General features: G+C 62.6%; 57 protein-coding genes and 1 pseudogene (1 of these 58 cut by a window edge). 50 read left to right on the top strand and 8 right to left on the bottom strand.

Going from position 1 to position 52345, the window contains the following annotated elements; all coding sequences use genetic code 11:
- The 32 genes from W930_RS0104015 to dsbD all read left to right on the top strand — a co-directional run.
- A partial coding sequence (locus W930_RS0104015) for an EF-Tu/IF-2/RF-3 family GTPase (RefSeq protein ID WP_028730797.1) occupies positions 1-756 on the top strand: 756 nt, incomplete at its 5' end.
- 119 nt (positions 757-875) lie between these two features.
- Complete coding sequence (gene rpsJ / locus W930_RS0104010) at positions 876-1187, top strand: 30S ribosomal protein S10 (protein ID WP_010804138.1); 312 nt, start codon at positions 876-878, stop codon at positions 1185-1187.
- Positions 1188-1392: 205 nt separating this feature from the next.
- A complete protein-coding gene (gene rplC / locus W930_RS0104005) occupies positions 1393-2049 on the top strand; it encodes a 50S ribosomal protein L3 (protein WP_023593824.1) in 657 nt (218 codons plus the stop codon).
- A gap of 2 nt (positions 2050-2051) precedes the next feature.
- Positions 2052-2672, top strand: coding sequence for a 50S ribosomal protein L4 (rplD, locus tag W930_RS0104000; RefSeq protein WP_010804136.1), 621 nt, complete (start codon positions 2052-2054; stop codon positions 2670-2672).
- Positions 2669-2983 carry a 50S ribosomal protein L23 gene (gene rplW, locus W930_RS0103995; RefSeq protein WP_010804135.1) on the top strand — a complete coding sequence of 105 codons (315 nt, stop codon included), beginning with the start codon at positions 2669-2671 and terminating at the stop codon, positions 2981-2983. Before rplD ends, rplW begins: the two co-directional genes overlap by 4 nt.
- A gap of 2 nt (positions 2984-2985) precedes the next feature.
- Entirely contained in the window at positions 2986-3816 is an 831-nt protein-coding gene (rplB, locus tag W930_RS0103990; RefSeq protein ID WP_023593825.1) for a 50S ribosomal protein L2, read from the top strand.
- Between the two features lie 13 nt (positions 3817-3829).
- Positions 3830-4105 carry a 30S ribosomal protein S19 gene (gene rpsS, locus W930_RS0103985; RefSeq protein ID WP_010804133.1) on the top strand — a complete coding sequence of 92 codons (276 nt, stop codon included), beginning with the start codon at positions 3830-3832 and terminating at the stop codon, positions 4103-4105.
- 10 nt (positions 4106-4115) lie between these two features.
- On the top strand, positions 4116-4445 hold the full coding sequence (gene rplV / locus W930_RS0103980) for a 50S ribosomal protein L22 (protein ID WP_023593826.1): 330 nt from the start codon (positions 4116-4118) through the stop codon (positions 4443-4445).
- Between the two features lie 9 nt (positions 4446-4454).
- Entirely contained in the window at positions 4455-5258 is an 804-nt protein-coding gene (rpsC, locus tag W930_RS0103975) for a 30S ribosomal protein S3 (protein ID WP_023593827.1), read from the top strand.
- A 2-nt stretch (positions 5259-5260) separates the two neighbouring features.
- On the top strand, positions 5261-5677 hold the full coding sequence (rplP, locus tag W930_RS0103970) for a 50S ribosomal protein L16 (protein ID WP_010804130.1): 417 nt from the start codon (positions 5261-5263) through the stop codon (positions 5675-5677).
- Positions 5678-5691: 14 nt separating this feature from the next.
- A complete protein-coding gene (gene rpmC, locus W930_RS0103965; RefSeq protein WP_010804129.1) occupies positions 5692-5886 on the top strand; it encodes a 50S ribosomal protein L29 in 195 nt (64 codons plus the stop codon).
- Positions 5883-6155 (top strand): 30S ribosomal protein S17, encoded by a 273-nt coding sequence (gene rpsQ / locus W930_RS0103960; RefSeq protein WP_010804128.1) that lies wholly within the window; start codon positions 5883-5885, stop codon positions 6153-6155. Before rpmC ends, rpsQ begins: the two co-directional genes overlap by 4 nt.
- A gap of 265 nt (positions 6156-6420) precedes the next feature.
- On the top strand, positions 6421-6789 hold the full coding sequence (rplN, locus tag W930_RS0103955; RefSeq protein ID WP_010804127.1) for a 50S ribosomal protein L14: 369 nt from the start codon (positions 6421-6423) through the stop codon (positions 6787-6789).
- A gap of 11 nt (positions 6790-6800) precedes the next feature.
- The gene (gene rplX / locus W930_RS0103950; RefSeq protein ID WP_023593828.1) at positions 6801-7109 is read left to right on the top strand and encodes a 50S ribosomal protein L24; all 309 of its coding nucleotides are present in this window, start codon (positions 6801-6803) and stop codon (positions 7107-7109) included.
- A 19-nt stretch (positions 7110-7128) separates the two neighbouring features.
- Entirely contained in the window at positions 7129-7668 is a 540-nt protein-coding gene (rplE, locus tag W930_RS0103945; RefSeq protein WP_023593829.1) for a 50S ribosomal protein L5, read from the top strand.
- A 7-nt stretch (positions 7669-7675) separates the two neighbouring features.
- Positions 7676-7981: a 30S ribosomal protein S14 gene (rpsN, locus tag W930_RS0103940; RefSeq protein ID WP_023593830.1), complete on the top strand. Its 306-nt coding sequence runs from the start codon at positions 7676-7678 to the stop codon at positions 7979-7981.
- 13 nt (positions 7982-7994) lie between these two features.
- Positions 7995-8390: a 30S ribosomal protein S8 gene (gene rpsH / locus W930_RS0103935; RefSeq protein WP_010804123.1), complete on the top strand. Its 396-nt coding sequence runs from the start codon at positions 7995-7997 to the stop codon at positions 8388-8390.
- Between the two features lie 15 nt (positions 8391-8405).
- Positions 8406-8939 (top strand): 50S ribosomal protein L6, encoded by a 534-nt coding sequence (gene rplF, locus W930_RS0103930; RefSeq protein ID WP_023593831.1) that lies wholly within the window; start codon positions 8406-8408, stop codon positions 8937-8939.
- A gap of 11 nt (positions 8940-8950) precedes the next feature.
- Positions 8951-9316: a 50S ribosomal protein L18 gene (gene rplR, locus W930_RS0103925; RefSeq protein ID WP_010804121.1), complete on the top strand. Its 366-nt coding sequence runs from the start codon at positions 8951-8953 to the stop codon at positions 9314-9316.
- 13 nt (positions 9317-9329) lie between these two features.
- Positions 9330-9848: a 30S ribosomal protein S5 gene (rpsE, locus tag W930_RS0103920; protein WP_010804120.1), complete on the top strand. Its 519-nt coding sequence runs from the start codon at positions 9330-9332 to the stop codon at positions 9846-9848.
- An 11-nt stretch (positions 9849-9859) separates the two neighbouring features.
- Entirely contained in the window at positions 9860-10042 is a 183-nt protein-coding gene (gene rpmD, locus W930_RS0103915; protein ID WP_023593832.1) for a 50S ribosomal protein L30, read from the top strand.
- 11 nt (positions 10043-10053) lie between these two features.
- On the top strand, positions 10054-10488 hold the full coding sequence (gene rplO, locus W930_RS0103910; RefSeq protein WP_023593833.1) for a 50S ribosomal protein L15: 435 nt from the start codon (positions 10054-10056) through the stop codon (positions 10486-10488).
- 23 nt (positions 10489-10511) lie between these two features.
- Positions 10512-11849 carry a preprotein translocase subunit SecY gene (gene secY, locus W930_RS0103905; RefSeq protein ID WP_023593834.1) on the top strand — a complete coding sequence of 446 codons (1338 nt, stop codon included), beginning with the start codon at positions 10512-10514 and terminating at the stop codon, positions 11847-11849.
- Positions 11850-11858: 9 nt separating this feature from the next.
- The gene (gene infA, locus W930_RS0103900) at positions 11859-12077 is read left to right on the top strand and encodes a translation initiation factor IF-1 (protein WP_010804116.1); all 219 of its coding nucleotides are present in this window, start codon (positions 11859-11861) and stop codon (positions 12075-12077) included.
- 19 nt (positions 12078-12096) lie between these two features.
- Complete coding sequence (gene rpmJ / locus W930_RS29455; protein ID WP_010804115.1) at positions 12097-12213, top strand: 50S ribosomal protein L36; 117 nt, start codon at positions 12097-12099, stop codon at positions 12211-12213.
- 35 nt (positions 12214-12248) lie between these two features.
- Positions 12249-12614, top strand: a complete 366-nt coding sequence (gene rpsM / locus W930_RS0103890; protein ID WP_023593835.1) for a 30S ribosomal protein S13 — start codon at positions 12249-12251, stop codon at positions 12612-12614.
- A gap of 17 nt (positions 12615-12631) precedes the next feature.
- Positions 12632-13036, top strand: a complete 405-nt coding sequence (rpsK, locus tag W930_RS0103885) for a 30S ribosomal protein S11 (RefSeq protein ID WP_010804113.1) — start codon at positions 12632-12634, stop codon at positions 13034-13036.
- A 152-nt stretch (positions 13037-13188) separates the two neighbouring features.
- The gene (gene rpsD, locus W930_RS0103880; protein ID WP_023593836.1) at positions 13189-13812 is read left to right on the top strand and encodes a 30S ribosomal protein S4; all 624 of its coding nucleotides are present in this window, start codon (positions 13189-13191) and stop codon (positions 13810-13812) included.
- 105 nt (positions 13813-13917) lie between these two features.
- Entirely contained in the window at positions 13918-14895 is a 978-nt protein-coding gene (gene rpoA / locus W930_RS0103875; RefSeq protein WP_023593837.1) for a DNA-directed RNA polymerase subunit alpha, read from the top strand.
- A gap of 155 nt (positions 14896-15050) precedes the next feature.
- Positions 15051-15443, top strand: coding sequence for a 50S ribosomal protein L17 (gene rplQ, locus W930_RS0103870; protein ID WP_023593838.1), 393 nt, complete (start codon positions 15051-15053; stop codon positions 15441-15443).
- A gap of 193 nt (positions 15444-15636) precedes the next feature.
- The gene (gene cutA / locus W930_RS0103865; protein ID WP_023872499.1) at positions 15637-15969 is read left to right on the top strand and encodes a divalent-cation tolerance protein CutA; all 333 of its coding nucleotides are present in this window, start codon (positions 15637-15639) and stop codon (positions 15967-15969) included.
- Positions 15962-17986 carry a protein-disulfide reductase DsbD gene (gene dsbD, locus W930_RS0103860; protein ID WP_235195485.1) on the top strand — a complete coding sequence of 675 codons (2025 nt, stop codon included), beginning with the start codon at positions 15962-15964 and terminating at the stop codon, positions 17984-17986. Before cutA ends, dsbD begins: the two co-directional genes overlap by 8 nt.
- Positions 17987-18106: 120 nt before the next feature.
- Here dsbD and hemB read toward each other — a convergent pair whose 3' ends face one another.
- Both hemB and yihA read right to left on the bottom strand, forming a co-directional pair.
- Complete coding sequence (hemB, locus tag W930_RS0103855; RefSeq protein WP_023593841.1) at positions 18107-19105, bottom strand: porphobilinogen synthase; 999 nt, start codon at positions 19103-19105, stop codon at positions 18107-18109.
- 509 nt (positions 19106-19614) lie between these two features.
- Positions 19615-20283, bottom strand: coding sequence for a ribosome biogenesis GTP-binding protein YihA/YsxC (gene yihA / locus W930_RS0103850; RefSeq protein ID WP_023593842.1), 669 nt, complete (start codon positions 20281-20283; stop codon positions 19615-19617).
- A 298-nt stretch (positions 20284-20581) separates the two neighbouring features.
- Between yihA and W930_RS0103845 the strand changes: the two genes are divergently transcribed.
- The 5 genes from W930_RS0103845 to W930_RS0103825 all read left to right on the top strand — a co-directional run bounded on the left by W930_RS0103845 (position 20582) and on the right by W930_RS0103825 (position 26742).
- Positions 20582-21238 carry a cytochrome c gene (locus W930_RS0103845; protein ID WP_023872497.1) on the top strand — a complete coding sequence of 219 codons (657 nt, stop codon included), beginning with the start codon at positions 20582-20584 and terminating at the stop codon, positions 21236-21238.
- 167 nt (positions 21239-21405) lie between these two features.
- Positions 21406-23541 carry a cytochrome c biogenesis protein ResB gene (locus W930_RS0103840; RefSeq protein ID WP_023872496.1) on the top strand — a complete coding sequence of 712 codons (2136 nt, stop codon included), beginning with the start codon at positions 21406-21408 and terminating at the stop codon, positions 23539-23541.
- Positions 23542-23552: 11 nt separating this feature from the next.
- Positions 23553-24737 carry a c-type cytochrome biogenesis protein CcsB gene (gene ccsB, locus W930_RS0103835; RefSeq protein ID WP_023593845.1) on the top strand — a complete coding sequence of 395 codons (1185 nt, stop codon included), beginning with the start codon at positions 23553-23555 and terminating at the stop codon, positions 24735-24737.
- A 269-nt stretch (positions 24738-25006) separates the two neighbouring features.
- A complete protein-coding gene (gene msrP / locus W930_RS0103830; protein ID WP_023872495.1) occupies positions 25007-26008 on the top strand; it encodes a protein-methionine-sulfoxide reductase catalytic subunit MsrP in 1002 nt (333 codons plus the stop codon).
- A gap of 29 nt (positions 26009-26037) precedes the next feature.
- Positions 26038-26742 (top strand): sulfite oxidase heme-binding subunit YedZ, encoded by a 705-nt coding sequence (locus W930_RS0103825; protein WP_023593847.1) that lies wholly within the window; start codon positions 26038-26040, stop codon positions 26740-26742.
- Between the two features lie 30 nt (positions 26743-26772).
- Here the strand turns inward: W930_RS0103825 and lysA are convergent, their stop codons facing one another.
- Complete coding sequence (lysA, locus tag W930_RS0103820) at positions 26773-28041, bottom strand: diaminopimelate decarboxylase (protein ID WP_023593848.1); 1269 nt, start codon at positions 28039-28041, stop codon at positions 26773-26775.
- Positions 28042-28180: 139 nt separating this feature from the next.
- The gene (locus W930_RS31110) at positions 28181-28408 is read right to left on the bottom strand and encodes a lipoprotein (protein ID WP_072619126.1); all 228 of its coding nucleotides are present in this window, start codon (positions 28406-28408) and stop codon (positions 28181-28183) included.
- A gap of 57 nt (positions 28409-28465) precedes the next feature.
- Between W930_RS31110 and cyaY the strand changes: the two genes are divergently transcribed.
- Positions 28466-28786, top strand: coding sequence for an iron donor protein CyaY (gene cyaY, locus W930_RS0103815; RefSeq protein WP_023593849.1), 321 nt, complete (start codon positions 28466-28468; stop codon positions 28784-28786).
- Between the two features lie 95 nt (positions 28787-28881).
- Here cyaY and W930_RS0103810 read toward each other — a convergent pair whose 3' ends face one another.
- Positions 28882-31335: a penicillin-binding protein 1A gene (locus tag W930_RS0103810; RefSeq protein ID WP_023872493.1), complete on the bottom strand. Its 2454-nt coding sequence runs from the start codon at positions 31333-31335 to the stop codon at positions 28882-28884.
- 244 nt (positions 31336-31579) lie between these two features.
- Here W930_RS0103810 and pilM point away from each other — a divergent pair, with 244 nt between their 5' ends.
- From pilM to W930_RS0103780, 6 genes and pseudogenes are all read left to right on the top strand, one after another.
- Positions 31580-32629 (top strand): type IV pilus biogenesis protein PilM, encoded by a 1050-nt coding sequence (pilM, locus tag W930_RS25985; protein ID WP_036655695.1) that lies wholly within the window; start codon positions 31580-31582, stop codon positions 32627-32629.
- Positions 32620-33285, top strand: coding sequence for a hypothetical protein (locus W930_RS0103800; RefSeq protein WP_023593852.1), 666 nt, complete (start codon positions 32620-32622; stop codon positions 33283-33285). Before pilM ends, W930_RS0103800 begins: the two co-directional genes overlap by 10 nt.
- Positions 33275-35926: a type IV pilus secretin PilQ gene (gene pilQ, locus W930_RS29010; protein WP_023872491.1), complete on the top strand. Its 2652-nt coding sequence runs from the start codon at positions 33275-33277 to the stop codon at positions 35924-35926. Before W930_RS0103800 ends, pilQ begins: the two co-directional genes overlap by 11 nt.
- Positions 35832-36359 (top strand): annotated as a pseudogene (locus W930_RS25975) (shikimate kinase); the annotation flags it as partial. The gene pilQ and the pseudogene W930_RS25975, both read left to right, overlap by 95 nt.
- 269 nt (positions 36360-36628) lie before the next feature.
- Positions 36629-37705: a 3-dehydroquinate synthase gene (gene aroB, locus W930_RS0103785; RefSeq protein ID WP_023593855.1), complete on the top strand. Its 1077-nt coding sequence runs from the start codon at positions 36629-36631 to the stop codon at positions 37703-37705.
- Positions 37706-37721: 16 nt separating this feature from the next.
- Positions 37722-38858 carry a deoxyguanosinetriphosphate triphosphohydrolase gene (locus W930_RS0103780; RefSeq protein ID WP_023593856.1) on the top strand — a complete coding sequence of 379 codons (1137 nt, stop codon included), beginning with the start codon at positions 37722-37724 and terminating at the stop codon, positions 38856-38858.
- A gap of 318 nt (positions 38859-39176) precedes the next feature.
- Here the strand turns inward: W930_RS0103780 and W930_RS0103775 are convergent, their stop codons facing one another.
- The 3 genes from W930_RS0103775 to W930_RS0103760 all read right to left on the bottom strand — a co-directional run bounded on the left by W930_RS0103775 (position 39177) and on the right by W930_RS0103760 (position 41723).
- Positions 39177-39554 (bottom strand): YqjD family protein, encoded by a 378-nt coding sequence (locus W930_RS0103775; protein WP_023593857.1) that lies wholly within the window; start codon positions 39552-39554, stop codon positions 39177-39179.
- 303 nt (positions 39555-39857) lie between these two features.
- Entirely contained in the window at positions 39858-40607 is a 750-nt protein-coding gene (locus W930_RS0103765) for an OmpW family protein (protein ID WP_023593859.1), read from the bottom strand.
- A 267-nt stretch (positions 40608-40874) separates the two neighbouring features.
- Entirely contained in the window at positions 40875-41723 is an 849-nt protein-coding gene (locus tag W930_RS0103760) for an OmpW family protein (RefSeq protein WP_023593860.1), read from the bottom strand.
- A 197-nt stretch (positions 41724-41920) separates the two neighbouring features.
- Here W930_RS0103760 and W930_RS0103755 point away from each other — a divergent pair, with 197 nt between their 5' ends.
- The 6 genes from W930_RS0103755 to W930_RS0103730 all read left to right on the top strand — a co-directional run.
- The gene (locus W930_RS0103755) at positions 41921-42622 is read left to right on the top strand and encodes a transposase (RefSeq protein ID WP_023593861.1); all 702 of its coding nucleotides are present in this window, start codon (positions 41921-41923) and stop codon (positions 42620-42622) included.
- Positions 42623-43001: 379 nt separating this feature from the next.
- Positions 43002-47735 carry a glutamate synthase subunit alpha gene (locus W930_RS0103750; RefSeq protein WP_023872488.1) on the top strand — a complete coding sequence of 1578 codons (4734 nt, stop codon included), beginning with the start codon at positions 43002-43004 and terminating at the stop codon, positions 47733-47735.
- A 95-nt stretch (positions 47736-47830) separates the two neighbouring features.
- On the top strand, positions 47831-49297 hold the full coding sequence (locus W930_RS0103745) for a glutamate synthase subunit beta (RefSeq protein ID WP_023593863.1): 1467 nt from the start codon (positions 47831-47833) through the stop codon (positions 49295-49297).
- A 425-nt stretch (positions 49298-49722) separates the two neighbouring features.
- Positions 49723-51042 (top strand): MFS transporter, encoded by a 1320-nt coding sequence (locus tag W930_RS25970; RefSeq protein ID WP_023593864.1) that lies wholly within the window; start codon positions 49723-49725, stop codon positions 51040-51042.
- A gap of 60 nt (positions 51043-51102) precedes the next feature.
- Positions 51103-51936: an NAD(P)-dependent oxidoreductase gene (locus W930_RS0103735; protein ID WP_023593865.1), complete on the top strand. Its 834-nt coding sequence runs from the start codon at positions 51103-51105 to the stop codon at positions 51934-51936.
- Positions 51933-52345 carry the 5' portion of an SMP-30/gluconolactonase/LRE family protein gene (locus W930_RS0103730; RefSeq protein WP_023872487.1) on the top strand. The gene runs 508 nt beyond the window's last position, so 413 of the gene's 921 nt are visible here — the first part of the coding sequence; it begins with the start codon at positions 51933-51935; its stop codon lies beyond the right edge, outside the window. Before W930_RS0103735 ends, W930_RS0103730 begins: the two co-directional genes overlap by 4 nt.

Raw genomic sequence — 52345 nt, 5'->3', positions numbered from 1 at the left:
ATGGAAGTTCGCGAACTCCTTTCGAAGTACGACTTCCCGGGCGACGATCTGCCGATCATCAAGGGTTCGGCCAAGCTGGCGCTGGAAGGCGACAAGGGCGAACTCGGCGAAGTGGCCATCATGAACCTGGCCGACGCCCTCGACACGTACATCCCGACGCCGGAGCGCGCCATCGACAAGCCGTTCCTGATGCCGGTGGAAGACGTGTTCTCGATCTCGGGCCGCGGCACGGTTGTGACCGGTCGCGTTGAGTCGGGCATCATCAAGGTCGGCGAAGAAATCGAAATCGTCGGTATCAAGATGGATGGCGGCAAGCCGCAAATCGACAAGACGACCTGCACGGGCGTGGAAATGTTCCGCAAGCTGCTCGACCAGGGTCAGGCCGGCGACAACGTCGGTATCCTGCTGCGCGGCACGAAGCGTGAAGACGTGCAGCGTGGTCAGGTGCTGGCCAAGCCGGGCTCGATCAAGCCGCACATGCACTTCACGGGCGAAGTGTACGTTCTGTCGAAGGATGAAGGTGGTCGTCACACCCCGTTCTTCAACAACTACCGTCCGCAGTTCTACTTCCGTACCACGGACGTGACGGGCTCGATCGTTCTGCCGGCCGACAAGGAAATGGTCATGCCGGGCGACAACGTGTCGATCGAAGTCAAGCTGATCGCCCCGATCGCCATGGACGAAGGTCTGCGTTTCGCAATCCGCGAAGGTGGCCGTACCGTCGGCGCCGGCGTGGTTGCCAAGATCCTCGACTAATTCGCGGATTCGATGGAACGGGCGCCGGTTCGCCGGCGCCTGTTTCAGAAATGTCTGTTTGCTCTTTGTGATGTACCCGGCACCCGAACGAGGGCTGCCACGCTCTTTGGAGAATTTCCATGCAGAACCAGAAGATCCGCATTCGCCTGAAGGCTTTCGACTACCGCCTGATCGACCAGTCGGCCGCCGAAATCGTTGAGACCGCCAAGCGCACCGGCGCCATCGTCAAGGGCCCGGTGCCCCTGCCGACGCGCATCGAGCGTTTCGACATCCTGCGTTCGCCGCACGTCAACAAGACGTCGCGCGACCAGCTCGAGATCCGCACGCACCAGCGCCTGATGGACATCGTCGATCCGACCGACAAGACGGTCGATGCGCTGATGAAGCTCGACCTGCCGGCTGGCGTCGACGTCGAAATCAAGCTGCAGTAAGGCTTGCGAGCGACTTTGCTCTTGAAAGCCCCGCCAATGCTGAACCGGCGGGGCTTTTGTTATGCGATTTAGCAACACTTGTCAAGCGATAAAGGCTCGTCTATAATGTCGGGCTCAAGTGTAGTTTTGAAAAGATGGCCCACGTCCGTGGACCATCCTTTTGTCATTTAGCCCCGGCCAATCGCAGTCGGGAATGGAGAAAATCATGAGCCTTGGCCTTGCCGGTCGCAAGGTTGGCATGACGCGTATTTTCACGGAAGACGGTGATTCGATCCCCGTTACCGTGATCGACGTGTCTAACAACCGTGTGACGCAAATCAAGACGGATGAAACGGACGGCTACACCGCCGTTCAAGTCACTTTCGGTAAGCGTCGCGCCACGCGCGTGACCAAAGCCGCCGCTGGCCACTTCGCGAAAGCGGGTGTCGAAGCCGGTGAAATCCTCAAAGAGTTCCGCGTTGACGCCGCCAAAGCTGCAGAGCTGAAGGTGGGCGACGTTGTGAGCACCGATCTGTTCCAGGTGGGCCAGAAGGTCGACGTGCAAGGCGTGTCGATCGGTAAGGGCTACGCCGGTACCATCAAGCGTTACAACTTCGGTTCGGGCCGCGCATCGCACGGTAACTCGCGTTCGCACAACGTTCCGGGTTCGATCGGTATGGCGCAGGATCCGGGTCGTGTGTTCCCGGGTAAGCGCATGACGGGTCACCTGGGTGACGTTACGACCACGGTGCAGAATCTCGTGATCGCGCGTATTGACGCTGAACGTGGCCTGATCTTCGTGAAGGGTGCCATTCCTGGCGCCAACGAAGGCAAGGTTTTCGTGACCTCGGCTGTCAAGGCCAAACTCGCGAAGGGAGCGTAACAATGGAACTGAAGCTCCTGAATGAGCAAGGTCAGGAAGGCGCTGCTGTCAACGCGTCGGACGTCGTGTTCGGCCGTGACTACAACGAAGCGCTGATCCATCAGGTCGTGGTGGCTTACCAAGCCAACGCCCGTAGCGGCAATCGTGCGCAGAAAGACCGTGAACAGGTCAAGCACACGACGAAGAAGCCGTGGCGTCAGAAGGGTACGGGCCGTGCTCGTGCCGGTATGTCGTCGAGCCCGCTGTGGCGCGGCGGTGGCCGTATCTTCCCGAATTCGCCGGAAGAGAACTTCACCCACAAGGTCAACAAGAAGATGTACCGCGCCGGTGTGTGCTCGATTCTGTCGCAGCTCGCCCGTGAAGGTCGTCTGTCGGTCGTCGAGGACATCAAGCTGGATGCTCCGAAGACCAAACTGCTCGCTGAAAAGATCAAGGCCATGGGTCTTGAGTCGGTGCTGCTGATCACGGATAGCGTGGACGAGAACCTGTTCCTGGCCTCGCGCAATCTGGCTCACGTTGCCGTCACCGAGCCGCGTTTCGCCGACCCGCTGTCGCTCATCTACTTCAAGAAGGTGCTGCTGACGAAGGGCGCGATCGCCAAGATTGAGGAGATGCTGTCATGAGCGACGTGCGTAAAAACGACCATCGTCTGTACCAGGTCCTGCTCGCGCCGGTGATCTCCGAAAAGGCGACGCTGGTGGCTGACAAGAATGAACAAGTGGTGTTCCAAGTTGCACGCGACGCGAACAAGCAAGAAGTGAAGGCTGCGGTTGAGCTTCTCTTCAAGGTTGAAGTCGAGTCGGTGCAGATCCTGAACCGCAAGGGCAAGCAAAAGCGCTTTGGCCGCTTCATGGGTCGTCGCGACCACGAGAAGAAGGCCTACGTCAGCCTGAAGCCGGGTCAGGAAATCAATTTTGAAGCGGAGGCCAAGTAATCATGGCACTCGTCAAAACGAAACCGACGTCGCCGGGCCGCCGTTCGCTGGTCAAGGTCGTCAACAAGGATCTGCACAAGGGCAAGCCGTTCGCCCCGCTGCTCGATACCAAGAGCAAGACCGCTGGCCGTAACAACAACGGTCACATCACCACCCGTCACATGGGTGGCGGTCACAAGCAGCACTACCGTATCGTCGATTTCCGTCGCAACAAGGACGGCATCACGGCGAAGGTCGAGCGCCTGGAATACGATCCGAACCGCAGCGCGAACATCGCACTGTTGTGCTACGCCGACGGCGAGCGTCGTTACATTCTTGCACCGAAGGGCATGACCGTCGGCCAGCAAGTGGTGAGCGGCTCGGAAGCGCCGATCAAGGCTGGCAACACGCTGCCGATCCGCAACATTCCGGTCGGTACGACGATTCACGGCATCGAACTGCAACCGGGCAAGGGTGCGCAGATCGCGCGCGCTGCCGGTACGTCCGCAATGCTGCTGGCTCGCGAAGGCACGTACGCTCAAGTGCGTCTGCGTTCGGGTGAAGTCCGTCGCGTGCACATCGAGTGCCGCGCCACCATCGGTGAAGTCGGCAACGAAGAGCACAGCCTGCGCCAACTGGGCAAGGCCGGTGCGAAGCGTTGGCGCGGTATTCGCCCGACCGTTCGCGGTGTGGCGATGAACCCGGTGGATCACCCGCACGGTGGTGGTGAAGGTCGTACGGCTGCTGGTCGTCATCCGGTCAGCCCGTGGGGTCAGCATACCAAGGGTAAGCGTACCCGCTCGACCAAGCGCACCGACAGCATGATCGTTCAGCGTCGCGGCAAGAAGCGTTAATTGGAGCTAGCAAATGACTCGTTCTGTTAAAAAAGGTCCGTTTTGCGACGCTCATCTGCTGAAGAAAGTGGAAGCGGCAGCTGCATCGCGTGACAAGAAGCCGATCAAGACCTGGTCGCGTCGTTCGACCGTCCTGCCCGATTTCATCGGCCTGACGATCGCTGTGCACAATGGCCGTCAACACGTGCCGGTGTACGTGACGGAAAACATGGTCGGCCACAAGCTGGGTGAGTTCGCGCTCACCCGTACCTTCAAGGGCCATGCGGCCGACAAGAAGGCGAAGAAATAAGGGGCCGATCATGGAAGTGAAAGCAATTCATCGCGGTGCCCGTATCTCGGCGCAGAAGACGCGTCTGGTCGCTGACCAGATCCGCGGCCTGCCGCTGGAGCGTGCGCTCAATGTCCTGACCTTCTCGCCGAAGAAGGCCGCGGTCATCATCAAGAAGGTGCTGGAGTCGGCAATCGCCAACGCCGAGCACAACGAAGGTGCTGACATCGACGAACTGCGCGTCAAGGGCATTTACGTCGACAAGGCGACCTCGCTCAAGCGTTTCACCGCGCGCGCCAAGGGCCGTGGTAACCGCATCGAGAAGCAAACCTGTCACATCACTGTGACGCTGGGCAACTAAGGGGTCACGATGGGACAGAAAATTCATCCGACTGGCTTCCGTCTGGCTGTCAGCCGTAACTGGGCTTCGCGTTGGTACGCCAACAACCAGAATTTCGCGCAAATGCTGAAGGAAGACATCGGCGTTCGCGAATATCTGAAGAAGAAGCTGAAGAACGCTTCGGTCGGCCGCGTGGTCATCGAACGTCCGGCCAAGAATGCCCGCATCACGATTTTCAGCTCGCGTCCGGGCGTTGTGATCGGCAAGAAGGGCGAGGACATCGAAATCCTCAAGGCTGAGCTGCAGAAGCGCATGGGCGTGCCCGTGCACGTGAACATCGAGGAAATCCGCAAGCCGGAAACCGATGCGCAGCTGATCGCCGATTCGATCGCTCAGCAGCTCGAGCGCCGTATCATGTTCCGTCGCGCAATGAAGCGTGCGATGCAGAACGCGATGCGTCTGGGTGCCCAGGGCATCAAGATCATGAGCGCCGGCCGTCTGAACGGCATCGAAATCGCCCGTACCGAGTGGTATCGCGAAGGCCGTGTGCCCCTGCACACCCTGCGCGCCGACATCGACTACGCAACCTCGGAAGCGAAGACGACCTACGGCATCATCGGTATCAAGGTGTGGGTGTACAAGGGTGACACGCTGGGCCGCAACGACGCTCCGGTGGCTGAAGAGCCGGCGGAAGAAAAGCGTCCGCGCCGCAACGCGCGTCCGGGCGACCGCCGCCCCCGTCGTGACGATGCTGGCGACAAGGCCGGCGCGAAGCGCGGTGGTGCACGCCGCCCGGCTGGCAAGCCTGAAGGCGACGCCAAGACTGGAGAATAATCATGCTGCAACCGAAACGCAGAAAGTATCGCAAAGAGCAGAAGGGCCGTAACACTGGCGTCGCCACCCGTGGCAACGAAGTGTCGTTCGGCGAATTCGGCCTGAAGGCGGTCGGTCGTGGTCGTCTGACGGCTCGTCAAATCGAAGCCGCGCGTCGCGCCATGACTCGCCACATCAAGCGCGGTGGCCGTATCTGGATCCGTATCTTCCCGGACAAGCCGATCTCGCAAAAGCCGGCAGAAGTGCGTATGGGTAACGGTAAGGGTAACCCGGAGTACTACGTCGCCGAGATTCAACCGGGCAAGATGCTGTACGAAATGGACGGTGTGGATGAAGCGCTGGCGCGCGAGGCGTTCCGCCTGGCCGCAGCCAAGCTGCCGATTCAGACGACGTTCTTCGTGCGTCGCCTTGGCGCCTGAAGGGAGAATTTGAAATGAAAGCATCCGAACTTCGTGCCAAGGATGTCGACGGCCTGAACAAGGAACTGTCGGATCTGTTGAAGGCCCAATTCGGTCTTCGCATGCAAGCGGGCACCCAACAGCTGAGCAACACCAGCCAGCTGAAGAAGGTGCGCAAGGACATCGCGCGTGTGCGTACCGTGTTGACTGAGAAGGCGAGCCAGAAATGAACGATACCGCTAAGACCTCGCTGAAGCGTACCCTGGTGGGTAAGGTTGTCAGCGACAAGATGGACAAGACGGTTACCGTGCTGGTCGAGCGTCAAATGAAGCACCCGCTCTACGGCAAGTACATCGTGCGTTCGAAGAAGTACCACGCGCACGACGAGACCAACCAGTACAAGGAAGGCGATACGGTCGAGATTCAAGAATCCCGTCCGCTGTCGAAGACCAAGGCCTGGACGGTTTCCCGTCTCGTGGAAGCTGCCCGCATCATCTAAGGCACGCTGAAGCGAAGGCTTGACTTGCAAGTCCGGAATTATCATTGTATAATTCCGGACTTTCCGCTTCTTTCGCCAAAACCGGTCTTTGGTTTCGCAAGGAAGTGGATGGCTTCCGAGGCCGATTCGTATCCTCTGCGAGTCTGGTTGAGGTAGCAAAGTTGTCCACTTTTGAACGACTCAACCCAAACGGCACCCTTTGGTGCTGACGGGGACCAAGACTGACCGACATGTATGTGTCGGATTAAGTTGGGAAGATAACACCATGATTCAAACTGAAACCCGGCTCGAAGTAGCCGACAACACCGGTGCGCGCGAAGTGATGTGCATCAAGGTGCTGGGCGGCTCCAAGCGTCGCTACGCCGGCATTGGCGACATCATCAAGGTCAGCGTGAAGGATGCTGCCCCGCGTGGTCGCGTCAAGAAGGGCGAAATCTACAACGCAGTGGTCGTGCGCACCGCCAAGGGCGTGCGTCGCCAGGACGGCTCGCTGGTCAAATTCGACGGCAACGCCGCCGTGCTGCTCAACACCAAGCTCGAGCCGATCGGCACCCGTATCTTCGGGCCGGTTACGCGTGAACTGCGTACCGAACGCTTCATGAAGATCGTGTCGCTGGCCCCGGAAGTGCTGTAAGGAGCCGACACATGAACAAGATTCGCAAGGGTGACCAGGTCATCGTGCTGACGGGTAAGGACAAGGCCAAGCGTGGCACGGTCCTGGCCGTTGATGGCGACAAGTTGGTCGTCGAGGGCGTGAACGTTGCCAAGAAGCACGTCAAGCCGAACCCGATGAAGGGCACGCAAGGTGGCGTGGTCGACAAGACGATGCCGATCCACGTTTCGAACGTGGCGCTGGTGGATGCCAATGGCAAGCCGTCGCGCGTGGGCATCAAGGTCGAAGACGGCAAGAAGGTCCGCTTCCTCAAGACGACCGGCGCGGTCGTCGGTGCCTAAGTCGCAGGGAGTATAGATAATGGCCCGTTTGCAAGAATTCTATAAGGACAAGATTGTCGCCGAGCTCACGAAGCAGTTCGGTTACAAGTCTGTCATGGAAGTGCCGCGCATCACCAAGATCACCCTGAACATGGGCCTTGGTCAAGCCGTCGCCGACAAGAAGATCATTGAGCACGCCGTTGGCGACCTGACGAAGATCGCCGGCCAGAAGCCGGTGGTGACGAAGGCTCGCAAGGCTATCGCCGGTTTCAAGATCCGCGAGGGTTATCCGATCGGTACGATGGTGACGCTGCGTGGTGAGCGTATGTTCGAATTCCTGGATCGTTTCATCACCGTGGCCCTGCCGCGCGTGCGTGACTTCCGTGGTATTTCGGGCCGTGCGTTCGATGGTCGTGGCAACTACAACATCGGTGTGAAAGAGCAGATCATTTTCCCCGAAATCGAGTACGACAAAATCGACGCGCTGCGTGGTCTGAACATCAGCATCACCACGACCGCGAAGACTGACGAAGAAGCCAAGGCTCTTCTGTCGGCGTTCAAATTCCCGTTCCGTAACTGAGGTAATCGTGGCTAAACTGGCACTTATCGAACGCGAAAAGAAGCGCGCCCGTCTGGCAGCGAAGTACGCTGACAAGCGTGCTGCCCTCAAAGCGATCATCGAAGACACCAGCAAGTCGGAAGACGAGCGTTATGAAGCACGCCTGGCGCTGCAACAGCTGCCGCGTAACGCCAACCCGACCCGTCAACGCAATCGTTGCGATCTGACCGGCCGTCCGCGCGGTACCTTCCGCAAATTCGGCCTGGCCCGTAACAAGATCCGTGAAATCGCCTTCCGTGGCGAAATCCCGGGCGTGACCAAAGCAAGCTGGTAATAGGAGAAGCACCATGAGCATGAGCGATCCTATCGCCGATATGCTGACTCGCATCCGCAACGCTCAGATGGTTGAGAAGGCATCGGTGAAGATGCCCTCGTCCAAGCTGAAGGTCTCGATCGCCAAGGTCCTCAAGGACGAAGGCTACATCGAAGACTTCGCGGTTGAAGCAGAAGAAACCAAGCCGGTGCTGAACATTGCACTGAAGTACTACGCTGGCCGTCCCGTGATCGAGCGCCTCGAGCGTGTGTCGCGTCCGGGTCTGCGTGTGTACAAGAGCCGCAACGACATTCCGCAGGTCATGAACGGCCTCGGCGTTGCAATCGTCTCGACCCCGAAGGGCGTGATGACCGATCGCAAGGCACGCGCCACCGGCGTGGGCGGCGAAGTCATCTGCTACGTCGCCTAACCGAGGAGAGTTGAAATGTCTCGAGTAGGTAAGAGTCCCATTGCGCTGCCGAAGGGCGTTGAAGCAACGCTGGCTGGCAATGTGCTGACGGTCAAGGGTGCCCTGGGTTCGCTGACCCGCGGCGTGAACGCCCTCGTGAACGTCAAGATCGAAGACGGCACCATCACCTTCGCCCCGGCCGACGAAAGCCGCGAAGCGAATGCGCTGTACGGTACCGAACGTGCACTGGTCAACAATATGGTGACCGGTGTGAGCAAGGGTTTCGAAAAGAAGCTGCAACTCGTTGGCGTGGGTTACCGTGCCAAGGCTGAGGGTAACAACCTGAAGCTCGAGCTGGGTTTCTCGCACGATGTCGTGCATGCCATGCCGGAAGGCGTGAAGGCAGAGACCCCGACGCAGACGGAGATCATCATCAAGGGCGTTGATAAGCAACGCATCGGACAAGTGGCTGCGGAAGTTCGCGGTTACCGTCCGCCCGAGCCCTACAAGGGTAAGGGCGTCCGCTATGCGGACGAGGTGGTGATCCTCAAGGAAACCAAGAAGAAGTAAGGGTGCGAAACATGGACAAGAAACAATCTCGTGTGCGCCGCGCTCGCCAGACTCGTATCAAGCTGGCAGCTCAGAAGGTGCATCGCCTTTCCGTGCATCGCACCAACGTGCACATTTACGCGCAAGTTTTTTCGGAAGACGGCACGCAAGTGCTCGCCAGCGCTTCGACGCTGGAAGCCGAAGTGCGCAAGGAACTGGGCGACAAGGAAGGCAAGGGTGGCAACGCTGCTGCTGCCGCGCTGATCGGCCGTCGTATCGCCGAGAAGGCGAAGGCTGCCGGCATCGAAAGCGTGGCTTTCGACCGCTCGGGCTTCCGCTATCACGGTCGCGTCAAGGCTCTCGCCGACGCTGCCCGTGAAGCCGGCCTCAAGTTCTAAGTAAGGATCCGTCATGGCAAAGATGCAAGCGAAAGTTCAGGCTGACGAACGCGACGACGGCCTTCGCGAGAAGATGATCGCGGTCAACCGTGTCACGAAGGTTGTGAAGGGTGGCCGTATTCTCGGTTTTGCCGCGTTGACCGTGGTTGGTGACGGCGATGGCCGCATCGGCATGGGCAAGGGCAAGGCGAAGGAAGTCCCGGTTGCCGTTCAAAAGGCAATGGAACAAGCCCGCCGCAACATGTTCAAGGTGCCCCTGAAGAACGGCACCCTGCAACACAACGTTCTCGGCCAGCATGGCGCCTCGCGCGTCCTGATGTCGCCGGCGAAGGACGGTACCGGCGTGATCGCCGGTGGTCCGATGCGCGCGGTGTTCGAGGTGATGGGCGTGACCAACGTGGTGACGAAGAGCCTTGGCTCGACGAACCCGTACAACCTGGTCCGCGCCACGCTCGACGGCCTGAAGAAACAATCGACTCCTGCTGACATCGCCGCCAAGCGTGGCAAGTCGGTGGAAGAGATCCTCGGCTAAGGGTGATCAATATGTCGCAGCAAACTGTGAAAGTTAAGCTGGTCAAGAGCCTGATCGGCACGCGCGAAGACCATCGCGCGACCGTGAAGGGTCTGGGCCTGCGTCGCCTCAATTCGGTCAGCGAGTTGCAGGATACGCCCGCTGTGCGGGGCATGATCAACAAGGTCTCGTACCTTGTGAAGATCGTCGACTGAGCGAGGGCAACATGGAATTGAATTCGATTAAGCCGGCAGAAGGCGCCAAGCACGCCAAGCGCCGCGTTGGCCGTGGCATCGGTTCGGGTCTGGGTAAAACCGCCGGCCGTGGTCACAAGGGTCAGAAGTCGCGTTCGGGCGGCTTCCACAAGGTGGGCTTCGAAGGCGGTCAAATGCCGCTGCAACGTCGTCTGCCGAAGCGTGGCTTCAAGTCGCTGACGCGTCGTTTCGTGGGCGAAGTTCGCCTGTCGGACCTGAACAACCTGCCGGTCGATGAAATCGATCTGCTCGTTCTGAAGCAGGCCGGTCTGGTGAGCGAGCTGTCGCTGTCGGCCAAGATCATCGCCTCCGGCGAGATCACCCGCAAGGTCGTTGTGAAGGGTCTGGGCGTCACCAAAGGTGCGCTCACTGCCATTCAAGCGGCCGGCGGTTCGGTCGCAGAGTAAGTTAGGACACCCCGGAGCCAGCATTGGCCAAGTCTCCTAATCTCGCTAAGCCTGGTACGCAGGGCCCGAAGTATGCGGATCTGCGTCGGCGGCTGGTTTTCCTGCTGCTGGCGCTGATTGTCTACCGTATTGGTGCGCATATCCCGGTGCCGGGCATCGACCCCGATCAGCTGGCGCAGTTGTTCCAGCGCCAGTCGGGCGGGATCCTGGGCATGTTCAACATGTTCTCGGGCGGTGCGTTGTCGCGTTTCACGATCTTCGCACTCGGGATCATGCCGTACATCTCGGCGTCGATCATCATGCAGCTGCTGGCGATGGTCTCGCCGCAGTTGGAAGCATTGCGTAAGGAAGGCCAGGCCGGACAGCGCAAGATCACGCAGTACACCCGGTATTTCACGGTGGTGCTCGCGCTCTTCCAGGCAGCGGCGATCGCGGTGACGTTGGAAAGCGAGCCGGGGCTCGTCGTCGATCCGGGCATGCTGTTCCGCCTGACGACGGTGATCACGCTCGTGACCGGCACGATGTTCCTGATGTGGCTGGGTGAGCAAATCACCGAACGCGGGCTCGGTAACGGTATCTCGATCATCATCTTTGGTGGTATCGCGGCCGGTTTGCCGAACGCAGTGGGTGGTTTGTTCGAGCTCGTCAGCACCGGTTCGATCGGCCCGTTCTCGGCGATCGTGATCTGTGCGCTCGTGGTGCTCGTGACGTTCTTCGTCGTGTTCGTCGAACGTGGTCAGCGCAAGATCCTTGTGAACTACGCCAAGCGTCAGGTCGGCAACAAGGTGTACGGTGGTCAGGCTTCGCACCTGCCGCTCAAGCTGAACATGGCAGGCGTGATTCCGCCGATTTTCGCGTCGTCGATCATCCTGTTCCCGGCAACGATCGCGAATTGGTTCGGTGCGGGTGACAACGCGCGCTGGCTCAAGGACATCGCGGCAAAGTTGTCGCCGGGTCAGCCGATCTACGTGATGCTCTACGCACTGGCGATCGTGTTCTTCTGCTTCTTCTACACCGCTCTGGTGTTCAACAGCAAGGAGACCGCCGATAACCTGAAGAAGAGCGGCGCGTTCGTTCCGGGTATTCGTCCGGGCGACCAGACGGCGCGGTATATCGACAAGATCCTGACGCGCCTTACGCTGGCCGGCGCGGCATACGTCACCCTGGTGTGTTTGCTGCCTGAGTTTCTGGTGTTGCGTTGGAATGTCCCGTTCTACTTCGGTGGGACCTCACTGCTGATTATCGTGGTGGTGACGATGGACTTCATGGCGCAAGTGCAGTCGTATGTGATGTCGCAACAGTATGAGTCGCTGCTCCGCAAGGCGAATTTCAAGGGCGGCAATAACATGACGCTTCGCTGATCCGGGATCATGTCGAAAGACGACGTTATTCAAATGCAGGGTGAGGTCCTTGAAAACCTCCCCAATGCCACCTTCCGGGTAAAGCTGGAAAATGGCCATGTAGTACTCGGACATATTTCCGGCAAGATGCGGATGCATTACATCCGCATTCTGCCCGGGGATAAGGTGACGGTAGAGTTGACGCCCTACGATCTGTCGCGTGCGCGGATCGTCTTCCGGGCGAAGTGATTAGAGAGAGGGAATTGTCATGAAAGTTTTGGCATCTGTTAAGTGCATCTGCCGCAATTGCAAGTTTGTGAAGCGCAAAGGCGTGCTGCGTGTGATCTGCAGTTCGGATCCGCGTCACAAGCAACGTCAGGGCTAATCGGCCTTTAACGCTATTTAGTTGGGGAATTACGAATGGCTCGTATCGCAGGGGTTAACATCCCGAACCACCAGCACACCGCAATCGGCCTGACGGCTATTTACGGTATCGGCCGTACGCGCGCTCGCCAGATTTGCGACGCCGCCGGCGTGGCTTACTCGAAGAAGGTCAAGGACCTCGACGACGCCGATCTCGAAAAGCTGCGTGACCAAGTCGGCCAACTGACGGTCGAAGGCGACCTGCGCCGTGAAGTGACCATGAGCATCAAGCGCCTGATGGACCTGGGCTGCTATCGTGGTATGCGTCACCGCAAGGGCTTGCCGCTTCGCGGTCAGCGCACCCGTACCAATGCGCGTACCCGCAAGGGCCCGCGTAAGGCCGGCGTCTCGCTGAAGAAGTAACCAGAGGATAGGAACTCATGGCTAAGCAACAGAACAACGCCGCTTCGCAGCGCGTTCGCAAGAAGGTCAAGAAGAGCGTTGCCGAAGGCGTCGTGCACGTCCACGCTTCGTTCAACAACACCATCATCACGATCACCGATCGTCAGGGCAATGCGCTGGCATGGGCGACGTCGGGTGGCCAGGGCTTCAAGGGTTCGCGCAAGTCGACCCCGTTCGCTGCCCAGGTTGCTGCCGAGTCGGCTGGTCGCGTGGCACTGGAATACGGTGTGAAGAACCTCGAAGTTCGCATCAAGGGCCCGGGCCCGGGTCGCGAATCGGCGGTTCGTGCATTGAATGCGCTGGGTATCAAGATCACGGCCATCTCGGACGTGACGCCGGTCCCGCACAACGGCTGCCGCCCGCCGAAGCGTCGTCGTATCTAAGACGCTTCAGAAAATCCTGCTATAATCGCGGGTTCGCGCACGGTCAAGGCCGTGCGCGTAGCAATTTCTAAGACCACCGTCCGGTACATTGGTACCGGACTTGCGTAGTGGGCAAAGTCCGCTGCGTCAGATTTTGAGAAAAAGGAACAACCGTGGCACGTTATATCGGCCCGAAGGCCAAACTCTCCCGCCGTGAAGGTACTGACCTCTTCCTGAAGAGCGCACGTCGCTCGCTCGCCGACAAGTGCAAGCTGGATAGCAAGCCGGGTCAGCATGGCCGCACCTCGGGTGCTCGCACGTCGGACTACGGCAACCAACTGCGCGAAAAGCAGAAGGTCAAGCGTATCTACGGCGTGCTTGAGCGTCAGTTCCGTCGTTATTTCGCGGAAGCCGACCGCGTCAAGGGCAACACGGGTGAAAACCTGCTGCAATTGCTCGAGTCGCGCCTGGACAACGTCGTGTACCGCATGGGCTTTGGCTCGACGCGCGCCGAAGCGCGCCAGCTGGTCGGCCACAAGGCGATCGTGCTGAATGGTGTTGTTGCCAACATCCCGTCGATCAAGGTCAAGGCCGGTGATGTGATCACCGTGCGTGAAAAGGCCAAGAAGCAAGTGCGTATTCAAGAAGCACTGTCGCTGGCTGAGCAAGTCGGTTTCCCGATCTGGGTTTCGGTTGACGCCAAGAAGATGGAAGGCACTTTCAAGGCACTGCCGGAACGTAGCGATATCGCGGGCGACATCAACGAAAGCCTGATCGTCGAATTGTATTCGCGTTAATCCGTATGATGCTGACGCGCCTCACGGCGCGTTTTGCGTTCCGTGCAGGTTGTCACCCATCAGCCTTATCGGTGTAACGAGCCGAGGGTATTGAAAAGGAAACCTATGCAAACCAGTTTGTTGAAGCCCAAGATCATTGCGGTTGAGCCGGTCGGCGAGCATCACGCCAAAGTCGTGATGGAGCCGTTCGAACGTGGCTATGGCCACACCTTGGGCAATGCGCTTCGCCGCGTGCTGTTGTCGTCGATGGTGGGCTACGCGCCGACCGAAGTGACGATCGCCGGCGTTGTGCACGAGTATTCCACCATGGATGGTGTCGAGGAAGATGTCGTCAACTTCCTGCTGAACCTCAAGGGTGTTGTGTTCAAGCTGCATAACCGTGACGAAGTCACCGTTACGCTGCGCAAGGATGGTGAAGGTGTGGTGCGCGCTTCGGATATCGAAGTGCCGCATGATGTGGAACTCATCAACCCCGATCACGTGATCGCGCATCTGGCCAAGGGCGGCAAGCTCGACGTTCAGATCAAGATCGAGAAGGGTCGTGGTTATGTCCCGGGTAACGTTCGTCGTTATGGCGACGAGTCGGCCAAGGTGATCGGCCGCATCGTTCTCGATGCGTCGTTCTCGCCGGTCAAGCGTGTGAGCTATGCGGTCGAGTCGGCCCGTGTGGAACAGCGCACGGACCTGGACAAGCTTGTGATGAACATCGAGACCAACGGTGTGGTGTCGCCGGAAGAAGCGATCCGTCAATCGGCCCGCATTCTGGTGGATCAACTGTCGGTGTTCGCTGCGCTGGAAGGCACGGAAGCCGCCAGCGAAGCGCCGTCGCGTGCGCCGCAGATCGATCCGATCCTGCTGCGTCCGGTGGACGATCTCGAGCTGACGGTGCGTTCGGCCAACTGCCTGAAGGCCGAAAACATCTACTACATCGGCGACCTGATCCAGCGTACCGAGAACGAATTGCTCAAGACCCCGAACCTGGGTCGCAAGTCGCTCAACGAAATCAAGGAAGTCCTTGCCTCGCGTGGTCTCACGCTGGGCATGAAGCTCGAAAACTGGCCGCCGGCCGGTCTCGAGAAGTAAGTTGTATCGACATGGCCGCCCCTGGGCGGCCGTGTTGCTACGTAAGTGCGGCGCGTCGGAAGATTCCGATACGGCCGATAGCGAAGGTACCGGCCCGCGGTGGTTGTCACCGATAGAAGAGCTTGGTCGAAAACTCTGTTTAAAGGAAAGTTGAAATGCGTCACCGTCATGGTCTGCGTAAACTGAACCGTACCAGCAGCCACCGTCTGGCAATGCTGCGTAACATGTCGAACTCGCTGCTGCAACACGAAGCGATCAAGACCACGCTGCCGAAGGCCAAGGAACTGCGTAAGGTCGTCGAGCCCCTCATCACCCTCGGCAAGAAGGACACGGTTGCCAACCGTCGTCTGGCGTTCAACCGCCTGCGCGATCGCGAAATGGTCACGAAGCTGTTCAACGAACTCGGCCCGCGTTTTGCCAACCGTCCGGGCGGCTACCTGCGTATCCTGAAGATGGGTTTCCGCGTGGGTGACAACGCACCGATGGCTTTCGTCGAACTGCTGGATCGTCCGGAAGTCGACACGGAAGCGCCGGAAGTCGCTGAGTAAGCGGTTCCCGCAACGGTCCGTTCAGGACTGTCAGCCGTAATAAGAAGCCAGGTCGTCGACCTGGCTTTTTTGCTTTGAGGTGTTGTCCGAAGCCGGGATCGTCCGCTGCCTGAAAACAATGGGAGATTGCGCACGCTTCATGGCGTCGGTGTACAGTGAACAATCCTCACGCTTGAGCTGTCTATCGCACATCATGGATGCCCTACTCATCGTCTTGACGACGTTTCCCGACGAGGCCAGCGCGGAAGCTGCCGTCGACGGCATGCTTGCCGCACGATTGGCCGCCTGCGTGCAGCAAATGGCGCCGGTGCGTTCGAGCTATCGCTGGCAAGGCAAGCGCGAGACGAGCGTAGAGGTGCCACTGATGATCAAAACGACTGCCGCGCGCTACAGTGCGCTTGAGCAATACATCAAGGAACACCACCCTTACGACGTACCCGAGATCGTCGCCTGGCCCGCCAGCGCGGCATTACCGGCATATGCACGTTGGGTGGAGAGCGAGACGCGGGGAGAGTTGCATGTCTGAGGTTTCGTCGGGGTTCGCCGCGGGGTTCAGTCGTGTTCGGCGCGACGCCAGAGGTGCGCGTGCGTCGATGCATGGCCGAGCGCTACCTGTCTGGCGGTTCGGGGTGTTCATATTCGCGCTGCTGCTGGCATTGCTGGCCGGGCGGGTCCATGCCGCCGACGACTTTCTCGATCCGGATGTTGCCTTCAAGGTTTCGAAGACAGAGCAACCCGGCGTGATCGTGCTGCGGTTCGACGTGGCGAAGGGATATTACCTCTACCGCGAGCGGTTTGCCTTCGCCGCGGACGCGCCTGGCGTGACGCTGGGAGCCCCCGAATTTCCGAAGGGCGAGGTCAAGCACGACGAGACCTTCGGCAAGGACATGGAGGTTTATCACGAGCCCATCGACGTTCGGATCCCGGTGAGCCAGGCCAATGGCCCGTTCACGTTGAACGTCACCATGCAGGGGTGTGCTGACAAGGGCTTGTGTTACCCGCCCATGGACAAGCCGCTGAAGATCTCGGCTTCCGCCGTTCGCGGTACACCCGGAGGGCAGGGCGGCGTACAGACCTCGGATGGTCCGGGCGGCGGCACGTCGGGAATGGGGCCGGTATCGCAGGCGTTGCTCGGTGGGAATCCCCGGATGTCGGACAATTCGCCGATCGCGATCGCGGCGCCGCAGACGCCGGCCGCGGCGACTTCCGGCGGATGGTTGTCGGCCCGTGAGGACTACAGCGAGGCCGAACGCATCCTGTCCGGGGGAAGCTTCGCACTGGCACTCGGCATTTTCTTTCTGTTGGGGGTAGGGCTGGCGTTTACGCCGTGCGTGCTGCCGATGGTGCCGATTCTCCTGTCGATCGTTGCCGGGCAGGAAGCCAGCCGTGGTAAAGCCGTGCGACTGGCCATTGCCTATGTACTAGGCATGGCGGTGGTCAATACGGTCATCGGCATCGCTGCCGGGCTGTTGGGGCAAGGACTGATCGCGTTCCTTCAGGCCCCCTGGGTCCTGGCACTGTTCGCGCTGTTGATGGTGGGCCTGTCGCTGTCGATGTTCGGGATGTACGAGATCCAGTTGCCGACGGCGCTGCGTGAGCGCATCGACGACGCCGCCCGCAGGCAGCAGTCGGGACAGTGGATCGGCGCCGCGACGATGGGTGTGCTGTCGGGGCTCATCGTGAGCCCGTGCGTGACGGCACCGCTGGCCGCCGCGCTGGCTTTCATCGCGAAGACGGGCGACGCCGTGTTCGGTGGAGCGACGCTCTTCGCGCTGTCGCTGGGCATGGGGTTACCACTCGTCATCCTGGCTGGCGGCGGCGGCGCGCTGCTGCCGCGCGCGGGTGCATGGATGGATGGGGTGAAGCGCTTCTTCGGCTTCCTGTTGCTCGGCGTCGCGCTCTGGATCGTCCGCCCGCTGCTGCCGACGCCGGTGCTGTTGCTCGCTGCCGGTATCCTGCTGTTGGTCGCGGCCACGTTCATGCACGTTTTCGACGGCCTGCCGGATGGTGCCGGCGCCGCGCGGCGTCTGCTCAAGGGGCTGGGCGTGGTGATCGCCTTGATGGGGGCGGTCGCGCTCGTGGGCGCTGCCTCGGGCGCTCGAGACCCGCTGACGCCGCTTGCCGGATTCACGAGCGCAGCCGCTGGCAACGGGAACACGGGGGCGCCGCTGGCGGAAGGTGTCGAGTTTCGTCGTGTGCGCAGCCTCGCCGAGCTGGACCAGGTCGTCTCGGCTGCCGGACGTCCGGTCATGTTCGACTTCTACGCCGACTGGTGTATCAGTTGCAAGGAGATGGAGCGTTTTGTCTTCACGGATCCGCGGGTGAAGGCCCGGCTCGATCGCGTTGTGCTGATCCAGGCCGACGTGACCGCCAATAACGCCGACGATCAGGCGCTGCTCAAGCGCTTCGGGTTGTTCGGACCGCCGGGCATCATCTTCTTCGACGGAAAGGGTGCCGAAATCGACGGAACGCGCGTGATTGGCGCGCAGTCTGCCGATCAATTTCTGAAGAGCCTGGACAGGGCGTTCGGCCCTGCGGTCTGAGACGCGGCGCGCGGTCAGGCGGATGCTGGCAGGTGCCGCAAGTTGCGGCAGGCTAAAGGAGAGAACGGCCAACCCTCACCTGGGCTGGCCGTTTTTTTGACGCGTCACCCGCAGCGGGCCTTACGCCTGCGCGCGGATCAAGCGTGCTGCGTCGAGCGCGAAGTACGTCAGGATGCCGTCGGCGCCAGCGCGCTTGAACGCGAGCAGTGACTCCATCATTACCTTGTCGTGGTCGAGCCAACCGTTCTGTGCGGCGGCCTTGAGCATCGCGTACTCGCCGCTCACCTGATAGGCGTAGGTGGGGAATCGGAACTCGTCCTTCACGCGACGGACGATGTCGAGGTATGGCATGCCGGGCTTGACCATCACCATGTCCGCGCCTTCCTCGATATCGAGCGCAACCTCGCGCAACGCTTCGTCGGAGTTGGCGGGGTCCATCTGGTAGGTCATCTTGTTGCCCTTGCCGAGGTTCGATGCCGAACCCACGGCGTCGCGGAACGGGCCGTAGAAGGCCGAGGCGTACTTCGCCGCATAGGCCATGATCCGCGTGTGAATGTGCCCGCCGGCTTCGAGCGCTTCGCGAATGGCACCGATGCGTCCGTCCATCATGTCGGACGGTGCCACGATGTCCACGCCGGCCTCGGCCTGCGTGAGCGCCTGCTTGACGAGAATGCCTGTCGTCACATCGTTGATCACATACCCGTTTTCGTCGAGTACGCCGTCCTGACCGTGGCTGGTGTACGGGTCCAACGCGACGTCGGTCAGCACGCCCAGGTCCGGGAAGTGTCGCTTGAGCTCGCGCACGGCGCGCGGAATCAGGCCGTCGGGATTCGTGGCTTCGATGCCGTCGGGCGTCTTGAGCGAGGCGTCGACATTCGGAAAGAGCGAAATGACCGGCACGCCGAGCGTCACGCACGTATCGGCTACGCGCAGCAGCTCATCGACCGAGACGCGTTCGACGCCGGGCATGGAGTCGACCGCCTCGCGGCGGTTCTCGCCGTCGAGCACGAACACTGGATAGATGAGGTCGTCGCAGGTTAGGCGGTTTTCGCGCATCAGCCGGCGCGAGAAGTCGTCGCGTCGCATGCGGCGCGGGCGAAGCAAGGGGTAGGAACTCATGCGATCGGTCCTTTGGACGAAAGAATGGTGCGTCGAAAATTTCCGGAAATCGGTCGTGTCGACGTGTCTCGACGACGCAGTGTCGTTGCGGCGGGCTCAACGATTTCGTCAGCGGGAAGGCGCGCAAAAAAAGGCGCTTGCCGGGAAACTTTCGAACGCATGGTATATCATACCAACCGGATGTCCGCACTGCGTGTGGCGTCCCCCGCTTCTCCTCCCTGAGCGGGCGCCTGTCGTTCTACGATTAGGCTTATTTAAACCCGCCGTGCCTACACGGCGGTTTTTTTATGTGCGCGCGAATCTTACGCCTGCATGCCCGGCGGCCGGGCATGCCGACCGAGGGGCGCGCGCCTCATCCGTTCGGCCGAGGGGGCGCGATCCGTTTGCCACATCCCCCGAATTTCCCGCAAGACCTAGACGCCTCACCTGGGCCAGCCGCGACGATTTGTCGCGCCTGGCTGCATGCCGGGCCGTCTACCTTACGGGGGCGGAGCGCGAGCGCGCCGGGCTTATTTCCTGGCGCCGTCGCGCGCCGGAATGGCCAGCCAATCCTCAAGCACGCGTTGGGCGGCGTCGACGCCGGTGCGCTTGAGCGACGAGAACAGCTGCGCAGTGAACTGTGGCGGCGTATCGGGATCGTCCGACGGCAGGCCATCGGTACGCGGCAAGGCGGCGAAGCGCTTTTGCGTATCGCGCAACACGACCGTCGCCTCCTGACGCGTGAGCTTGTCGGCCTTGGTCAGCAGCGCGTGAATGGGGCGTCCGGTCGGGAGGAACCAGTCGATCAGCTCGCAATCGAGGTCGGTAAACGGTCGGCGCGAGTCCATGACGAGCACGAGGCCGCGCAACTGAGGACGTTGCACCAGATAGTCGCCGAGCAGTTGTTGCCAGTGCACTTTCACGCCGCCACCCACTTCGGCGTAGCCGTAGCCGGGCAGGTCGACGAGATAGCCGTAGAGATGCTCCAGGTGGGCGATCTCGAAATAGTTGATGTGTTGCGTACGACCCGGCGTCTTGCTCGAGAACGCCAGGCGCTTCTGATTGCACAGGATGTTCAGCGCGCTGGACTTGCCCGCGTTCGAGCGGCCCGCGAAGGCGACCTCGGGCACGGCCGTGGGTGGCAGGTCGCGCAGATGATTGACGGTCGTGAAGAAGCGGGCTTGATGAAGTAGGGACATGGCGGAAACCGGGGAGCGCCGCAGCCACCGAAACCGGGCTGCAACGCGGGCGCAGGCACGCAGGACGGCGAATCGAGTCGCTCACCGGCGAGAGGCCGGGAAGCCCCATTCTGCGGCCTTCTACATGGAAATCCCCTAAAGCCGGGGAAAGTCTTTATTGTACAATATGAAAGTTAACCTTGGCCTTGCCAAGGGCTGCCCGAACGTCTCGCGCGCCGTGAGGTTGGAGGAGAAACATGGCGTCGGACGGTGAGTTCGAACGACCGATTTCCCGACAAAACAGATATAAGGTGTGCGAATGAACCGAGGAGTGTGGAAGTCTCTCGCTGCAACACCGTTGGCGCTGGCATGCTTTCTTCTGAGCGGCGCCGCACAAGCCGCCGACCCTCAGGCGCCCGCCAAGCCGGACCTGAACCGCGGACAGGCAATCGCCACCCAGGTCTGCGCCGCCTGTCATGCGGCGGACGGCAACAGCACTGGCGGCGCGTATCCGAAGCTCGCCGGGCAGCACGCCGAATACCTGGACAAGCAACTTCACGATTTCAAGGCACAGCCCGGCAAGACTGCCGCGCGCAATAATCCGATCATGGCCGGCATGGTTGCGGCACTCTCCGATCAGGACATGCGCAACGTGGCGGCCTACTTCGCTTCGCAGACCCCGAAGCCCGGCGCGGCCCGCGACAAGGACACGGTGGCGCTCGGCCAGAAGATTTACCGCGGCGGCATCGCCGACAAGGGCGTGCCCGCGTGCGCTTCCTGCCACGGCCCGACCGGCGCCGGCATGCCCGCGCAGTACCCGCGCTTGTCCGGCCAATGGGCGGAATACACCGCCGCCCAACTCGTGGCGTTCCGCAGCGGCGCCCGCGCCAACAACGTGCCGATGCACGATGTGAGCTCGCGCCTGTCGGACAATGAAATCAAGGCGGTCGCGGATTACATCGCTGGTTTGCACTGATCGGCGTGCGCTGCCCTGACACCATGTGAACGTCAGGGTATATTCGCTGACTTATAACGAAACCCGCTGCGGCGCCGCAGGGCGACCGGATCGAACTGGTTTAGCATACACAGGGTGGCGGGCGCGTGAGACACGCGTCCCCGCCCTTTTTTGTTGTCGGAAACACGATGAGCATCAGTACCTCCGGAATGCAGATCAAGGGCGCGCAACGATGGGTGCGCGACGGCGTCGAGCTGGTCAGCTCGATGCGCTTCGCCATCAGCCTGCTCACCGTGCTCGCGATTGCCAGCATCGTCGGTACCGTGCTCAAGCAAGGCGACCCATATCCCAACTACGTCAATCAGTTCGGTCCGTTCTGGGCCGACGTCTTTCGCTCGCTTGGCCTGTACACGGTCTACAGCTCGTGGTGGTTTCTGCTGATCCTGTTTTTCCTGATGGCGTCGACGACGCTATGCATCGTGCGCAATGCGCCGAAGATGATCGCCGATATTCGTAGCTGGCGCGATCACGTGCGCGAGGGCAGTCTGCGCGCCTTCGGTCACAAAGGGGAATTCACCGGACCGGCGCCGCGCGGCGAACTCGTGCCGCGTCTCACGCATTACCTCGGACGTCGCGGCTATCGGTTCGTCGTTCGCGAGCGCGACGGCGCCACGCTCGTCGCCGCCAAGGCCGGCGCGATCAACAAGATCGGCTATATCTTCGCGCACAGCGCGATCGTGATCATCTGCCTGGGCGGGCTGATCGACAGCGATCTGCTGATTCGCGTTCAGATGGCGCTGTTCGGCAAGTCGCCGCTGCAGGGCAACGCGGTGATCGCTCAGATTCCGGAGTCGCACCGTCTCTCGCCGAACAATCCGGCGTTTCGCGGTTACGCCTTCGTGCCGGAAGGCGGCAAGTCGAACACCGCAATCCTGAATTTCCAGGACGGCTCGGTTGTCCAGGATCTTCCGTTCTCGATCGAGCTGAAGAAATTCCACGTCGACTACTACTCGACGGGCATGCCGAAGCTGTTCGCGAGCGACATCGTGGTGACCGATCCCGAGACCGGCAAGACGATGGATGCCACGGTGAAGGTCAACGAGCCGTTCATCTACAAGGGCGTGGCGATCTACCAGTCGAGCTTCGAGGACGGCGGTAGCAAGCTGAAGCTCACCGGTTACCCGATGCGGGGCGCGTCGGACCGTACATTCGCCTTCTCGGGCGACGTCGGCGGTTCGACCCAACTGCGCGGCGCCGCGGCAGCCAAGGACGAATACACCATCGAATTCAGCGATTTCCGCGCCATCAACGTCGAAAACATCAGCAACGGCAATGGCGAGCGCGACGCTCGAGGCGTGGCTCGCAAGTCGCTGCGCGAAGAAATGGGCAAGCAGCTGGGCTCGGGCGCACGCACCGATCTGGGCAAGGACCTGCGCAATGTCGGTCCGTCGGTGCAATACAAGGTTCGCGACCGCAGCGGCCAGGCGAAGGAATACCGCAATTACATGCTGCCGATCCTCATGGGCGACGGCGAGCGCGTGTTCATGACGGGGGTGCGCGACACGCCGGACGGTCCGTTCCAGTACCTGCGCATTCCGGCGGATGCGGACGGTTCCGTGAAGCAATGGATGATGATCCGGGCCGCGCTGCAGGACGACGCGGCGCGCGCCGAGGCCGCTCGCCGTTTCGCCGCGGAGTCGCTGCCGTCGCAAACGTCGACCGAACTGCGCAAACAGTTGCAGGAGAGCACCAAGCGCGAGCTGGATCTGTTTGCCGGCGTGATCCCGGCAAGCAAAAACAGTCAGGCGCGCGGCGGCCTGCAAGCGATCGCGGAATTCGTGAACGAAAAGGTGCCGCAGGATCAGCAATCGAGCGCCGCGGACATGTTCCGCCGCATTCTCGACGGCGCGATCTGGCAGTTGTGGCAGGTTGCCCGTGAGCAGGCGGGGTTGCCGGCCGTCACGCCGTCGCCGCAGACGGAGCTGTTCGTACACACGGCCACCAACGCGCTGTCGGACAACTTCCTGTACGACGCCCCCGTCTTCCTGCAACTGGACTCGTTCGACCAGATCCAGGCGAGCGTCTTCCAGCTCACGCGCTCGCCGGGGAAAAAGATCGTGTATCTTGGCAGCTTGCTGCTGGTGCTCGGTATTTTCTCGATGTTCTATGTGCGCGAGCGGCGTCTGTGGCTGTGGCTCAAGGACACGCCGGAAGGTGGGAGTTCGGTATTGATGGCGGTGTCGACCACGCGCCGTACACTGGATTTCGAAAAGGAATTCGCCCGCACGAAGGCGGAAATTGACGAGATCGTCACACAACGATGAGGGTGAGACAGATGGAGTTATCGCAAAGCTATTCGGAGGCCTCGTGGCTGCGTCGTCGCAGCATCGGCGACTGGCTGTTCGCGCTGGCGCTGGCGCTGGGCGCGGGCTTTGCCCTCAACCGCTACGGCCACTACATGGATTACTACGAGCACACGATTCTGGTGCTCGCGGTGCCGACGTTCGCGGCGCTCGGGTGGCACTGGCGCGCCGTGCGGTGGTTGATGGCGGGCATCGCCATCCTCGCGCTGTCGGGCATCGGGATGTATCACCATGAGCTGGCGCGCGCGGATCAGGCGTTCTTCCTCAAGTACTTCCTCTCGAGCCAGTCCGCCATCCTGTGGATGAGCGCCCTGTTCTTCCTGTCGACACTGTTCTACTGGGGCGGGCTCCTCGCGCGCTCGCCGTTCGGTGCGAGTGTCGGTTCGGCGCTGTGCTGGTCGGCCGTGCTGCTCGGTTTTACCGGCATGATGGTTCGCTGGTACGAGTCGTATCTCGTCGGGGCGGACATCGGTCACATTCCCATTTCGAACCTTTACGAAGTGTTCGTGCTGTTCTGCCTGATCACGGCGTTGTTCTACCTGTATTACGAGCATCGCTACGAAACCCGTTCGCTTGGCCCGTTCGTGTTGCTGGTGATCAGTGCGGCGGTAGGTTTCAACCTCTGGTACAGCGTGGCGCGCAGCGCCTACGAAATTCAGCCGTTGGTGCCGGCCTTGCAGAGCTGGTGGATGAAGATCCACGTGCCGGCCAACTTCATTGGCTACGGCACCTTTGCGCTCGCCGCCATGGTGGCCGTGGCGTACCTGCTTAAGTCGGGCGAGAACAAGCGTCTGGCGGCGGCCGGTAAGCCGCTCGACAGCGGGTTCTTCTCGTCGCGACTGCCGTCGCTCGAACTGCTCGACGACGTGATGTACAAGGCGATTGCCGTCGGTTTCGCCTTCTTCACGATCGCAACGATCCTCGGCGCGCTGTGGGCCGCCGATGCTTGGGGCGGTTACTGGAGCTGGGACCCGAAGGAAACCTGGGCCCTTATCGTCTGGCTGAACTATGCGGCGTGGCTGCACATGCGTTTGATGAAGGGGCTGCGTGGTGTGGTGGCCGCCTGGTGGTCGCTGACCGGTCTGCTGATCACGACGTTTGCCTTCCTCGGCGTGAACATGTTCCTCTCGGGACTGCACAGCTACGGTCAGCTCTGAGTCACCCAAGCCGGGCGGGGGCGATCGGGTCGTCCCGCGCCCCTCGGAAAGCCGCCGCGCGTTCTTGCCGGCGGCTTTTCTCATGACGCAATGTGATCGTACGCAGTGGCTTATGATTGCCGCATGTGGCATGGCGAACGCGAGGAACATCGCGCCTGCGCCATCTGTCTCAAGCTGCATAGGCGGACCGGAACACTGCGCCATGTGGACAAGAGGTCGCGCTGCCGTTTCTTTTGGCGAAACGAGGTGCGCGTCAGGAGAGAGTCATCATGAGTACGCATCAACGCAAACTTCGCGGGGTGGACATCCCGGCGAGCAGCATCACGCCACGTGAGGCCGCCACAGGGCGGCGGCGCTTCCTTCAGGCGTCCGGCGTGGGGTTGACCGGTTGGGGAACTGCCGCGGCGCTTGGCATGCTGGCGCAAACCGACGCGCTGGCGGCAGACAGTCCAGGCACCGGTCTGGCCAGACTGAGTGCCACGCGTAACACGCGTTATGTCGTGACCGACAAGCCGACCGACATCAAGGACGTCACCACCTACAACAACTTCTACGAGTTCGGCACGGACAAGTCCGATCCTGCGCGGCACGCCGGCACACTCAAGCCGCGTCCGTGGCAGATCGCGATCGAAGGCGAGGTCAGGCAGCCGAGGGTGTACGACATCGACGCGCTGCTCAAGCTCGCCCCGCTCGAAGAGCGCGTCTACCGCCATCGCTGTGTGGAGGGATGGTCGATGGTGATCCCCTGGATCGGTTATTCGCTCTCGGCGCTCATCAAACAGGTGCAGCCGACCGGCAATGCCCGGTACGTGGAATTCGTCACCCTGGCCGATCCGAAGCAGATGCCGGGGTTGTCGTACCCGGTGCTGAGCTGGCCGTATGTGGAAGGGCTGCGCATGGACGAGGCGATGCACCCGCTCGCCCTGCTGACGTTCGGCTTGTACGGAGAGGTGTTGCCGAACCAGAACGGCGCACCGGTGCGCATGGTTGTACCGTGGAAATACGGTTTCAAGAGCGCGAAGTCCATCGTGAAAATCCGCTTCGTGGAAAAGATGCCGCTCACCAGCTGGAATCGCGCCGCACCCGATGAGTATGGTTTCTATTCCAACGTCAACCCCGATGTGGATCACCCGCGCTGGAGCCAGGCGACGGAGCGTCGCATTGGCGAGGGCGGTATCTTCACGCCTAAGCGCAAGACGCTGATGTTCAACGGGTATGGCGAACAGGTTGCCAGCCTGTACCAGGGCATGGACCTGCGGAAATTCTTCTGATCGCTTCCCACCTTTCGAGTCGACGCGACGTGTCAGGCACTCCCTCCAAGCCCGGCGACGCCTCCCACGCTCCCCGCGCCGGCGTCGCGACTGGCCGCCGCTCGCGTACCGTGCAGCGCGGGTCGCCATGGATCAAGGTCCTGGTGTTCGCGTTGGCGCTTGCGCCGCTGCTGCGGCTCGTCGTCTACGGCCTGACGGATCGATTGGGGGCGAATCCGGTGGAGTTCATTACCCGCTCGACCGGCACCTGGACGCTCGTCCTGCTATGCGTGACGCTGGCAGTGTCGCCGGTGCGGCGCCTGTCGTCGCGCCTGGCATGGCTGCTGCGGTGCCGTCGGATGCTGGGGCTGTTCGCCTTTTTCTATGCAGCGCTGCACTTCACGACGTACTTCTGGCTGGACCAGTGGTTCGACTGGAGCGGTATTCTGCGCGATGTCTCGGGCAAGCGGCCGTTCATTACGGTGGGATTTGCCGCGTTCGTGCTGATGGTGCCGCTCGCGCTGACATCGCCGCATGCGATGGTGCGATGGCTCGGCGGGCGGCGCTGGCAGCGTCTGCACCGTCTGATCTACGTGATCGCCGTGCTGGCGATCCTGCACTATTGGTGGATGAAGGCGGGCAAGAACGATCTTGCCCAGCCGGCGATCTATGCGATCGTGGTGGCGGGCCTGCTGGGCGCACGTCTGGTGGGGTTCGGGCGCCGCGGGGCGTCCCGGGCAGCGCAAACGGACTGAGCGCGGGCAGGCCAGTCCGTGCGCGCGAACTCAGGCGTTGCCGGGCAGCAGCCGTTCGCCCGCGAACAGCGATTCGATCGTCTCGCGTTCGCGCACGAGATAGGCTTCGATGCCGTCGACCATCACTTCGGCGGCGCGCGGACGCGTGTTGTAGTTCGAGCTCATCGTGAAGCCGTAGGCGCCAGCCGAACGAATCGCGAGCAAATCGCCCGGAGCAATGGCCAGGGTGCGATCGCGGCCGAGCCAATCGCCGCTTTCGCAAACCGGACCCACGACGTCATAGGTCGCCCCGTCAGCCGACCGTCGCGTGACCGGATCGATTCCGTGATAGGCCTCGTACATCGCCGGGCGTGCGAGATCGTTCATCGCCGCGTCGACGATGGCGAAGTTCTTCGTCTCGCCGTGCTTGAGAAACTCCACTTTCGTGAGCAACACACCGGCATTGCCCACGAGCGAGCGACCCGGTTCGAAGAGCACCTGGCGATGACCGTGGCCGCGCTTCGCGATGTGGTCGAGAACGGTGGTCGCGAATGCCGTGATGTCCGGCGGCGTTTCGTCGGTATAGGTGATGCCCAGCCCCCCGCCCACGTCGATGTGGTGCAGCGAGATGCCCGCCGCTTCGAGCCTCTCGACCAGATCGAGCACCTTGTCGGTGGCATCGAGATACGGTGAGATTTCCGTGATCTGAGAGCCGATGTGGCAATCGATCCCGACGACTTCGAGATGCGGCATGGCTGCGGCGGCACGATAGGCGTCGAAGGCTTCTTCGTAGGCAACGCCGAATTTGTTGCCGCGCAGGCCAGTCGAGATATAAGGATGTGTCTTCGCGTCGACATTCGGATTCACGCGCAGCGACACGCGGGCGCGCTTGCCGACTTGCCCCGCCACCTCGTTGAGACGGTCCAGTTCCGGGCGCGACTCCACGTTGAAGCAGAACACGTCCTTCTCCAGTGCGTAGCGCATCTCGTCCGCATGCTTGCCCACGCCCGAGAAGACGGTGCGCTTCGGGTCGCCGCCGGCGGCGATCACGCGGGCGAGTTCGCCCGCCGAAACAATATCGAATCCCGCGCCGAGTTTCGCAAATACGCCGAGCACCGCCAGGTTCGAATTGGCCTTCGCGGCGTAATGCACCGAGGCATTCCGGCCTTCGCAAGCTTTGGTGTAGGCCTGATAGGCGTTCGTCAGAGCCGCCTTCGAGTAGACGTAGAGCGGTGTGCCGAAACGCTCTGCGAGCGCGGGCAGGGCGACGCCCTCTGCATGGAGAACGTCGTCGCGGTAGGAGAAGATGGCGTCGGACATCGCGGATACTCGGTAGTCAAAGGGTTCGCCGCCCAAGCGGCGTGGGGGGCGGTCGCGGCAGATATCGGGGCAGCGATCGGTTTTCGCATGCCCGCCGCCGCTGGCCGGCGCCGGGTGACGCCGGCGCATGCCTGCCAGTTTATTCGGGTTTGGCTGCCGGGATCGAAGCCGCCGGCGGTACCTCGACCGACGGTCCGCGCTGGGGCTCTGGCACGCGCACCGGTGGGGGCAGTGGCGCGCCCGGGGGCGGTGTCGGTTTCACCGGACGTGCGGGCATATACAGCGGCCCGGCCTGGCCGCAGCCGGCCAACACGCTCGAAAGGGCAATCGACGCTACAATCGCGCAGGTTCGAATAGGTGCAGTCATGGGGGTATCGCCGCGTGGTGCGGCATGCAAACGATGACGCAAACCGTGGAGTTTAGCATGACGGAAAGTGAATTCCTGGCGCTCGCCGAGGCAGTGCTGACGCAGGTGGAGGCCGCTGTGGAAGACGGCGACGTGGACATCGACTGCGAGCGCTCGGGCAACGTGCTGACGCTCGAATTTCAGGATCGCAGCAAAATCATCGTCAATTTGCAAACGCCGATGAGCGAGATCTGGGTTGCCGCGCGCTCGGGCGGCTTCCATTTCCGATTGAAAGGTGACGAGTGGCGCGATACGCGCGACGACACCGAGTTGTTCGAGGCGCTCTCGCGCTTTGCAACGCAGCAGGCGGGCGAGACGGTGACGTTGAAGGCCGACTGACGTAGCCATCGCGGCGCAGTGCCCCGGATCCACCGGGGTACTGCGCCGCAAAGCGGTCCCGGGCACACCGGGAACCACGGAATCGCACAGGCCCGTCAGGGCTTGCTGTTGAACATGTCCAGAATACGCTGACGTTCCTGCCGGTCCACCGGTGCCGGCGCGGGTGACGGGCCCGGTTGCGCCGGCATCTGGCCAGGCAGCGCGCCTGTCGACGGGCCCGGTGCGGCCGCCCCGTCCGGCGTGGTATCTGCGCTCAGGCCCACCGTGCTGACGGCGCGACCCGGCGGGTAGTCGTCGTAAAAGTAATCCCCGTTGGCCTGAATGACGCCGGACGGCATGGTGCGCGTCGACTCCTGCACCCCTCGCAGCGCCTTCGACATGTAGTTGATCCAGATCGGCAATGCCAGGCCACCGCCCGTTTCGCGATCGCCCAGGTTGCGCGGCTGATCGAAGCCAATCCAAGCCACGCCCACCAATTGGGATTGATAGCCTGCGAACCAGGCATCGTGCGAATCGTTCGTCGTTCCGGTCTTGCCTGCCAGGTCGCTGCGCTTGAGCACGTTGGTCTTGGCTGCCGTGCCTCGCGTAGCCACGTCGTGGAGCATCGAGTTCATGATGAATGCGTTGCGCGCGGGAATCGCCCGGATCGTCTCGTCACCCGCCGTCGCCGGCTTTTCTTCCATGATGACGTTACCCTTCGAGTCCGTGATGCGCGCCACAATGAACGGATTCACACGGAAGCCGCCGTTGGCGAACACGGCATACGCGCTTGCCATCTGGAGCGGCGTGACCATGCCGGCGCCCAGCGCCATCGGCAGATAGGCCGGATGCTTGTCGGCCTCGAAGCCGAATCGGCCGATGAATTTCTGTGCGTAGGCCGGGGTGATGCTCTGCAGAATCCGGATCGACACGAGGTTGCGAGAGCGCATCAGCGCCACGCGCATCGGCATCGGGCCTTCGAATCCACCGCCGTAGTTCTTCGGCTCCCACGGCTGCCCGCCGGTCTGTGCCGCCGTGAAATACAGCGGGCCGTCGTTGATGATCGTGGCGGGTGCAAATCCCTTTTCGAGCGCAGCGGAGTAGATGAACGGCTTGAAGCTCGACCCCGGCTGACGCCACGCCTGCGTCACGTGATTGAATTTGTTGCGATTGAAGTCGAACCCGCCGACGAGCGATCGGATGGCGCCGTTTTGCGGATCGAGCGACACGAACGCGGCCTCGATGTCCGGCATCTGCACGATGCGCCAGTTGTCCTTCTCGTCCTTCGTCACGCGGATCACCGAGCCACGGCGAATCTTCTGCTTCGGCTGTGCCTTGGCGCTCAGGCCCGCCGCCGCAAACCGGAGGCCGTCGCCGGTCACGGTCACGTCGTCGCCGTTCAGGAGCACGGCCTTGACCTGTTGCGGCGACGCGGACAGCACCACGGCCGCCACCATGTCCCCGCTGTCAGGGTGCTCGACGAGCGTGTCGTCGATCAATTGCTCGCGCTCGTCCTGATCGTCGGGCAGGTCGATATTGGCTTCGGGGCCACGGTAGCCATGGCGAAGCTCGTAGGCCATCACCCCTGCGCGCAGCGCCTCGTAGGCCGCTTCCTGATCGGCGGAGTTGATCGTGGTGTAGACGTTGAAGCCGCGCGTATAGATCTCGTCCTTGAACTGGGCGTAGAGCAGTTGCCGGACCATTTCGGCGACGTATCCCGCATGGACGCTGAACTCGCTGCCCAGGCCTCGCACCACGAGTTCCTGCGCAATCGCCTGGTCGTACTCGTCCTTCGAGATGTACCCGAGGTCAAACATCCGCTTCAGGATGTATTCCTGACGCACGCGTGCGCGCTTGTAGTTGACGATCGGGTTGTACGCCGACGGGGCTTTCGGCAGGCCGGCGAGCATGGCGGCCTCGGCCAGCGTGATGTCCTTGAGGTCCTTGCCGAAGTAGACGCGCGCAGCGCTGGCGAAACCGTACGCGCGCTCGCCCAGATAGATCTGATTCATGTACAGCTCGAGAATCTGATCCTTGGTCAGCCGCGACTCGATCTTGTAGGCGAGCAGGGCCTCGTAAATCTTGCGCGTGTAGGTTTTTTCGCTCGACAGGAAGAAGTTGCGCGCGACCTGCATCGTGATCGTGCTGGCACCCTGGGAGGAGCCGCCACGGGCGAAATTGGCCACGCCCGCGCGGAAGATGCCGATGAAGTCGACCCCGCCGTGTTGGTAGAAGCGGTCGTCCTCGATGGCGAGCACGGCCTTCTTCATGACGTCGGGAATGTCGGCGAAGCGCACGAGATTGCGGCGCTCCTCGCCGAACTCGCCGATCTGGATTTCGTCGGCGGTGTAGATGCGCAGCGGAATCTTCGGCCGGTAGTCGACGATGGTGTCGAGCGACGGCAACTGCGGCGTCATCACCACCAGGATGTACCCCGCGAGCAGCGCGCCACATACGACCATCGCGGCGATCAGGCCAACGAACCAAAGCGCGAGGCGCAGCCAGAGGGAGCGGCGCGGTTTGGGCGGGCGCTTGTCGCGGGGTGTCTCGGTTTGGGGTGTGCTTGCCATGGGGGAACTGGAAAAAACGATTGGCTGATTATAACGAACGCCCCGTGACTCCCTCCGGCACGGGACCGAAATCGGAGTTCGAGCCTAACGGGCGTCGGACTCGTCCGACCAAAAAGCGGCACGAATTCCGAAAGCGCCGGGAAGGGGGCACGTCGCCCGGTGGATTCGGACGCGTCCGATTGGCCCCCCTTTCGGTGCTCGATAGGATCGATTCCATCGACAAGCCGGAAGGAGGGAGGAAATCATGATCAAAGCGGTCCTGCAGGGGGTTTGCCGGATGGGAAAGTCCCTGGCGGCGTCGCTGCCACGCCGTACGGGCGGCGGTTGCGGTGTCCACTTTGACGCGGACGGTGTGCATTTCGTTCGCCTGACCCGCATACCGGGCCCGGCCCGGTTGCAAGTGGACGCCCACGGGGCAGCCATGCTCGAGGACGGCATGTTGCGCGGGGCGGCGCTCGCCAAGCCGGAAGCGGTGGCGCGCCGTCTCGGGGAGCTGCTGGAACGCCTCGGGATGACGGCGCAGGCGATGTGCGACGACGTTGTTGTCACGGCGTTGCCCACCCATGGACTCAGAACGCAGGTCGTCGACTGTCCGGACGGATTGCCGCCACGCGCCTTTCAAGCCTGGTGCGAGCGCAGGGCGGCGCTGCTGCTTCCGGGGGACGGCGATCCGGACCTGCGTAGCCGCGTTGGCGTCACGTGGGCGGAGCCGGGCAGTCATCGACTTCGCCTGTATGCCTGCGACGCCGAGCTGGCCGATGACCGCGTCGCTGTCCTGGAAATGGCCGGATTGCGGGTCCACGCGATCGACGCCGCGCATGAAGCGGGTCGTCGGGCGTTCCGCTGGGCGAGGCCGCCCGACGAGGACGCCACGGCATCAGGTCGCCGCGATGTTCCTGTTGCGTTGTTGCAAGTCGATTCGCAGGCACTCGATTTTTCCGCCTTCGACGGGCAGGTCTGCGTCGCACATGCGCAGGAACGATTCGACGGCGCGGGCGGATCTGCCGATGCGCTGGCCGGGGTCGCCAGGCGCGTTTGGGCAAAACTTCCAGTCGCGCCCGGCATGATGTACCTGGTGACAAGCGGCGCCAGCCCGGCGGCGCTCGTGGCGATCTGCGATGCGCTTGCCGCGGCGTGCGGCGTGCCGGTGCGTCCGTTCGACCCGCTTCGACGATTCGGCGGCGCGGCGACGGGCGACCCCAGGCGGCCGACGTTCGCTCAACGCACCGCGCTCGCCGTGCCCTGTGGTCTGGCATTGCGTGCCATGACCATGCAGGGGGTGCCATGCGATTGAAGACGACACTGGTGCCGCTCGATTTCCTTCCGACCCTGGCGCAACGCCGCCGCCGGGAATTTCGACGGCAATGGCGGTGCTGGGCGGGTGTGGCCGCGTGCGGCGCACTCACCGCACTGGCGCCGATCCTGCACGAGCGCTATCGCTCGACAGCGGCTCGGGCGCAACTGATGGCGATGCGCTCGGCGTCCGAGGCGCTGCGCGGAGAGTCGGCGGCGTTCGATATGACCTCGCGGACACTGGCGACGATGGCGGCGCATCGCCGGGCCGCCGTGACGTTGATCGAGCGACGCGAACCAGTGGCGCGTCGGTTGCTCGACGTGATGCTCGCTTGCGCCGACGGCGTGCGTCTGACGGTGGTGAAGACCGGGGACGGACAACTGCGCGTCGAGGGTTATGCGACCACGCAATCGCGCGTGCGCGAGACGCAGAAGCGTCTGAGAACCCTGGCATGGGTCCGCAAGGTCGTGGAGTTGGAGTCGAGCGTTGTGCCGCACAGTGTGACGCGTCAGTGGGCGGGGGCAACGAATGACGTGGCCATGCCGAATATTCGCCGATTCGCGTTGCGACTCGACCTGAAGCCGATGTCGACGACGGGTTCGTCGGCTATCGACATGGACGCGATCTCACGCGAGGAGGTACCGGATGCACGGTGATTCGAGTCCGCCCGACGATGTGCGGGACATCTTCCATGAGACGAGGGATCGATGGCGCGCGCGCTGGCACGCCTGGATGTCGGTGCCGCCGGCCGAGTGGCCGCGCGCGGTGCGCTGGGGACTCGCCGGGGCCGCGTGGGCAATCGGGTTGGCGCTCGCGTGGTCGGTCTGGTGGCTGGTCGGACTGCCGGCCCGCGCGACGTTGCAGAAGGACCTGGCCGTCGCGCAACAGACGCTCGATCGTGCCAATGAGGCGGCGCGTCGCTTGCCGATATTGATGCAGACGCTACGCGATGCACAGGCGCAAGCTGCGGCATGGCGGCGTTTGCTGCCGGCGGCGGGCGCCGGGCAGACATCCAGCGGGGCGGCGTCACACGGCGAAGATGATGTGCCCGCGCCGAGCGACGATCCACCGTCGGGATGGCGCGCCGATCTCGAGAGACTTCTCGCGCGGTACGGGTTGACGTTGACCTCGGCCAGACCGGGCCCCTCCGCGTCGAAGGGCGAGATCGAGCTGGAGCGAGCCGAAATGCGCGTTCAGGGCGAGGTGGCGCATTTACTCCGCTGGCTGGCCGAGATTGACCAGATGCCACGCCACCTTGCCGTCGAGCGGTTCTCGTTGGAGGGCGCGGGTATGGGGGCGTCGAGCGAGGCGCCGTCGACGTTGGCGATCACGGTAGCCGCCTACCGCTGGCGCCGGCCTGCCGAGCTTGCTCCCCGAGCCGGCGAGCAGGCATTGCCCGCACTTCCCGAACCGCCGCCGCCATGGCAGATGCCGCATGACACGGTTGACGTCTTTCGCACCCCGCTCACCCGCCACGCCGCGCAGGACGCGGTCACGATGGCGGCGTCCGGGCCGGTGGCCCCGGCCGCAACCCCTGTAGGCGCGATGCGAGCGGGATCGCGACGCGTGGTGTTGCGGCAAACGTCCGCGGCGCGACTCACGGCGACGTGGAGTGACGTATCCCCACCGCACGGCAAAGGCGCACGCGTGGAAGGAGGAGGTGTTACGCAGCGAGAAGACGCGGCAGATGTCGACGTGACGCTCCACGGCGTGCCGGCGACCGACGCATTGCGGGCATTCGCACGTCTGACGGGGCGCAGCATCGTGATCGGAGAGCACATTGCAGGTCGTATCGACATGGAAGTGCGGGGAGTGACCGCGGAGACGGCATTCGACGTGATGGTCCGCAGCGCCGGACTGGGCGTGCAATCGGTGAACGGCGTGGACTGGATCGCGCCGCGTGCCGATCTGCTGGCCGACGAACAGACGCGACTGGAAGCGGCGTCCAAGCGCGAGGCCCTGCTCCCCCTGGCGAGCCGCCGCTTCGTTCTGAACTATCCGAGAGCGCTGGCGCTTCGCGAAATCATCCTGGGAGAGAAAGACAGCAAGGGGCAACGTCTGCTGTCGCCGCGAGGCAGCCTGATCGCCGACCCTCGGACCAACCAGTTGTTCGTGACCGACCTGCCGGAGAAACTCGAAGCGCTGGCGTCGTTCATCGCGCGGATCGATGTGCCGGTCAGGCAAGTGCTGATCGAGGCGCGAATCGTCGAGGCCGACGATCGGTTCAGCGAATCGCTCGGTGTCCGGCTGGCCGCACGCGACGGCGGCGCTGACGGCAACGCTCGCGGCAAGGCGGCGAAATCGGGCGACGCATCGGGAACTTCGCGCGATGCCGACGGCGGCCAGGGGCGCCGCGGCGACACTGGCGCGGACGACCGCTTCCGGGGCAGCGGCGTCGACATCGGGCTACCCGCGGCGGCACTGGCGGGGGTCGTGCCGCCAAGCCTGGCGATAACACTGTTTGGCCGGTCGGCGACCCGCTTTCTGCAACTGGAGCTCTCGGCGCTGGAAACGTCCGGTCGCGGACGCGTTGTGTCACGCCCGAGAATCGTGACCGCCGACAAGATTCAGGCGGTCATCGAGCAAGGCACGGAATTGCCCTATCAAACCCGCGGCGGCCGGCGAAGCGCCGCGTCGATCCAGTTCCGCAAAGCGACGCTGCGTCTGGAGGTCACGCCCCTGATTACGCCGGACGGTCAGGTAATTCTGGATGTCGACGTGCGCAAGGATAGTGTGGGCCAGCAGGTTGCCGAGGGATTTGCCGTGGATACCCGGCACGTCAAGACCCAGGTGCAGGTCGAGAATGGGGGAACCGTCGCGATCGGCGGCATCTATCAGGAGGAGCGCCGGGACCGTCGCGCCAGCGTGCCATGGTTGGGCGACGTGCCGCTGCTGGGGGCCTTGTTCCGCAATCGATCCAACGAAGACCGGCGCACGGAATTGCTGGTGTTTCTTACGCCAAGCGTGGTGCCGCGCGGTGTGCCGGACGAGGCTCGGGCCACGCCAACGCTGGAGCCCGCGCCAAACCGAGCGGCGGCGGGAGCCGCACCTGGGCCGGCGACGACGCCATCGTCCCCGTCGCGGGATGACCTGCCGGCAGGGCACCGTCGCCTCACTGGTGCGCTCTTCGAGGCGACGCGTTCCGCACGCCCGACGCATATCCCGGTATTATCGGGGGTTGGAACCCAAATATCAGCGATTTATGCTGGAAAACGTAATACTTGTCGGACTGATGGGGGCGGGCAAGACCACGGTTGGGCGCGCAGTGGCACGACGTCTGGGACGGCAGTTCTATGACTCCGACCACGAGATCGAAGCGCGCACGGGCGTGCGCATTCCGGTCATCTTCGAGCACGAAGGCGAAGACGGTTTTCGTCAGCGCGAAGCCCAGACCATCGACGAACTCACCCAACGCAACGGTATCGTACTCGCCACTGGCGGGGGGGCCGTGCTGCGCGCGGAAAATCGCGAGCACATCAAGTCGCGCGGTACGGTCGTTTATTTGCGGGCAAATCCGCACGATCTCTGGCTGCGGACCCGACGTGACAAGAACCGGCCGTTGCTGCAGACGGCGGATCCGCGCGCGCGCCTCGAGCAACTGTTTCAGGAGCGCGATGCGCTTTATCGCGAGTGCGCCACCTTCGTCATCGAAACCGGTCGGCCGAGCGTCAATGCCCTCGTCAATATGGTGTTGATGCAACTGGAGATGGCAGGGATCGTGCCGAATCCTCCCGAGATCTCGCAAACGGCGCACGAGGTGCAGGGCGCCGGGCAAGTCGCGGCAGCAGGCTCGGCGGACACGGCGGACACGGCGGCAAAAGCCGCGAGCCCGGCGGGCGAAGTGCACGATCCGGCGCATCCCACCGGTCACGACGGCGTTGGGAATACGCCCTTGCCACCGTCGCGTGATACCTTCTCCCGCTAGGAAACGCCAATAGGCCAACAGGCGCGGCTCGACGTCGATGCCGCGCGGCAACGCTGAACATGACAACAAGCGGCATGATTACCCTCAAACTGGATCTGGGCGAGCGCGGTTACCCCATTCACATTGGCACCGACCTGCTTTCGCAAGAGGCGCTGTTCGCGCCGCACGTGCGTGGCACGCACGCCGTGATCGTCACGAATACGACCGTGGCGCCGCTCTACGCCGAGCGCGTCGCACAGACCTTGCAACGTCTCGGCAAGCGTGTGGTCACGGCGGTCCTGCCCGATGGCGAAAAGCACAAGAACTGGCAAACACTCAACCTGATCTTCGACGAACTCCTCGGTGCCCAAGCGGATCGCAAGGCTACGCTGATCGCCCTGGGCGGCGGCGTCGTGGGCGACATGACAGGGTTTGCCGCCGCTTGCTATATGCGTGGGGTGCCATTCGTTCAGGTGCCGACGACATTGCTGTCGCAGGTCGACTCGTCGGTCGGCGGCAAGACCGGCATCAATCATCCGCTGGGCAAGAACATGATCGGCGCCTTCTGGCAGCCCAGCGCCGTGCTGGCGGACATCGGCACGCTCTCCACGCTGCCGGATCGCGAACTCGCCGCCGGCATGGCGGAAGTGATCAAACACGGCGCGATTGCCGACGAAAAGTACTTCGACTGGATCGAAGCGAACATTGACGCACTGAATACCCGCGACACCGACGCACTCATCCACGCGGTGCAACGTTCCTGCGAGATCAAGGCTCGGGTGGTGGCGAGCGACGAGCGTGAGCAAGGACTGCGCGCCACGCTGAACTTCGGCCATACGTTCGGTCACGCCATCGAAGCCGGCCTGGGCTATGGCGAGTGGTTGCATGGCGAAGCCGTGGGCTGCGGTATGGTCATGGGTGCCGACCTGTCGGCCCGGTTGGGTTTCATCGACGAAGCGCTCGTGGCTCGCATCAAGGCGCTGGTGGCGGCGGCCAGGTTGCCGGTCACCGGCCCGAACCTCGGGGAAGACCGCTATATCGAGCTGATGCGCGTCGACAAGAAGGCCGAAGGTGGCGATATTCGATTCGTATTGCTCAACCGGCTGGGGCAGGCGTTCATGACGACGGCGCCCGAGGCCGACCTGCGCGCGACGCTGCGCGCCAACGTCTGACGAAGGAGGGCAGGCGATGATCGATTACGAAGCGTCGCTTGCCTCATATGCGGCGCGCTCGAACGCGTCGCGTGGACGACGTTTTGCAGAGCCGGCGCCGGCTACGCGCACCGAATTCCAGCGGGATCGGGATCGCATCATCCATTCGACCGCGTTCCGGCGTCTCGAATACAAGACGCAGGTATTCGTGAATCACGAAGGCGATCTGTTTCGCACGCGTCTCACGCACAGTCTCGAAGTCGCCCAGATCGGCCGATCGATCGCAAGAAACCTGCGCGTCAACGAAGATCTCGTCGAGGCGATCGCGCTGGCCCACGATCTCGGTCATACCCCGTTCGGTCACGCCGGGCAGGATGCGCTCAACGGATGCATGCACGAATTCGGCGGGTTCGAGCACAATCTGCAGAGCCTGATCGTTGTCGATGAACTCGAGGAGCATTACGGCGGCTTCAATGGACTGAATCTGAGCTTCGAGACACGCGAGGGCATTCTGAAGCACTGTTCGCGTGCGAATGCCCGACAGCTCGGTGAGCTTGGCGAGCGCTTCCTCAAGGGGCGCCAGCCAGGCATCGAAGCGCAGATCGCGAATCTTGCGGACGAGATCGCCTACAACAACCACGATATCGACGATGGCGTACGCTCGGGCCTCATTTCGCTCGAGCAACTCGATGACGTCCCGCTCTGGGCCCGGTACTGCTCGGAGTCGCGGCAAGCGTGGCCGGAAATTTCGGGCCGTCGCCTGGTGCACGAGACGACGCGCCGGATCATCAACGCACTGATCGTCGATTTGATCTCCACCACGCGCCAGCGCGTTGCCGACGCCTCGCCTTTTTCCATGGACGACGTGCGAGGCGCCGGGCCGTTGGTTGCGTTCAGCGATACCATGCGCGAGCAAGCCGGGCAGCTCAAACGGTTCCTGTTCGACAATCTGTACCGGCACTATCTCGTCATGCGCATGGCGGCGAAGGCGCAGCGCATCGTGCAGGAACTGTTCGATGCTTTTCTTAACGATCCGCGCCTGTTGCCGCCAGCGTACCGCACGGAAGCGCCTGACGAGCAGCCGCGCTGGATCGCGCATTACATCGCGGGCATGACGGACCGTTACGCGATCAAGGAATATCGCCGGCTTTTCGCCATCGAGCCGACGCTTTGATCACTTCTGGGCGCATCTCGCCAGGACGCGATCGGGAGCGATCGGAGGCGATTGCGATCGCGCGGGCGGATCAGTGCACATGCGATGCAAGCCGACATGCCAATCGACCGAGGTTCGACGGCGCGGAGATGGCATACGCCTTCCGGCAACCTGGACATTGACGCCCGGCAGATCGTGCGGCGCATCGTCCAACAAAAAAACAGCCGGCATTTGCCGGCTGTTTTTATTGTCGCGGCCCTCGGGCGCGACCTCAGTGGACACCGCGCATGCGAATCGCAAGCCCCGATCGCTCCGAGGACGCACACGTCCCGCGCAGAGTCAGCTTCGTCCCGCAATGAAGCCGAGCACCAGAGCCACTGCGGCCACAGCGCCCAGGGTCTGCCAGGGTCGCTCATGGACATAGCCGTCGGCCTCCTCCCAGACTTCGTTCGCACGAAGACGCAAGTTGGCGCGGGCATCGCCGAATTCGCTGCGTGCCTGACGCAGCTTGTCGCCAATTTCAGCCCGCAGTGCTTCAACGTCCGACGCCGACTTGGCATTGGATAAGGCGTGGTCGAGATCATCGAGCAGATCGCGCACTCGCGAGGAAACATCGCCGGTGGCCAGACGCGCCGCGCGGGCCGTGCGGCGTCCGGCAAATCGCGCATCTTCCAGTCCGCTATTCAGTGCTGCTTCCGCTTTCGAGGCAATTCCCATTTTCAGACTCCCAATAGGTGGTATTGAAATGCGGTGCTCTGACGACTCGGGGGAGGCGACGACGACACCGGTGGAACCCTGAGGCGAGCGGCCATTATGGCGCGACCATTCGCCGACGTACATCATCACAGACCTACGGGAAATATCGAAAGTTGCGGCGTGTTGGCTGAATTTCGTGTGAGAAGGCACTGACATGGGCAAAAAACGCGAAAACGCCGCACTGGGCGGCGTTTTCGGAGTCGCGCGGCGCGACTTTCGTCGCGCCGGAGCGGCTCGGATGCGGCAGGCGTATGCCGTCGTGGCTTAGAAGCGGTAGCCCAGCGACAGGAACGTCACCACCGGGTTCAGCTTGACCTTGGCTTCGCTGGTGGTCACGATCGGGCCACGCGTCGTGGTCAGCTTGGCCGTGGTGCTCACCGGGATGTACGACACGGAGAAAGCGAGGGTCCAGTGCTTGTCCATGTTGTAGTTGATACCGGCGTTGAACACGGGGGCCCACGAGTTCGTCAGCTTGGCCGTGGTGTTGCCTCCCGGGCCGCCGGTCAGGGCGTTGCTCGCGAGCGACTGGAAACCCGGCGTCAGTTCGATGTTCGAGTACCAGAAGTAGCTCGCACCGATGCCGACGAACGGACGCCACTTGTCGTTGGCCTGGCCGAAATAGTATTTCAGCAACAGTGCCGGGCTCCACTGCTTGGCCGAGGCCAGCGAACCGCCGCCCGGCAGGGCGAGGGCGCCTTGACCGTACAGGCGGAACTTCGGCGGCAGCCCCATCACGGCTTCAACGGCCACATTGTCGGTGAAGAAGTGAGAGAAGGTAAGGCCGACCGTATCGGCGTCGTCGACCTGAGCGCCCGTGCTGCCGAGACGGCTGTTCACGAGTGAGGCCAGACCCGGCACGTTCGATCCGGTGACGTGCAGCGGATCACTGGAAACCTGGGGCGAGAGGTGGAACCAGCCAAGGTTGACAACGTTATCGCCGGCTTGCTGTGCGAACGCGGCCCCCGATGCCGTCAACATGGCCACGGCAGCAATCGTCAAATGCTTCAACTTCATCGATTCGTCTCCTGCTCAAGATTCTTTATTGTCGAGAATTTCGTTAAATGAAATTCAGGGCCATTATGCCGACGGTGCATAGGCGCGGATAGCAAGAGTCTGGAGGCCGCGCTCTAAAGGTGTTGTATTCATGCATCGCCTCATGGAATGCCCCTAGGAAAAAGCGCTGGACGAAAGAAAAGCGCGCCCTTATATGTCAGGCACGCTTTTAGGAATTCACTGCGGAGTCCGATATGCTGGGCGCAACCTGCGTCCCGCACGCTGGGTTTAGAACTTGTAGCCGAGCGATACGAAGGTCACAATCGGATTCAGTTTGATCTCGGCGTCCGAAGAAGAGAGCACCGTACCATCCTGCGCCTTGATCTTGATGTTCGCTGTGGTCTTGAGCGGCACGTAGGAGACGGAGGCGCTCGCGACCCAGTGCTTGTCGAAGGCATAGGAAAAGCCGGCATTGAAAACCGGTTGCCACGACGCCGATGATTTCGCTTCGACGCTCGTCGGTCCATTGTGACCGGAAGTAAAAGCGAGCACGCTGCCGAAATTCTGATTCAGCGCCGCTTCAAAACTGGGATTGAGATTGACGTTTGTGAAGAACGTATAACTCACGCCGATTCCGAGAAAAGGGCGCCACGCCGAATTGGCTTGTCCGAAGTAGTACTGCAATACCAGCGCCGGGCTCCATTGGCGCACGCTTTGCACAATCGGGTTGTTTTGTGGTGCGCCCAGGTCGATACTCGTGAGCGCGCCGGCCAGTCCGGGCGGCGCGATGACGCCCTGCCCGGTGAGTTTGAACTTGGCGGGAATGCCGGCCACTGTCTGCAGGGCGATGTTGTCGGTGAAGAAGTGGGTGACCACGAGCCCGAGCGTATCGGCGTTGCTGACCTTGGCGCCGCTGCCGGGCGAGGTGAAGCTCGACGGCACGAGGCCTGGTGTGATGCCCTCCTGCGTGACGCCGGTCGTCATGGGTTTGCTGGAGTCCTGCGGGGCGATGTGGAACCATCCGAGGTTGACGACGTTGTCGCCGGCCTGCTGTGCACTGGCGTCGGGGGACGCCAGGGAAATGCCGAGTCCGAGCGCGCACAGGCACGCCGCGGACCGATAGGTCCGAATTGTCATTTGTCTATCCTCCCAAGATTATTTATTTATTTTTCGATGCATTATGCGCTTGGGATTTCGTCGCGCAATCGTCGGATCTAGAGTTTTTGTACGAATCAACGGGGTTTGGCGAGATATCAGTATTTAAAGAGTTTTTTCGGTCGAAATTCTCTTTTGAATCGTGATATCGAGCTTTAAAGCATTACATTTGAATCCGCATGGCCCGATTACCGCGACTATTTATTCCGCGCCAGCCGCAGCACGTCATTCTGCGTGGCAATAACCGGCAGGCGATCTTCGTCGACGACGAGGACCGGCGTGTCTTCCATGATCGATTGCGCGATGCCGCGCGTGCGCACGGTTTGGCGATCCATGCGTGGTGCATGATGCCGAACCATCTGCATCTGGTGGCCACGCCAGCCGACGAGCGCAGTCTGCCCGCGACGCTGCAGGCCGTTGGCCGTTACTACGTGCTGTATTTCAACCGTCGGCACCAGCGTACCGGCACGTTGTGGGAAGGCCGGTATCGTGCCACCGTGATCGAAGCCGAGCATTACCTGCTGCTTGCGAGCCGGTATGTCGAACTCAACCCGGTGCGTGCCGGACTGGTCGACGCACCCGGTAACTACGCGTGGTCAAGCTACAACCATCACGTCGGCGTGACCGTCGACAGTCTGGTCACCGACCACGCGCTTTACTGGGCGTTGGGCAACACGCCGTTCGAACGTCAACGCGCTTACGCAGAGGGGTTCTCGATCCCGCTGCCCGCGCACGAGGTCGACGCATTGCGTACAGCCACGCAAAAGGGCTGGTTGCTCGGCAGCCCCGAGTATCAGGCGCGCATGGCGCTCGCCGCCAATCGTCGAGTGAGTCCCCTCACACGCGGCCGTCCCCGCAAGGCCGTGTCCTCAGCCCTCTGAGGCGCTTTCCCGACAGACCGCACCTGGTCTGTCGGACTTCCCCAAGCTTTTGAAATCACGGAATTTTTCAGCGAGATCCGTTTGGACACGATACATCTGACCCCATTAAAATAAAGCCTTCTTTTGGTGCGGTTTTTTAATAGAATCTGACCCCATTAAAATATTTTGTCATTGTGAATTTCATGGCGTATATTCCAACTTCGGCCGATTGGTGCGATGCGCAAAAGCGTGCGCGCTGAGTCGGTTTCCTGTGGCAACGCCCGAGAAAGACCTTCGACGCGCGCGAATCCGCAGCCTGGCCCGCCCGGCCAACCCCACTTAACCCGGTCGACCGCGACGAGCATGCGCGCGGCGGCCTCGCCAAGAGACGGTGTAACTCGTGGAAAAGAAACAGCAACCGATTGCGACGGCAGCAGCGCTGCCGGGTGAGGCGTACTTGGCGCCGGACGCACAGGGCATGTACGACCCGGCCAACGAACACGACGCCTGCGGCGTCGGCTTCGTGGCCCACATCAAGGGCGTGAAGAGCCATGCGATCGTCGAGCAGGGCCTGAAGATTCTCGAAAACCTCGACCACCGGGGCGCAGTGGGCGCCGACCCGCTGATGGGCGACGGTGCCGGCATCCTGCTGCAGATCCCCGATCAGTTCTTCCGCGAAGAGATGGCAAAGCAGGGCGTGACCCTGCCGCCGGCCGGCGAATACGGCGTGGGCATGATCTTCCTGCCGAAGGAGCACGCCTCGCGCCTGGCCTGCGAACAGGAGCTCGAGCGCACCGTGAAGGCCGAAGGCCAGGTCGTGCTCGGCTGGCGCGACGTGGCGATCGATCGCGACATGCCGATGTCGCCGAACGTGAAGGCCACCGAGCCGGTGATCCGCCAGATCTTCATCGGTCGCGGGCAGGACATCATGGTGACGGACGCGCTCGAGCGCAAGCTTTACGTCATCCGCAAGACCGCGAGCCACCGCATCCAGGCCCTCAAGCTCAAGCATGGCAAGGAATACTTCGTGCCGTCGATGTCGGCACGTACGATCGTCTACAAGGGGCTGCTGCTTTGCGACCAGGTCGGCCGCTATTACCGTGACCTGGCTGATCCGCGCACCGTCTCGGCACTCGCCCTCGTTCACCAGCGCTTCTCGACGAACACGTTCCCGGCATGGGAACTGGCTCACCCGTATCGCATGGTGGCGCACAACGGTGAAATCAACACCGTGAAGGGCAACGTCAACTGGATCAACGCCCGCACCGGCGCGATCTCGTCGGCCGTGCTCGGCGACGATCTGCAGAAGCTGTGGCCGTTGATCTACCCGGGCCAGTCGGACACGGCCTCGTTCGACAACTGCCTCGAAATGCTCACGATGGCCGGCTATCCGCTCGCCCATGCCGTGATGATGATGATTCCGGAAGCGTGGGAGCAGCACACGTTGATGGACGAGAACCGCCGCGCGTTCTACGAGTACCACGCGGCGATGATGGAGCCGTGGGACGGCCCCGCCGCCATCGCGTTCACTGACGGTCGTCAGATCGGCGCCACGCTCGACCGCAACGGTCTGCGCCCGGCCCGTTACCTGATCACCGACGACGACATGGTCATCATGGCCTCGGAGTCGGGCGTGCTGCCGATTCCCGAATCGAAGATCGTGAAGAAGTGGCGCCTGCAGCCGGGCAAGATGTTCCTGATCGACATGCAGCAGGGCCGCATCATCGACGACAAGGAACTCAAGGACAACCTCGCCAACGCCAAGCCGTACAAGAGCTGGATCGACGCCGTGCGCATCAAGCTCGACGAGATCGAGTCGAAGGTCGAGGAAGCCGGTGTGCACCATGACACGGCCACGCCGCTGCTCGATCTGCAGCAGGCGTTCGGCTACACGCAGGAAGAAGTGAAGCTGTTGATGACGCCGATGGCGATCAACGGCGAAGAAGCCGTGGGCTCGATGGGCAACGACAGCCCGCTCGCGGTCATGAGCAACAAGAACAAGACGCTCTACCACTACTTCCGTCAGCTGTTCGCGCAAGTCACGAACCCGCCGATCGACCCGATCCGCGAGAACATGGTGATGTCGCTGGTGTCGTTCATCGGCCCGAAGCCGAACCTGCTCGACACGAACAACATCAACCCGCCGATGCGTCTCGAAGTGTCGCAGCCGGTGCTGGACTTCAAGGAAATCTCGAAGATCCGTCACATCGACAAGTACACCGGCGGCAAATTCCGCTCGTACGAGTTGAACATCTGCTATCCGGTCGCCTGGGGCAAGGAAGGGATCGAAGCGCGCCTCGCGTCGCTGTGCGCCGAAGCGGTCGACGCCGTGAAGTCGGGCTACAACATCCTGATCGTGTCCGATCGGCTCACGAACCGCGAGCAGGTCGCGATTCCGGCGCTGCTCGCCACGTCGGCCGTGCACCAGCATCTGGTGGCACAGGGCCTGCGCACGAGCACGGGCCTCGTGGTGGAGACCGGCTCGGCCCGTGAAGTGCACCACTTCGCACTGCTGGCCGGCTACGGCGCCGAAGCCGTTCACCCGTACCTGGCGATGGAAACGCTCGCGCAGATCGCCCGCAAGCAAGGCGGCGACCTGACGCCCGAGAAGGCGATCAAGCACTTCGTCAAGGCGATCGGCAAGGGCCTGCACAAGGTCATGTCGAAGATGGGCATCTCGACGTACATGTCGTACACGGGCGCGCAGATCTTCGAAGCGATCGGTCTCTCGCAGGAGCTGGTCAGGAAGTATTTCCAGGGCACGGCCTCGAACGTCGGCGGCATCGGCATCTTCGAGGTGGCGGAAGAAGCGGTGCGTCTGCATCGCGACGCCTTCGGCGACGATCCGGTGCTCGCGAACATGCTCGACGCCGGCGGCGAATACGCCTTCCGCATTCGTGGCGAAGACCACATGTGGACGCCGGACGCGATCGCCAAGCTCCAGCATTCGACCCGCGCCAACTCGTACCAGACGTACAAGGAATACGCGAACCTCATCAACGACCAGAGCAAGCGTCACATGACGCTGCGTGGCCTGTTCGAATTCCGCGTCGATCCGCAGCGCGCGATTCCGCTTGACCAGGTGGAATCGGCCAAGGAGATCGTGAAGCGTTTCGCCACGGGCGCCATGTCGCTCGGCTCGATCTCCACCGAGGCGCACGCCACGCTGGCCGTCGCGATGAACCGCATCGGCGGCAAGTCGAACACGGGTGAGGGCGGTGAAGATCCGCGCCGCTATCGCAACGAACTCAAGGGTATTCCGATCAAGAAGGGCGAATCGCTTGCCTCGATCGTGGGCCGCGACGTCATCGAGACCGACATCGAACTGCAGGACGGCGACTCGCTGCGCTCGAAGATCAAGCAGGTGGCCTCGGGGCGCTTCGGCGTGACCGCCGATTATCTGGTCTCGGCCGATCAGATCCAGATCAAGATGGCGCAGGGCGCCAAGCCGGGCGAAGGCGGTCAGTTGCCGGGCCACAAGGTGACGGAGTACATCGGCAAGCTGCGTTACTCGGTGCCGGGCGTGGGCCTGATTTCACCGCCGCCGCACCACGACATCTACTCGATCGAAGATCTGGCGCAGCTCATTCACGATTTGAAGAACGTGAACGCCTCGTCGTCGATTTCGGTGAAGCTGGTGTCGGAAGTGGGTGTGGGCACGGTGGCCGCGGGTGTGGCCAAGGCCAAGGCCGATCACGTGGTGATCGCCGGTCATGACGGCGGTACCGGCGCTTCGCCGCTCTCGTCGGTCAAGTACGCCGGCACGCCGTGGGAACTGGGTCTGGCCGAGACGCAGCAGACGCTGGTGCTCAACCGCCTGCGTGGCCGTATCCGCGTGCAGGCCGACGGCCAGATGAAGACCGGCCGCGACGTGGTCATCGGTGCGCTGCTCGGCGCCGACGAGTTCGGCTTTGCCACGGCCCCGCTCGTCGTCGAAGGCTGCATCATGATGCGCAAGTGCCACCTGAACACCTGTCCGGTGGGCGTAGCCACGCAGGATCCGGTGCTGCGCAAGAAGTTCCAGGGCAAGCCGGAGCACGTCGTCAACTACTTCTTCTTCGTCGCCGAGGAAGTGCGCGAGATCATGGCGCAACTCGGTATCGCGAAGTTCGACGACCTGATCGGTCGCGCCGACCTGCTCAACACCAAGGCGGGCGTGGAGCACTGGAAGGCGAAGGGTCTCGACTTCGCGCGCATCTTCCACCTGCCGGAAATCGAAGCCGACGTGCCGCGTCTGCATGTCGAGACGCAGGACCACGGTCTGGCCGGCGCACTCGATCACGCACTCATCGAAAAGGCGATGCCGGCCCTCGAAAAGGGCGAGCACGTGTCGTTCATCCAGCCGGTGCGCAACCGCAACCGTACGGTCGGTGCGATGCTTTCGGGTGAAGTGGCCAAGCGCTACGGCCACGACGGTCTGCCTGACGACACGATCCACGTGCAGCTCAAGGGCACGGCGGGTCAGAGCTTCGGGGCGTTCCTCGCCCGCGGCATCACGCTCGATCTGGTGGGCGACGGCAACGACTACGTTGGCAAGGGCCTGTCAGGCGGTCGCATCATCGTGCGTCCGACCAACGACTTCCGTGGCAACGCCGAAGACAACATCATCGTGGGCAACACCGTGATGATCGGCGCCATCGAGGGCGAGGCGTTCTTCAACGGGGTGGCCGGCGAGCGCTTCTGCGTGCGCAACTCGGGCGCCACCGCCGTGGTGGAAGGCACGGGCGATCACGGCTGCGAATACATGACCGGCGGTACGGTGGTCGTGCTGGGCGAGACCGGCCGCAACTTCGCGGCGGGTATGTCGGGCGGCGTGGCCTACGTGTACGACGCTGACGGCACGTTCGCCGCCAAGTGCAACACGGCGATGGTCGCGCTCGATCCGGTGCTGCCGCATGGCGAGCAGGAGCGCACGGTGAGCCAGGGGTTGTGGCATCGCGGCCAGACGGACGAGGCGCAGCTGCGCGAGCTCATCGAGCGTCACTTCCAGTACACGGGTTCGACGCGCGCCAAGGCGTTGCTCGAGGACTGGGACGGCGCACGTCGCAAGTTCGTGAAGGTGTTCCCGAACGAGTACAAGCGCGCCTTGGGCGACATGGCCAAGGCAGCCGAAAAACAAGCACTGGCGGCCTGAGACCGCTCGCGCGGCGGCGCCACGGAGTGAGGGCTCCGGGGCGCGCCGCGCGCGGGTGAGGCACGGTAACCACAAAACTTTCCGACTGAAGAAACATGGGCAAGGTCACAGGTTTTCTCGAATTCGAGCGCCAGAGCGAGTCGTACGAAGCACCGCTGGCACGCGTGAAGCACTACAAGGAGTTCGTGCTCGCGCTCTCCGACGAACAGGCAAAGGTGCAGGGCGCACGCTGCATGGACTGCGGCATTCCGTTCTGCAACAACGGATGCCCGGTCAACAACATCATTCCCGACTTCAACGATCTGGTGTATCGCCAGGACTGGAAGGCGGCCATCGGCGTGCTGCACTCGACGAACAACTTCCCGGAGTTCACGGGTCGCATTTGTCCGGCGCCGTGTGAGGCGGCCTGCACGCTGAACATCAACAACGACCCCGTGGGCATCAAGTCGATCGAGCACGCGATCATCGACAAGGCGTGGAGCGAAGGCTGGGTCGAGCCGCAACCCGCGAAGCACAAGACCGGCAAGACGGTCGCCGTCGTCGGCTCCGGCCCGGCGGGCCTGGCCGCGGCGCAGCAACTCGCGCGCGCCGGTCACGACGTGACCGTGTTCGAGAAGAACGATCGCGTGGGCGGTCTGCTGCGCTACGGCATTCCCGACTTCAAGCTGGAGAAGTGGCTGATCGATCGTCGCATGCGCCAGATGGAAGCCGAAGGCGTGACGTTCCGCACCGGCGTCTACGTGGGCAAGGACGCCCCCGATGCGCATATCAACAACTTCTCCAGGGAAACGATTTCGCCGGAGCAGTTGCAGGCGCAGTTCGACGCCGTAGTGATCGCCGGCGGCGCCGAGCAGCCGCGCGACCTGCCGGTGCCGGGCCGTGAGCTCGACGGCATTCACTTCGCGATGGAATTCCTGCCGCAGCAGAACAAGGTCAACGCGGGCGACAAACTGGCGAACCAGCTGTTGGCGACCGGCAAGAGCGTGATCGTGATCGGCGGCGGCGATACCGGTTCGGATTGCGTGGGCACGTCGAATCGTCATGGTGCGAAGCACGTCACGCAATTCGAACTGCTGCCGCAGCCGCCCGAGCAGGAGAACAAGCCGATGGTGTGGCCGTACTGGCCGACCAAGCTGCGCACGTCGTCGAGCCACGAAGAAGGCTGCGAGCGCGACTGGTCCGTTGCGACGAAGCGCTTCGAGGGCAAGAACGGTAAGGTCGAGAAGCTGATCGCCGTGCGCCTGGAGTGGAAGGACGGCAAGATGCAGGAAGTCGCGGGCTCGGAATTCGAGCTCAAGGCCGATCTGGTGCTGCTCGCCATGGGTTTCGTCTCGCCCTTGCAGACGGTGCTCGACGCATTCGGTGTGGACAAGGACGCACGCGGCAACGTGCGTGCCGCCACCGAGGGCGAGCGCGCGTACACGACGAACCTGCCGAAGGTGTTCGCGGCGGGCGACGTGCGGCGCGGCCAGTCGCTCGTGGTCTGGGCGATTCGCGAGGGCCGTCAGTGCGCCCGGGCCGTCGATGAGTTCCTGATGGGGCATTCGGTGCTGCCGCGCTGAGAGCGAAAGCATTCGCCTGCCAAAACCACGAATACGGGGAAGTTGAGAGGAGGGGCGCGGAGGTAGGCATCTGCGTCACTGTGAAGAAACCGTCCGGGCGTAAACGTCCGGGCGGTTTTTTCTTGTCCGGCGGCGCTGCGCGGGGGCGTTCAGGGTGCTGATCGGATAATGAAAATCGTTAAAAATACGATGTCATACAACAAGGCGATTCTGATCGATGTTCACCTATGCGCTGATCCTCCCGACATGTGCGAATGCCATTGCCTTCAAAGCTGTCGGGGTGGAGATGAGGAAGCGTTCGAAACCCTAGGGATTATCCGTAAACGATGCAATTCTTGATTGTCATCGTACATCGTCTCACGTAGGATGCCTCTCCATGCGAGCCATGCACTCGCAACAGAAGACTCATGGAGAGAGACAACATCATGGCCCTCAGGATCAAAGGCCTGCGCTGGTGGATGATCGGCTTGCTCACGCTCGGCACGGTCATGAACTACCTCGCGCGCAGCTCGCTTGCCGTTGCCGCCCCCACGGTAATGAAGGACCTCCACATTACCACCCAGCAATATGGCTGGATCACCGGCGCCTTCCTCGTTCTCTATCCGATCGGCGCACCCGTCACCGGTTACCTGATGGACCGCATCGGGCTTCGTCTCGGCTTCCTGCTGTGCGGGGTCATGTGGTCGGTCGTGTGCATGCTGCACGGGCTCGCCGACGGCTGGGTCGGCCTGTTCGTGCTGCGCGGATTGCTCGGGCTCGCTGAAGCGTCGTTCATTCCGGCGGGCATGCGTGCCGCGGCGTTCTGGTTCCCGACGAAGGAGCGCGCGCTCGCGGCCGGGATCTTCAACGTCGGCACGTCCGTCGGGGCGATCCTCGCGCCGCCGCTGATCGCCTGGTCGATCATGCGCTACAACTGGGAGACGGCGTTCGTGATCGCGGGCGGGCTCGGGCTGGTGTGGGGTGTCCTGTGGTACGTCTTCTATCGTCACCCGACCGATCATCCCGCGCTCACGCAAGCCGAGTCGGACTACATCAACGAAGGCCGCGCCGTCGACGCGGCGGCCGATGCTCGCAAGCCCGATCTGCTCACCATCGTGCGCCAGCGCAACTTCTGGGGGATCGCGCTGCCGCGCTTTTTCGCCGATCCGGTGTGGGGCACGATCGTATTCTGGATGCCGTTGTACCTCAACCAGGCGCGCGGCTTCGATCTGAAGACGATCGCGGCCACGGCGTGGCTTCCGTTCGTGGCGGCGGACGTCGGCTGCCTGATGGGCGGCACGATTTCCGTGTGGCTGAACAGGCACTTCCGGATGACCATCTTCAACGGCAAGCGCGTGGTGTTTACGATCGGCGCGATCATCATGACGGCGATGTGCGGCGTGGGTTTCGTCAAGGACCCGATGATGGCGATCTTTTTGCTGTGCCTGGGCGGATTCGCGCACCAGACCCTCTCGATCAGCGTGATCTCGATGTCGGCGGATCTGTTCCCGCGCAACGAGGTCGCCACCGTCACCGGGCTCGCGGGGTTGTCCGCGGGCATCGGCAACCTGCTGTTCACGCTGGTGATCGGCACGTTCGTGACCGCCGTGGGCTACGCGCCGTTCTTCGTGGCCCTGGGGCTTGGCGACCTGATCGGAGCCGTGATCCTGTGGACCCTCGTCAAGCCGCACATCACCGGCACCGCAACGCCGGTGACGCGGGCGCGCACCGGCGGTGTCGATGCGGCGCGCACGGCAAACGCCTGAGCCGCGAGTTCATGCATTCGTGCACGCTCGCGGTCGATATACCGATGAACAAGGACTGATATGAGCCAGACTTCCGGCAACCCCTCCAAGCCGTTTCGTCGCCTGCTGCTGACCGGCGCCGCGGGCAATCTGGGCAAACAACTGCGCGGCAAGCTCGCCGAGTGGGCGGACATCGTGCGCGTGAGCGACATCGTGCCGATCACCGCCGACGCGCCTCACGAGGAAGCGATGCAGGTCGATCTCGCCGATCGTGCGGCAGTGCATGCGTTGCTCGCGGACGTCGATGCCCTGGTGCATCTGGGCGGCATTTCCGTCGAGGCGCCGTTCGACGATATTCTGCAAGCGAACATTCTCGGCCTGTACAACGTGTACAGCGCGGCGCAGAAGCAGGGCGTCAGGCGCATCATCTACGCGAGCTCGAACCACGCGGTGGGCTTCCATCCCGTGACGGAGGTGCTCGACACCGACGTGCCGCATCGTCCCGATGGCATGTACGGTCTGTCCAAGTGCTTCGGCGAAGACCTGTCGCGCTATTACTTCGATCGCTTCGGCCTCGAGACGGTCTGCCTGCGCATCGGCTCGTCGTTCGAGCAGCCGAAGAACCCGCGCATGATGGTGACGTATCTGAGCTATCGTGATTTCGCAGAGCTCGTGCGATGCTCGCTGTTCACGAATCGCGTGGGACACGCCATCGTCTACGGTGTGTCGGACAATCCGACGCTCTGGGTCGACAACACGAAGGCGGCCTTTCTTGGCTATCGTCCCCAGGACAGCTCGGCCGAGTTCGCAGGACTGTTCCCGGCGAAGGCACCCGACACGCAGATGGACGACTGGGCGCAGCGCTTCCAGGGTGGCCCGTTCGTGCTGATGGGGCCGATGGAGCCCAAGGCATGAGCGTGTCGATCGAGCGGCTCGAGCCGTCGCGTGCAACGCCCCATGCCGTCGGCGAGAGCCCGCTGTGGCGCGCCGACGAACAGGCGCTGTACTGGGTCGACATCCCGGCGCGACAGTTGCATCGCGTCACGCCGGCCGACGGCATTCACCGGCAATGGACGTTCCCCGAGCAGATCGCCTGCTTCACGTTCGACGCCGCCGGCACGCTGCTGGCGGGCTGCGAGAGCGGCCTGTTCGCCGCGCGACTCGGTGCATCGGACACCGTGACCGAATCGCAGTGGCAACGACTCGCGGCACCGGCGTTTCCGGCCTCGGGCATGCGCTTCAACGATGGCCGCTGCGACCGGCAGGGGCGATTCTGGGCGGGCACGATGGTGCAGGACATGTCGCTCGTGAGCGACGTTGGCGC

The sequence above is a fragment of the Pandoraea sp. E26 genome (assembly GCF_000681415.1).
GTDB lineage: Bacteria > Pseudomonadota > Gammaproteobacteria > Burkholderiales > Burkholderiaceae > Pandoraea > Pandoraea pnomenusa.
This window is presented reverse-complemented; position numbering and strand designations above follow the sequence as displayed.

Bases quoted from the DNA above. Each gene is read 5' to 3' on its own strand.
- rpsJ (WP_010804138.1), top strand. From the start codon at position 876: ATGCAGAACCAGAAGATCCGCATTCGCCTGAAGGCTTTCGACTACCGC.
- rplC (WP_023593824.1), top strand. From the start codon at position 1,393: ATGAGCCTTGGCCTTGCCGGTCGCAAGGTTGGCATGACGCGTATTTTC.
- rplD (WP_010804136.1), top strand. From the start codon at position 2,052: ATGGAACTGAAGCTCCTGAATGAGCAAGGTCAGGAAGGCGCTGCTGTC.
- rplW (WP_010804135.1), top strand. From the start codon at position 2,669: ATGAGCGACGTGCGTAAAAACGACCATCGTCTGTACCAGGTCCTGCTC.
- rplB (WP_023593825.1), top strand. From the start codon at position 2,986: ATGGCACTCGTCAAAACGAAACCGACGTCGCCGGGCCGCCGTTCGCTG.
- rpsS (WP_010804133.1), top strand. From the start codon at position 3,830: ATGACTCGTTCTGTTAAAAAAGGTCCGTTTTGCGACGCTCATCTGCTG.
- rplV (WP_023593826.1), top strand. From the start codon at position 4,116: ATGGAAGTGAAAGCAATTCATCGCGGTGCCCGTATCTCGGCGCAGAAG.
- rpsC (WP_023593827.1), top strand. From the start codon at position 4,455: ATGGGACAGAAAATTCATCCGACTGGCTTCCGTCTGGCTGTCAGCCGT.
- rplP (WP_010804130.1), top strand. From the start codon at position 5,261: ATGCTGCAACCGAAACGCAGAAAGTATCGCAAAGAGCAGAAGGGCCGT.
- rpmC (WP_010804129.1), top strand. From the start codon at position 5,692: ATGAAAGCATCCGAACTTCGTGCCAAGGATGTCGACGGCCTGAACAAG.
- rpsQ (WP_010804128.1), top strand. From the start codon at position 5,883: ATGAACGATACCGCTAAGACCTCGCTGAAGCGTACCCTGGTGGGTAAG.
- rplN (WP_010804127.1), top strand. From the start codon at position 6,421: ATGATTCAAACTGAAACCCGGCTCGAAGTAGCCGACAACACCGGTGCG.
- rplX (WP_023593828.1), top strand. From the start codon at position 6,801: ATGAACAAGATTCGCAAGGGTGACCAGGTCATCGTGCTGACGGGTAAG.
- rplE (WP_023593829.1), top strand. From the start codon at position 7,129: ATGGCCCGTTTGCAAGAATTCTATAAGGACAAGATTGTCGCCGAGCTC.
- rpsH (WP_010804123.1), top strand. From the start codon at position 7,995: ATGAGCATGAGCGATCCTATCGCCGATATGCTGACTCGCATCCGCAAC.
- rplF (WP_023593831.1), top strand. From the start codon at position 8,406: ATGTCTCGAGTAGGTAAGAGTCCCATTGCGCTGCCGAAGGGCGTTGAA.
- rplR (WP_010804121.1), top strand. From the start codon at position 8,951: ATGGACAAGAAACAATCTCGTGTGCGCCGCGCTCGCCAGACTCGTATC.
- rpsE (WP_010804120.1), top strand. From the start codon at position 9,330: ATGGCAAAGATGCAAGCGAAAGTTCAGGCTGACGAACGCGACGACGGC.
- rpmD (WP_023593832.1), top strand. From the start codon at position 9,860: ATGTCGCAGCAAACTGTGAAAGTTAAGCTGGTCAAGAGCCTGATCGGC.
- rplO (WP_023593833.1), top strand. From the start codon at position 10,054: ATGGAATTGAATTCGATTAAGCCGGCAGAAGGCGCCAAGCACGCCAAG.
- infA (WP_010804116.1), top strand. From the start codon at position 11,859: ATGTCGAAAGACGACGTTATTCAAATGCAGGGTGAGGTCCTTGAAAAC.
- rpmJ (WP_010804115.1), top strand. From the start codon at position 12,097: ATGAAAGTTTTGGCATCTGTTAAGTGCATCTGCCGCAATTGCAAGTTT.
- rpsM (WP_023593835.1), top strand. From the start codon at position 12,249: ATGGCTCGTATCGCAGGGGTTAACATCCCGAACCACCAGCACACCGCA.
- rpsK (WP_010804113.1), top strand. From the start codon at position 12,632: ATGGCTAAGCAACAGAACAACGCCGCTTCGCAGCGCGTTCGCAAGAAG.
- rpoA (WP_023593837.1), top strand. From the start codon at position 13,918: ATGCAAACCAGTTTGTTGAAGCCCAAGATCATTGCGGTTGAGCCGGTC.
- rplQ (WP_023593838.1), top strand. From the start codon at position 15,051: ATGCGTCACCGTCATGGTCTGCGTAAACTGAACCGTACCAGCAGCCAC.
- cutA (WP_023872499.1), top strand. From the start codon at position 15,637: ATGGATGCCCTACTCATCGTCTTGACGACGTTTCCCGACGAGGCCAGC.
- dsbD (WP_235195485.1), top strand. From the start codon at position 15,962: ATGTCTGAGGTTTCGTCGGGGTTCGCCGCGGGGTTCAGTCGTGTTCGG.
- hemB (WP_023593841.1), bottom strand. From the start codon at position 19,105: ATGAGTTCCTACCCCTTGCTTCGCCCGCGCCGCATGCGACGCGACGAC.
- yihA (WP_023593842.1), bottom strand. From the start codon at position 20,283: ATGTCCCTACTTCATCAAGCCCGCTTCTTCACGACCGTCAATCATCTG.
- W930_RS0103845 (WP_023872497.1), top strand. From the start codon at position 20,582: ATGAACCGAGGAGTGTGGAAGTCTCTCGCTGCAACACCGTTGGCGCTG.
- W930_RS0103840 (WP_023872496.1), top strand. From the start codon at position 21,406: ATGAGCATCAGTACCTCCGGAATGCAGATCAAGGGCGCGCAACGATGG.
- ccsB (WP_023593845.1), top strand. From the start codon at position 23,553: ATGGAGTTATCGCAAAGCTATTCGGAGGCCTCGTGGCTGCGTCGTCGC.
- msrP (WP_023872495.1), top strand. From the start codon at position 25,007: ATGAGTACGCATCAACGCAAACTTCGCGGGGTGGACATCCCGGCGAGC.
- lysA (WP_023593848.1), bottom strand. From the start codon at position 28,041: ATGTCCGACGCCATCTTCTCCTACCGCGACGACGTTCTCCATGCAGAG.
- W930_RS31110 (WP_072619126.1), bottom strand. From the start codon at position 28,408: ATGACTGCACCTATTCGAACCTGCGCGATTGTAGCGTCGATTGCCCTT.
- cyaY (WP_023593849.1), top strand. From the start codon at position 28,466: ATGACGGAAAGTGAATTCCTGGCGCTCGCCGAGGCAGTGCTGACGCAG.
- W930_RS0103810 (WP_023872493.1), bottom strand. From the start codon at position 31,335: ATGGCAAGCACACCCCAAACCGAGACACCCCGCGACAAGCGCCCGCCC.
- pilM (WP_036655695.1), top strand. From the start codon at position 31,580: ATGATCAAAGCGGTCCTGCAGGGGGTTTGCCGGATGGGAAAGTCCCTG.
- W930_RS0103800 (WP_023593852.1), top strand. From the start codon at position 32,620: ATGCGATTGAAGACGACACTGGTGCCGCTCGATTTCCTTCCGACCCTG.
- pilQ (WP_023872491.1), top strand. From the start codon at position 33,275: ATGCACGGTGATTCGAGTCCGCCCGACGATGTGCGGGACATCTTCCAT.
- aroB (WP_023593855.1), top strand. From the start codon at position 36,629: ATGATTACCCTCAAACTGGATCTGGGCGAGCGCGGTTACCCCATTCAC.
- W930_RS0103780 (WP_023593856.1), top strand. From the start codon at position 37,722: ATGATCGATTACGAAGCGTCGCTTGCCTCATATGCGGCGCGCTCGAAC.
- W930_RS0103775 (WP_023593857.1), bottom strand. From the start codon at position 39,554: ATGGGAATTGCCTCGAAAGCGGAAGCAGCACTGAATAGCGGACTGGAA.
- W930_RS0103765 (WP_023593859.1), bottom strand. From the start codon at position 40,607: ATGAAGTTGAAGCATTTGACGATTGCTGCCGTGGCCATGTTGACGGCA.
- W930_RS0103760 (WP_023593860.1), bottom strand. From the start codon at position 41,723: ATGACAATTCGGACCTATCGGTCCGCGGCGTGCCTGTGCGCGCTCGGA.
- W930_RS0103755 (WP_023593861.1), top strand. From the start codon at position 41,921: ATGGCCCGATTACCGCGACTATTTATTCCGCGCCAGCCGCAGCACGTC.
- W930_RS0103745 (WP_023593863.1), top strand. From the start codon at position 47,831: ATGGGCAAGGTCACAGGTTTTCTCGAATTCGAGCGCCAGAGCGAGTCG.
- W930_RS25970 (WP_023593864.1), top strand. From the start codon at position 49,723: ATGGCCCTCAGGATCAAAGGCCTGCGCTGGTGGATGATCGGCTTGCTC.
- W930_RS0103735 (WP_023593865.1), top strand. From the start codon at position 51,103: ATGAGCCAGACTTCCGGCAACCCCTCCAAGCCGTTTCGTCGCCTGCTG.